The 57671-nt window shown below is 39.3% G+C and carries 47 protein-coding genes and 5 tRNA genes (2 of these 52 running past the window's edge); 46 read left to right on the top strand and 6 right to left on the bottom strand.

The features are described 5' to 3' along the window. The 7 genes from AC1DYB_RS21885 to AC1DYB_RS21855 all read left to right on the top strand — a co-directional run. A protein-coding gene (locus AC1DYB_RS21885; RefSeq protein ID WP_477437973.1) for a hypothetical protein crosses the window boundary here: on the top strand, nt 1-501 show its 3' portion. 123 nt of this gene lie to the left of the window's left edge; 501 of the gene's 624 nt are visible here — the last part of the coding sequence; its start codon lies off the left edge, out of view; it ends in the stop codon at nt 499-501. Nucleotides 502-857: 356 nt separating this feature from the next. Next, nucleotides 858-1355 carry a hypothetical protein gene (locus AC1DYB_RS21880; protein WP_477437971.1) on the top strand — a complete coding sequence of 166 codons (498 nt, stop codon included), beginning with the start codon at nt 858-860 and terminating at the stop codon, nt 1353-1355. Between the two features lie 165 nt (nt 1356-1520). Then, nucleotides 1521-3926, top strand: a complete 2406-nt coding sequence (gene gldG / locus AC1DYB_RS21875; RefSeq protein ID WP_477437969.1) for a gliding motility-associated ABC transporter substrate-binding protein GldG — start codon at nt 1521-1523, stop codon at nt 3924-3926. A 33-nt stretch (nt 3927-3959) separates the two neighbouring features. After that, entirely contained in the window at nt 3960-5084 is a 1125-nt protein-coding gene (gene dnaN, locus AC1DYB_RS21870; protein WP_295717212.1) for a DNA polymerase III subunit beta, read from the top strand. Between the two features lie 112 nt (nt 5085-5196). Beyond that, nucleotides 5197-5871 (top strand): DUF4397 domain-containing protein, encoded by a 675-nt coding sequence (locus tag AC1DYB_RS21865; protein WP_477437967.1) that lies wholly within the window; start codon nt 5197-5199, stop codon nt 5869-5871. Nucleotides 5872-5881: 10 nt separating this feature from the next. Then, nucleotides 5882-6622, top strand: coding sequence for a DUF4397 domain-containing protein (locus AC1DYB_RS21860; protein WP_295717216.1), 741 nt, complete (start codon nt 5882-5884; stop codon nt 6620-6622). A gap of 45 nt (nt 6623-6667) precedes the next feature. Then, the gene (locus AC1DYB_RS21855; protein ID WP_477437965.1) at nt 6668-7327 is read left to right on the top strand and encodes a VTT domain-containing protein; all 660 of its coding nucleotides are present in this window, start codon (nt 6668-6670) and stop codon (nt 7325-7327) included. 23 nt (nt 7328-7350) lie between these two features. On the opposite strand, the gene AC1DYB_RS21850 is transcribed toward AC1DYB_RS21855, so the two are convergent. Beyond that, a complete protein-coding gene (locus AC1DYB_RS21850; RefSeq protein ID WP_477437963.1) occupies nt 7351-8271 on the bottom strand; it encodes a zinc dependent phospholipase C family protein in 921 nt (306 codons plus the stop codon). 43 nt (nt 8272-8314) lie between these two features. Continuing rightward, nucleotides 8315-9106, bottom strand: coding sequence for a class I SAM-dependent methyltransferase (locus tag AC1DYB_RS21845; protein WP_477437961.1), 792 nt, complete (start codon nt 9104-9106; stop codon nt 8315-8317). A gap of 174 nt (nt 9107-9280) precedes the next feature. Between AC1DYB_RS21845 and rpsT the strand changes: the two genes are divergently transcribed. From rpsT to AC1DYB_RS21810, 7 genes are all read left to right on the top strand, one after another. Next, a complete protein-coding gene (gene rpsT / locus AC1DYB_RS21840; RefSeq protein ID WP_295717223.1) occupies nt 9281-9535 on the top strand; it encodes a 30S ribosomal protein S20 in 255 nt (84 codons plus the stop codon). An 84-nt stretch (nt 9536-9619) separates the two neighbouring features. Continuing rightward, nucleotides 9620-10318: a RadC family protein gene (gene radC / locus AC1DYB_RS21835; protein WP_477437959.1), complete on the top strand. Its 699-nt coding sequence runs from the start codon at nt 9620-9622 to the stop codon at nt 10316-10318. A 146-nt stretch (nt 10319-10464) separates the two neighbouring features. Then, the gene (gene pheT, locus AC1DYB_RS21830) at nt 10465-12864 is read left to right on the top strand and encodes a phenylalanine--tRNA ligase subunit beta (protein ID WP_477437957.1); all 2400 of its coding nucleotides are present in this window, start codon (nt 10465-10467) and stop codon (nt 12862-12864) included. A 101-nt stretch (nt 12865-12965) separates the two neighbouring features. Then, a complete protein-coding gene (locus AC1DYB_RS21825; RefSeq protein WP_295717229.1) occupies nt 12966-13256 on the top strand; it encodes a hypothetical protein in 291 nt (96 codons plus the stop codon). A 20-nt stretch (nt 13257-13276) separates the two neighbouring features. After that, a complete protein-coding gene (locus AC1DYB_RS21820) occupies nt 13277-13567 on the top strand; it encodes a cell division protein ZapA (RefSeq protein WP_295717230.1) in 291 nt (96 codons plus the stop codon). 230 nt (nt 13568-13797) lie between these two features. Continuing rightward, nucleotides 13798-15363, top strand: a complete 1566-nt coding sequence (gene rny, locus AC1DYB_RS21815; protein WP_295717233.1) for a ribonuclease Y — start codon at nt 13798-13800, stop codon at nt 15361-15363. Nucleotides 15364-15431: 68 nt separating this feature from the next. Next, complete coding sequence (locus AC1DYB_RS21810) at nt 15432-15986, top strand: Mpo1 family 2-hydroxy fatty acid dioxygenase (RefSeq protein WP_477437954.1); 555 nt, start codon at nt 15432-15434, stop codon at nt 15984-15986. 44 nt (nt 15987-16030) lie between these two features. Here the strand turns inward: AC1DYB_RS21810 and AC1DYB_RS21805 are convergent, their stop codons facing one another. Both AC1DYB_RS21805 and AC1DYB_RS21800 read right to left on the bottom strand, forming a co-directional pair. Then, nucleotides 16031-16363: a hypothetical protein gene (locus tag AC1DYB_RS21805; RefSeq protein ID WP_477437952.1), complete on the bottom strand. Its 333-nt coding sequence runs from the start codon at nt 16361-16363 to the stop codon at nt 16031-16033. Between the two features lie 747 nt (nt 16364-17110). After that, nucleotides 17111-17434: an ArsR/SmtB family transcription factor gene (locus tag AC1DYB_RS21800; protein ID WP_477437950.1), complete on the bottom strand. Its 324-nt coding sequence runs from the start codon at nt 17432-17434 to the stop codon at nt 17111-17113. A 194-nt stretch (nt 17435-17628) separates the two neighbouring features. Between AC1DYB_RS21800 and AC1DYB_RS21795 the strand changes: the two genes are divergently transcribed. The 3 genes from AC1DYB_RS21795 to AC1DYB_RS21785 all read left to right on the top strand — a co-directional run bounded on the left by AC1DYB_RS21795 (nt 17629) and on the right by AC1DYB_RS21785 (nt 25403). Then, complete coding sequence (locus AC1DYB_RS21795; RefSeq protein ID WP_477437948.1) at nt 17629-20400, top strand: TonB-dependent receptor; 2772 nt, start codon at nt 17629-17631, stop codon at nt 20398-20400. Nucleotides 20401-20498: 98 nt separating this feature from the next. Further along, entirely contained in the window at nt 20499-21938 is a 1440-nt protein-coding gene (locus AC1DYB_RS21790; RefSeq protein ID WP_477437946.1) for a hypothetical protein, read from the top strand. A 186-nt stretch (nt 21939-22124) separates the two neighbouring features. Further along, entirely contained in the window at nt 22125-25403 is a 3279-nt protein-coding gene (locus AC1DYB_RS21785) for a TonB-dependent receptor (RefSeq protein WP_477437944.1), read from the top strand. Between the two features lie 70 nt (nt 25404-25473). Here AC1DYB_RS21785 and AC1DYB_RS21780 read toward each other — a convergent pair whose 3' ends face one another. After that, entirely contained in the window at nt 25474-26892 is a 1419-nt protein-coding gene (locus AC1DYB_RS21780; protein ID WP_477437942.1) for an APC family permease, read from the bottom strand. 150 nt (nt 26893-27042) lie between these two features. Next, nucleotides 27043-28797: a lysophospholipid acyltransferase family protein gene (locus AC1DYB_RS21775; protein WP_295717248.1), complete on the bottom strand. Its 1755-nt coding sequence runs from the start codon at nt 28795-28797 to the stop codon at nt 27043-27045. 74 nt (nt 28798-28871) lie between these two features. On the opposite strand from AC1DYB_RS21775, the gene AC1DYB_RS21770 reads away from it, so the two are divergent. The 29 genes from AC1DYB_RS21770 to AC1DYB_RS21630 all read left to right on the top strand — a co-directional run. Continuing rightward, entirely contained in the window at nt 28872-29741 is an 870-nt protein-coding gene (locus AC1DYB_RS21770) for a ComEA family DNA-binding protein (protein WP_477437939.1), read from the top strand. Beyond that, nucleotides 29738-30265 (top strand): adenine phosphoribosyltransferase, encoded by a 528-nt coding sequence (locus tag AC1DYB_RS21765; RefSeq protein ID WP_295717250.1) that lies wholly within the window; start codon nt 29738-29740, stop codon nt 30263-30265. The genes AC1DYB_RS21770 and AC1DYB_RS21765 overlap by 4 nt, the downstream gene beginning before the upstream one ends. 465 nt (nt 30266-30730) lie before the next feature. Next, nucleotides 30731-31909 (top strand): acyl-CoA dehydrogenase, encoded by a 1179-nt coding sequence (locus AC1DYB_RS21760; protein WP_295717251.1) that lies wholly within the window; start codon nt 30731-30733, stop codon nt 31907-31909. A gap of 143 nt (nt 31910-32052) precedes the next feature. Next, nucleotides 32053-32682, top strand: coding sequence for a hypothetical protein (locus AC1DYB_RS21755; protein ID WP_477437937.1), 630 nt, complete (start codon nt 32053-32055; stop codon nt 32680-32682). A 489-nt stretch (nt 32683-33171) separates the two neighbouring features. Then, on the top strand, nt 33172-33363 hold the full coding sequence (rpsU, locus tag AC1DYB_RS21750; protein ID WP_295717253.1) for a 30S ribosomal protein S21: 192 nt from the start codon (nt 33172-33174) through the stop codon (nt 33361-33363). 50 nt (nt 33364-33413) lie between these two features. Then, a complete protein-coding gene (locus tag AC1DYB_RS21745; protein WP_366087326.1) occupies nt 33414-34361 on the top strand; it encodes a tyrosine-type recombinase/integrase in 948 nt (315 codons plus the stop codon). A gap of 13 nt (nt 34362-34374) precedes the next feature. Beyond that, a complete protein-coding gene (hpf, locus tag AC1DYB_RS21740) occupies nt 34375-34722 on the top strand; it encodes a ribosome hibernation-promoting factor, HPF/YfiA family (RefSeq protein ID WP_295717254.1) in 348 nt (115 codons plus the stop codon). Nucleotides 34723-34960: 238 nt separating this feature from the next. Beyond that, a tRNA-Thr gene (locus tag AC1DYB_RS21735) sits at nt 34961-35033 on the top strand. Nucleotides 35034-35099: 66 nt separating this feature from the next. Continuing rightward, nucleotides 35100-35180, top strand: a tRNA-Tyr gene (locus tag AC1DYB_RS21730). A gap of 147 nt (nt 35181-35327) precedes the next feature. Then, nucleotides 35328-35400, top strand: a tRNA-Gly gene (locus AC1DYB_RS21725). An 85-nt stretch (nt 35401-35485) separates the two neighbouring features. Beyond that, nucleotides 35486-35557 (top strand) — tRNA-Thr (locus AC1DYB_RS21720). Between the two features lie 68 nt (nt 35558-35625). After that, the gene (gene tuf / locus AC1DYB_RS21715; RefSeq protein ID WP_477394965.1) at nt 35626-36813 is read left to right on the top strand and encodes an elongation factor Tu; all 1188 of its coding nucleotides are present in this window, start codon (nt 35626-35628) and stop codon (nt 36811-36813) included. Nucleotides 36814-36888: 75 nt separating this feature from the next. Then, a tRNA-Trp gene (locus tag AC1DYB_RS21710) sits at nt 36889-36959 on the top strand. Nucleotides 36960-36978: 19 nt separating this feature from the next. Continuing rightward, the gene (gene secE, locus AC1DYB_RS21705; RefSeq protein ID WP_295717257.1) at nt 36979-37173 is read left to right on the top strand and encodes a preprotein translocase subunit SecE; all 195 of its coding nucleotides are present in this window, start codon (nt 36979-36981) and stop codon (nt 37171-37173) included. Between the two features lie 16 nt (nt 37174-37189). Next, entirely contained in the window at nt 37190-37732 is a 543-nt protein-coding gene (nusG, locus tag AC1DYB_RS21700) for a transcription termination/antitermination protein NusG (RefSeq protein WP_290324705.1), read from the top strand. A 190-nt stretch (nt 37733-37922) separates the two neighbouring features. Then, a complete protein-coding gene (gene rplK / locus AC1DYB_RS21695) occupies nt 37923-38363 on the top strand; it encodes a 50S ribosomal protein L11 (protein WP_184542728.1) in 441 nt (146 codons plus the stop codon). Nucleotides 38364-38443: 80 nt separating this feature from the next. Continuing rightward, the gene (gene rplA, locus AC1DYB_RS21690) at nt 38444-39142 is read left to right on the top strand and encodes a 50S ribosomal protein L1 (protein ID WP_295717261.1); all 699 of its coding nucleotides are present in this window, start codon (nt 38444-38446) and stop codon (nt 39140-39142) included. 2 nt (nt 39143-39144) lie between these two features. Next, nucleotides 39145-39663, top strand: coding sequence for a 50S ribosomal protein L10 (rplJ, locus tag AC1DYB_RS21685; protein ID WP_295717262.1), 519 nt, complete (start codon nt 39145-39147; stop codon nt 39661-39663). Between the two features lie 63 nt (nt 39664-39726). Further along, nucleotides 39727-40110: a 50S ribosomal protein L7/L12 gene (gene rplL, locus AC1DYB_RS21680; RefSeq protein ID WP_073405423.1), complete on the top strand. Its 384-nt coding sequence runs from the start codon at nt 39727-39729 to the stop codon at nt 40108-40110. A 225-nt stretch (nt 40111-40335) separates the two neighbouring features. Then, nucleotides 40336-44139, top strand: coding sequence for a DNA-directed RNA polymerase subunit beta (rpoB, locus tag AC1DYB_RS21675; RefSeq protein WP_295717263.1), 3804 nt, complete (start codon nt 40336-40338; stop codon nt 44137-44139). Between the two features lie 105 nt (nt 44140-44244). Next, on the top strand, nt 44245-48531 hold the full coding sequence (rpoC, locus tag AC1DYB_RS21670) for a DNA-directed RNA polymerase subunit beta' (RefSeq protein ID WP_477437933.1): 4287 nt from the start codon (nt 44245-44247) through the stop codon (nt 48529-48531). A 209-nt stretch (nt 48532-48740) separates the two neighbouring features. Then, a complete protein-coding gene (locus AC1DYB_RS21665; RefSeq protein ID WP_184542718.1) occupies nt 48741-49052 on the top strand; it encodes a DUF3467 domain-containing protein in 312 nt (103 codons plus the stop codon). Nucleotides 49053-49215: 163 nt separating this feature from the next. Continuing rightward, the gene (locus AC1DYB_RS21660; RefSeq protein ID WP_477437930.1) at nt 49216-50037 is read left to right on the top strand and encodes a polysaccharide biosynthesis/export family protein; all 822 of its coding nucleotides are present in this window, start codon (nt 49216-49218) and stop codon (nt 50035-50037) included. A gap of 88 nt (nt 50038-50125) precedes the next feature. Continuing rightward, nucleotides 50126-52510, top strand: coding sequence for a GumC family protein (locus AC1DYB_RS21655; protein ID WP_477437928.1), 2385 nt, complete (start codon nt 50126-50128; stop codon nt 52508-52510). 52 nt (nt 52511-52562) lie between these two features. Continuing rightward, complete coding sequence (locus AC1DYB_RS21650) at nt 52563-53609, top strand: FAD-binding oxidoreductase (RefSeq protein ID WP_477437926.1); 1047 nt, start codon at nt 52563-52565, stop codon at nt 53607-53609. Between the two features lie 24 nt (nt 53610-53633). Beyond that, nucleotides 53634-54407, top strand: coding sequence for a glucose-1-phosphate cytidylyltransferase (gene rfbF, locus AC1DYB_RS21645; protein ID WP_477437924.1), 774 nt, complete (start codon nt 53634-53636; stop codon nt 54405-54407). Next, the gene (rfbG, locus tag AC1DYB_RS21640; protein WP_477437989.1) at nt 54401-55507 is read left to right on the top strand and encodes a CDP-glucose 4,6-dehydratase; all 1107 of its coding nucleotides are present in this window, start codon (nt 54401-54403) and stop codon (nt 55505-55507) included. The genes rfbF and rfbG overlap by 7 nt, the downstream gene beginning before the upstream one ends. Before the next feature lie 38 nt (nt 55508-55545). Then, nucleotides 55546-56847, top strand: coding sequence for a lipopolysaccharide biosynthesis protein RfbH (gene rfbH / locus AC1DYB_RS21635; protein ID WP_477437922.1), 1302 nt, complete (start codon nt 55546-55548; stop codon nt 56845-56847). Nucleotides 56848-56896: 49 nt separating this feature from the next. After that, a protein-coding gene (locus AC1DYB_RS21630) for an NAD-dependent epimerase/dehydratase family protein (RefSeq protein WP_477437919.1) crosses the window boundary here: on the top strand, nt 56897-57671 show its 5' portion. The gene runs 113 nt beyond the window's last position; 775 of the gene's 888 nt are visible here — the first part of the coding sequence; the start codon lies at nt 56897-56899; its stop codon lies off the right edge, out of view.

Below are 57671 nucleotides of genomic sequence, written 5' to 3'. Positions count from 1 at the left end.
ATATATGGTGGTGCATTAGGCGCTGCTGCCGACAATTATACCTACGCCAGCGGATTTTTAGTAAAGTATGAAATACCTGTTAAATCTATACCCCTGAGCCTTACGCTTACATCAGGGTACAGCTTTTTTATTCCCCAAACCCGGTTCTATTCTTATATTAATCCTGGCAATGGTGGTGGTACGCATGTTAATTATTCGGCCGCTGCCTTTGTTCCGTTAGAAATAGGCGCAAGGGTTTATATAGCCAACAAACTATACTTTGAGGGTAATATTGGGGCATCACTAAATGTAAACTCGCCCCATGAGTATTATACCGATAAAACGCTTGCATTATTGGTTTCGCCCAACCTGGGTTATTCTTTTCGCTTTGGCTCATCGGGTAAAGCAGGCTTAGATTTAAGTTTAGGCTACGAAAATCGTTTCGAGAGCGCGAGCTTAAATTATTACCAGGGCAATTATGGCAGGCTTGCATTAAGCGCTGCATTTAGTTTGGGGTTGTAATTTCATTAAACCTAAATACCAGGGCTCCGGGCATTTGCCGGGGCTTTTTTATTGCGATGATTTTTTATTGCGATAAAAACGGTTAGGTTGATACCTGCACCTTCCTGATGATATTTTAGTAAAATTACAGGCATCAAAGGCCACTTTGAGAAAGAGAAAATCGGCCCACTAAATAATTTGTGAAAATAATTAATATCCTGTAATACAGATCATTGTAATCAGATGTAATTATCACTACATTTATCTACTATTACAATCTGCTATTTCATTTTATAGCTAATAATCCCGGTTTTGATGATAAGTTTAAAGCCTGGAAAATGTTGCCAGGCCTTTAAATAACCTAAAAATAAAATATCATGAAAACATTATTAATTGTATTAGCAAGCATTAATGGTTTGATGTCATTATGCAGCTGCAGTAAACAAATCCATTCCCATAAACAGGTTATGGTAAGCTACCACACCAAAGATGGTGTTATGAAACAATTTGGCGTTCCCGACGAAAAACGAGAAGCAAACCACCTTACCGAATGGCTTTACAATTGTGATACTTCATCCAACCTTTATCATTCAAAAACAAAAGTGGGAATCGATGGAACATATAATACCGTTTACGGCAGTTTAAATCATAATACGGTAACTACTGATAAATTTACACCCTTTAACAAGTACGTAAAATTCACCTTTGATGAGCAGGGTAAGGTTGTAAATTGGGATTCAGATCATGTAAATTTTGAGGAACGAAAAAAGAAACCCGGCGCTACAATAGCATTGGTAGTGGGCTGTGTAGCGGCGGCAACTCTTTTTGTTGTTAGTTTGGTTGCCGTAGATAATTTTAGTAATTGGGGATATTGAGTTTTTATTAAAAAACTATTAAGTAAATATCCTTGCATGAGGTCCCGGTATTATTTAGCGGGACTTTTTTGTTATGGCGATTTTTAAGTTTTATAATTCAAAAGTACACCTTTGCTTTAGTGTATTATTGTTGTAATTTCGGCGTTTCAGCATAAATATACAGCAGTGCTTAGCATCTTAAAAAAAGAAATAATATCATACCTCAGTTCGCTGGTAGCCTATGTTACCATTGGCGTATTTTTATTGGTGCTGGGCTTATTCCTGTGGGTGTTTCCAGATTCCAGCATCCTGGATTATGGCTATGCCGGGCTCGAAAGCCTTTTCAGTACCGCTCCATACCTGTTCATGTTCCTGATACCGGCTATTACCATGAGGTCATTAGCTGAGGAACGTAAGGAGGGTACTTTCGAATTACTTTTTACACGCCCCTTAAAAGATTGGGAAATAGTGCTGGGCAAATATTTTGCCTGCCTGCTTATTGTACTTTTTGCACTGCTGCCTACATTGGTTTATTATTTTTCGGTAAGTACGCTGGGTACGCCGCAGGGCAATATTGATAGTGGAGCAGTTATAGGATCATACATCGGCTTGTTTTTATTAGGCGCGGCATTTGCTGCTATTGGTCTGTTTGCCTCCTCTATCACCAAAAATCAAATCATAGCTTTTACTGTAGCTGTTTTCCTGTGTTTCTTTTTCTATAGCGGTTTTGATTCTTTAAGTCAGCTGTTATCCCTGCAGGAGCTTGGTTTGCAGAGTTTAGGTATAACACAACATTACCAGTCTGTAAGCCGCGGTGTACTTGATACCCGCGACCTGGTTTACTTTATCCTGTTAGCGGGGATATTTACCTGGCTTACCTTATTTGTACTGATAAAACAGCGGCAAAAAGAATTGCGCGGTACAATCATGATCGGCCTGTTAGCGGTATTTATCGCCCTGGGCGTACTATCGCAATATGCTTTTACCCGGATTGATTTTACTACCGAGAAGCGTTTTACCATATCATCAGTAAGCAGGCAGATCATGGATGGCCTGCCGAAGCCGGTAAAGGTTACTGTTTACCTGCAGGGCAATGGTTTGCCTGGCGGGATGAAACGCCTGCAAAATGCCACAAAGGATATGCTTAGTGATTTAAGCGCCTATAGTCATCATCACCTGCAATTTGAATTTGTCGACCTAATTGCATCTATCAAAAATTTATCTCCCGATCAGCAAAAGCAAACCTATGAGGATTTGGGAGCAAAAGGTGTGGTGGGACAAAAGCTAAGTTTTAAAACCGACGACGGCGTATCTGAAAAATTGATATTCCCGGAAGCTGTTGTAAAAACGGGCGACAAGGAAGTAGTAGTAAATTTAATACAAACCCGGATAGGTTCATCAGAAGAAGAACAATTAAATAATTCTATTCAGAATTTAGAATACGCCTTTTCATCGGCTATAAAAAAAGCGGTAAGCGGTGGCAAGCAACAAATTGGTTTTACCGAAGGGCATCATGAATTAACCGATCTGCAATTGAATGATGCTATGAAAGCTTTATCAGATGGGTTTGAGGTTGGCAGGCTAAACCTGGCAACTATTCCATTTAAAGCATTACAAAACATCAAACTACTGGTGATCCCTAAACCCGACAGGAGATTTACCGAACTGGAGAAATTTAAGCTCGACCAATATATTATGCGTGGTGGCCGTGTACTATGGACTATTGACCAGGTAAGTGCCGAACTGGATAGCCTGCGCGGGCATGGCGGCGAGCAACTGGCCTTTGCAAAACAATTGAATCTTGATGATCAGCTTTTCAGGTATGGGGTACGTGTCAATTATGACCTTATAGCAGATATGAACTGTTCGCCAATACCAGTAAGTACTGGTAATGTTGGTGGGCAGGCGCAGATCCAGATGCTGCCCTGGTTGTTTAACCCCTTGTTTATGCCGGTTTCAAAGCATCCCATAGTAAAAAACCTGGATGCTATTCACAGTGAATTTGTAAGCACAATTGATCTGCTCGAAACCAAAGACATTAAGAAAACAATCCTGTTAACATCATCTCCTTATAATAAAAAGATGAGTGCGCCCCATGTGCTATCCTTACAGGCGCTGGAGCAGGAACCAAATCCTAAGGATTTTCAAAGTACACCAAAAACTGTTGGCGTGCTTTTGGAAGGTAAATTTATATCAAACTGGCGCAATCGCCCATTACCTGATAGTTTAAATGAGCAGGTGAGTATACTGCCAGAAAGCGTGCCCACAAAGATGGTGGTGATAAGCGATGGCGATATTTTAAAGAACCAGGTGGGAGGGGATGGTTCGCCTTTTCCGTTGGGATATGACCGTTATACACAGCAAACCTACGGCAATAGAAATCTGCTGCTCAATATTGCCGATTATATGACCGATGATTCTGGCCTTATTGCGCTGCGTACCAAAGAGATAAAGATTCGCCTGCTGAACAGGGCCCGTATCCGTAACGAAAAATTGTACTGGCAACTGGTAAATACAGCAGGCCCACTTGCTTTAGTGTTAATATGTGCTATTTTTCAACATTATATCCGCAAGCGAAAGTATGCCCATTAAATTTTATATTTTTGATAGATTAATTAGACCCATATGAGATTTATTGTTTCTACCACAACCTTACTCAAACAACTGCAAGCGGTAAGCGGCGCGTTAAGTAACAGCACCGTATTGCCTATATTGGAAAACTTTTTGTTTGAGATAAAGGAAGGAAACTTAACCATTTCTGCTACCGATCTGCAAACCAGCATGACCACCTCCTTAACTGTTGAAGCAAAGGAGAATGGCCGCATAGCTATACCATCGCGTATTTTGTTAGAGACCCTAAAATCATTACCAGAGCAGCCTGTAGCTTTCTCTGTTGATGATACTACCTTCGCCATTGAAATAAATGCCGGCGACGGTAAATACAAGCTGAGCGGCGAGAATGGTGAAGATTTTCCGAAAATACCTGTTGTTGAAAATGCATCATCAGTAAATTTACCTGCATCTGTTTTAGCCGAGGCTATTAATAAAACCATTTTCGCGGTAAGTAACGATGAGTTGCGCCCCGCCATGACAGGTGTTTTTTGCCAGTTAAGCCAGCAACATCTAACATTTGTGGCAACCGATGCGCATAAGCTGGTACGTTACCGTCGTAAGGATGCTAAGGCTGCAAGCGCAACATCGTTCATATTGCCTAAAAAGGCATTAACATTGCTTAAATCATCCTTACCAAGTGATGATGTAAATGTATCTGTTGAGTATAATTCAACCAGCGCGTTTTTTAAGTTTGGTAATATTAACCTGGTTTGCCGTTTAATTGATGAGCGTTACCCTGATTATGAGGCGGTTATTCCACAAAACAATCCTAATAAATTAATAATAGACAGGCTTACCTTCCTGGGATCGTTAAACCGTGTGGCTATTTATGCCAACAAAACAACCCACCAGGTAAGGCTTAAAATCAATGGCAGCGAGCTGAACATATCATCAGAAGATATTGACTTTGCTAACGAGGCGCACGAGCGTTTAAGCTGCCAGTATGAGGGCGAAGACATGGAAATTGGCTTCAATGCACGTTTTTTAATAGAAATGTTGAAGAATTTAAGTTGCGAAGAAGTATCTTTGGAGATGTCAACACCTAATCGTGCGGGCTTATTGCTGCCACAGGGTGGTGATGAAAATGAAGATGTGCTGATGCTGGTTATGCCGGTTATGCTCAATAGTTATGCTTAAGTGTTAACTTAAATTATAAATCCAAAATCGAGTCCGGCTTTAAAAACCGGACTTTTTTGTTCGCCGGTGATAACAAAAATTACGGTAAACAGTTATATAGCTTATAATTAATATGGATACCAGGATAAAAGCTTTGTTTATGATTGTGGCTGTGGCATGTTGGGCATCCTGTAAAAAAAATAGCGATGCACCCACCGCAACAACCGCAACCCGGGTTAACCTGATAAACGCATCAACCAATAATATTAATTTTTATTTGAACGGCACCCGCATTAATAATACCACCACCTATTACCCCGGCGGAACATTGGGTTATGTTGCTGTTTTGGCCGGAGCGCAAAATTACTCGGTTAAGATTGGTGGTAGTTCGGTGCCGTCGTTTAGTAAATCGCTTAATTTTAGTAAAGATTCGGTTTACTCATTGTACGTATCGGGCACAACCGAAAATGATATATTTAAAACTGCCGATGTATTGGTTGCTGATACCAGTGGTTTGGCAAAAGTGCGGTTTGTAAATGCCTCACCCGATGCTGTAGCGCTTGATTTGAAATTTGAGGGTACATTAAACGAGGTGAAATTTACCGGCGTAAGTTATAAAACAACTACTCCTTACGTATTGGTTAAGGCAGGCATAGTTGATTTGGCTATTTATCAGTCATCGGTGCCGTTAACCCCGGTAGTGCGGGATACGGTTACGCTTACAGCGGGGGGCATATATACCTATTATGGCTATGGCAGTATAAAAAATGCAGCAAGCTTTGGTACCGGCTTTATAACAAACAAATAAAAGTACATTAATGGTTAATCAAAATAAAAGCGGTTTATTGGTTTCATTATTTACGTTTGCCGTAGTAATTATGTTGCTTCCTTTTATAGCATCGTGCGGTAAATCAACTAACATATCGAACTCAAACACGCAGATACAGATCATCAATTTAAGCTCAGATGTGCAGCCATTAAATTTATATCAAAACTCTTTAAAGCAGGGTAATGGAGTCACTTATACTTATCCCACTAATTCTGGTTACTTTTTTTTGTCAACCATTACCCCTCCATTACAATTCAGAACAGCTACCGCGGCGGCATTAAATATTCCTTTTCAAATTGATACGGTATTAAGAGCCAACGCCAAATACACGCTTTTTTTGACAGGTTTCCTGAAAGATAGTACCATTAAAAATTCTTTACTATCATTAGATACCGCAACCCTGCCACCAATTGGAAGGGCTAAAGTGAGGTTTGTACACACATCACCCACATCGCCTACGCTTGATTTGCGGGCGAATGACACACTGGCATTTAGCAACCGGTCGTTTAATACCATTTCGCCATATATCAGTATACCTACAGGTAATTATAATTTCACCATAAACGTGCATAGCACCCCATCAAAAGTAGAATATACGCTAAAAAATGTGACGCTTTTGGATGGTCGTGCATATACAATTTATACCCAGGGTATTGTGGGGCGTACAGATTCTGTTGCCTTTGGCGCAGCGGTTTTAACTAATAATTTATTGATAAAAGCTACCCAATAGTGGCAATTCTTTTTATATTTCTATTTTTGGGCAAAATTTAAAAAAGTGGAAGTAATAAAAAGTATCATCGATTTTATACTGCATATTGATAAGCACCTGGTACAAATAACCAGTGCATACCAGGGTTGGACGTACCTGATATTGTTTGCCATCATTTTTGCGGAAACCGGTTTTGTTGTTACTCCTTTTTTACCCGGCGACTCATTGTTGTTTGCAGCAGGCGCCCTTATAGCCGGCGAAAAATCGGGCCTGGATATTTATTTATTAACTATTATATTGATTGTAGCCGCGTTTGCCGGCAATACGGTGAATTATTTGTTGGGCAACTTTTTGGGCCCAAAAGTATTTAAGGAACATAACAAGATATTAAAGCTGGATTACTACTTAAAAACCAAGGCTTTTTTTGATAAACATGGAGCAAAGGCTGTTATTTTTAGCAGGTTTATGCCTATCATCCGTACCATTGCGCCATTTGTGGCGGGGGTTGGCCGGATGCCATTTTTAAAGTACAGCTTGTATAATATTATTGGCGGGGCTTCATGGATAGTTGTTTTCCTGTTTGCGGGATTATGGCTGGGCAAGGTTCCTTTTTTTGAAAAGAACTTCTCACTGGTTGGCGTAGCCATCATCCTGATATCAATTATTCCGCCAATTTACGCCGCTGTAAAAGGCCGCACTGTTAAACGTAAAAGGCAAACAGTATAATATTAAACTTTATTAAAAAAAACCTACTCTTTTGCCGCTTTGGGTAAACGGGGGGATGTTTTAATGCTGATAGTAACCGAAGGGAGATCTGGCTGGCCGGCATCAACCCATGCCGAATACCAGAAACTACCAACCGAGAGGATTGACGCACGCATTCGCCGTTCAACCATGCCTTTTAATATTTTTTGATAGGCCAGGGTATAGGCTGGTGAATAATCTTTGATCTCTTTTTTGCCATGCAGCACCATGCTGTATTTCTTATCAGCCGGGAAACTTCTGGTCAAAATTCTTTCAAAACGCAATACGGTATCCACACTTTTAAAGGATGTGCGGCAGATCCTGAATGCCTCAGCCAAAGGGTTTTCAATGTAATGCGCCTTACCAACCTTTAAATTATACTTATCGCTGCAAAGTTCGGGTATGCGGCTTTCCCATAAACCGTGTATACCGGTTTGGTCGCTCAACTGGCCATTATAGTTTTGGGTAAGATGTAAGGGCACATGAGCATCGGCAATGTAATGACCCAGGTTGGCTGATGTGTTGAGAATGGCAGTGGTATCATGAGCCTTAAACGCCCGCACCAGTTTATAATACTGGTATTGTATGGTCCATGGAACTGTACCATACTTATCCAATGTATCTGCCGAATATTTGGCTGCCGCGTCGGTCCATTTCTGGGGCATGGCGGCCCAGGGGTGTTTGCCATAGTGGTCGGCATCAAAAAAATGTCTGGGTGCTTCTGTAGAGTCAACGTAACGGCGTTTATCGGCGCTTACAGCATGTTCAACAATATAGTTGATGTTGGCCTTGTAAAAAGGTGACATGCCTTTGGGGAGGGTGTAAACGGCCATGCGGTTGATGCGATAATGGGCAAAGAAACCCCATGACGAGCAGAGTATAATTAAACCGATGCCTGATAAACCTAAAACGATACTCCGCTTCATGAAGTAAATATGGGTTTAAGTTTTGAGTTTTAGGGCAGAGGAACTATAATTTTCCTACATAAAGCTTGGTGTCATAATTAATGGTGATCACATCATTTTGTTGATATTTATTAAAAAGGTTTTTTAAATCGGCCATCATTGATTCATACCCTGTTTCATCTTTTGCAGGCATATACGATGAGGAAAGTAACCGACCGGCCAATCCATTAAAATCAAATATCTGCTTGTTTTGCAATACTTCCAGCTTAACTGGTTCGGGAGCAAAAAAAGCACCGATGTGTTCCTTATCAATATTACGATGGTCAACTTTAACATAATCCTTACCATGTTTTATAATGAGTTGATCATACTCTTTTTCAAAATCCGATTCTGTTTTTCGTTCATTCCATATCAGCGCGACAAAACCACCGGGCTTTAATATTCTTTTAAACTCGGCCCTTGTTTTTACAGCATCAAACCAATGGAATGCCTGCCCGGCTATAACCGCATCCAAACTGCCCGATTCAAGGCATGTATTTTCGGCAGTTCCATTTATAGCTTTAAATCCGGGAAAAAGGTTCAATAGTTCTATTGATTTCTTCCTCATCTCCAGGTTGGGTTCTACGGCTATTACTTTATAGCCGGCAGTGAGGAATAATGCTGTTGATATTCCTGTACCGGCTCCAATATCCGCAATTAATTTATCTCTGGATAGAGCATAATTATCCTCCAAAAATTCAACAATAGTTTTGGGGTAGTGGGGTCTGTACTTCACATAATCATCCACCCGATTACTGAACCTGGTTGTGCTGTTGCTTGTCATGTTGCGTTGGTTGACTATTGAAAAAAGCAGCATTAGGTTAAATTTGTTTTAATAATTTAACCCCGATGGGTTTAACAGTTCCCAAAACGAGCTAAGCAACTGAATTTAACTTGAAAACTAAAATTAAAAACAACTTGCATATTTAAATTTATCGCCCTATATTTGCAGTCCTTAAAATAAGTAGAAAAAGAATAACAAAGCTATACGATGGCAAATCATAAATCATCTTTAAAAAGAATCAGATCAAACGCTGCGAAGCGTCTGCGCAACAGGTACCAGGCTAAAACAACCAGGAACGCTATTAAAAAATTAAGAGGCACTACCAGCAAAGCTGATGCAAGCGCTCTATTAACTAAAGTGATCTCTATGCTGGACCGTTTAGCTAAAAAGAACGTTATTCACAAAAACAAAGCTTCAAACAATAAATCGAAGCTTACTAAATTTGTAAATACTTTAAGCTAACATTAGCTTCTAAAATATTAAAAGGGATTTTACCATCGGTATCATCCCTTTTTTTGTTTGCAAGGTTTTTCATACTTTAATGCCGTGGAAAACTACGATAACAAGATCGGTATAAAATCATGGGCCGAGGAAGATCGCCCGCGCGAAAAACTAAGCGGACAGGGCAGACGGGCCTTAACCGATGCCGAACTGATTGCCATCCTGATAGGCTCGGGCAGCCGCAACGAATCCGCTGTTGAGCTCAGCAAGCGCATTCTGCACCATTACGAGAATGATTTGAATAAACTGGGCAAAGCCTCCATTAGCGAATTATCTAAATTTAAAGGAATAGGCGAGGCCAAGGCCATATCTATCATTGCCGCATTAGAGATCGGCCGCAGGCGTAACGACAGCGAAACAAAAGCGGTAGATACCATTGGCAGTAGTCGCGATGCTTATAATATCATGCGCCGGCACCTGGTGGATTTGAACCACGAGGAGTTTTGGATCATATTGCTGGGGCGCTCGCAAAAAGTGTTAGGCAGGGAGCTGATAAGCAAAGGTGGCTTGGCCGCAACGATATGTGATCCTAAAATTATTTTTCACGCCGCCTTACAGCACCAGGCCAGTGGGATTATATTGGTACATAACCATCCATCGGGTAATTTGAAGCCCAGCCAGGAAGATCTTACACTCACCAAAAAATTAATTGCAGGCGGCAGGCTACTTGATATCAGTATATTTGATCACCTCATTATCACCGACAATGGCTTTACCAGTTTGGCCGATGCTGATTTGATGTGAGGGCAGATGCGCAAATTTCAGATTTCAAATGTGCAGATGGTTTGCAAAACATTTTCACATTACTGCATCTTCAAATTAAATAAATCCCAAATCCGAAATCCCACATCCGAAATCTTTATATCTTTGCCGATTATCATTTCTGAATAATGAAGATATCGTATAACTGGCTTAAAGAATTTATTGATACCGATAAAACTCCCCAGGAAATTTCAATCATCCTTACCGGTACCGGTTTGGAGGTAGAAAGCCTGGAAAAAGTGCAACCCATTCCCGGCGGATTAGAAGGCCTGGTGATAGGTTTTGTAAAAGAGTGTGTTCAACACCCCAATGCTGATAGGCTACGGATCACCAAAGTTGATGTAGGCGGCCCTGAAGACCTCCAAATTGTTTGCGGAGCTGCTAATGTGGCTGCGGGGCAAAAAGTGGTTGTAGCTACTGTGGGTACTACTGTATACCCAACTGCAGGTGAACCATTCAAGATCAATAAATCAAAGATCCGTGGTGAGGTATCTGAAGGAATGATCTGCGCCGAGGATGAGATAGGCCTGGGAACCGATCACGCAGGTATCATGGTGCTTGATGCTGATGCTGTAATTGGCACATTAGCAAAAAACTACTTCAAACTGCATGACGACTTTATGTACGAAATAGGCTTAACACCTAACCGTGCGGATGCCACATCGCATTTAGGTACAGCCCGTGATATTGCCGCGTTTTTAAAGATCGGGATAAAAAAACCTGATGTAAGCGGGTTTAAGGTTGATAATACCAGCCGGACTATTGAGGTTGTGGTGGAGAACGAGCAGGCAAGTCCGCGTTATTCTGGTTTAACCATTAGTGGCGTTGAGGTTAAGGAATCGCCGAAATGGTTAAAGGAAAGGCTGGCTGTTATCGGCATCCGTTCTATCAATAATATTGTGGATGTTACCAACTATGTGCTGCATGAACTTGGGCAGCCATTGCATGCTTTTGATGCCGATGAGATAAAAGGGGATAAAGTACTGGTTAAAAATTACGCCGAAGGAACTGTTTTTAAAACGCTGGACGACGTTGATCGCAAATTATCAGAGAATGACCTGATGATTGGTAATACCGAAGAGCCAATGTGTATTGCCGGTGTTTTTGGCGGCGCGCAATCCGGGGTTAAATCAACTACTAAAAATATTTTCCTGGAGAGTGCTTATTTCAATTCGGTATCGGTACGTAAAACATCTAAACGCCACGGTTTAAAAACCGATGCATCATTTAGGTTTGAGCGTGGTACAGATCCGGATATGACTGTTTTTGCGTTGAAACGTGCGGCTTTGTTAATACAGCAGGTTGCAGGTGGTAAGGTATCGTCACAAATTTCTGATCATTATCCTGCTCCGGTTGCACCTTTTGCTTTCGATGTTACTTATAAAAATATTGATAGGTTAATTGGCCAGGAAATTACACATGGCGAGATCAAGGCGATCATCGAGGCGCTTGATATCAAGATAGTGAATGAAACTGCGGATTCGCTGTCGTTACAAGTGCCCCCATATCGTGTTGATGTAACCAGGGAGGTTGATATTGTTGAAGAGCTCCTGCGGATTTATGGCTACAACAATATTCATATACCTACACAGATCAGGGCTTCGTTAAACACTTCGCAAAAGGCCGAGAAGGATACCGTTCAAAACCAGATTTCGGATTTATTGACAGCTAATGGCTTTAACGAGATCTTATCCAATTCGTTAACAAAGTCTGCCTATTCAGATAACCTGGATGTTGCGGTAAAGATATTGAACCCCTTAAGCAGCGATTTGGATGTAATGCGCCAAACCTTACTGTACTCTGGTTTGGAAGCAATTGCTTATAATCAAAATCGCCGCAGTGCCGATTTGAAGTTTTACGAATTTGGTAAAGTGTACAGTGTAAAGGATGATAAATACAGCGAGGTTCAGCGTTTTTCTATTTTCATTACCGGTGCCGATGTGGCCGAGCAATGGAACCAAAAGCAAAAGCCCGTTTCATTTTACAATCTGAAAGCTATTGTTGACGGTATTTTGAAACGACTGAGCATTACCGACTTTGTTGTTGAAGATGCAACCTGTAGTAAACTGGCTTTCGGGCTGCAATACATGTTAAATGGAAAGCAGCTGGTGAAATTTGGAACAGCAGGCGCAAACGCGCTAAAAAAGGTAGACGTAGACAAAGAAGTATTTTATGCTGATTTTAACTTCGACATGGTATTGGCAGCGGTACGTAAAAACGTAATAGTTTACCAGGAGGTTTCTAAATTCCCGGCCGTACGTCGTGATCTGTCTATGTTGGTTGATAAGGCTGTTTCATTTGGTCAGCTTAAACAAATAGCGCAGAGAACAGAACGCAAGCTATTGCAGGAAGTTAGTGTATTTGATGTTTACCAGGGCGATAAATTGCCGGCGGGTAAAAAATCATATGCGCTGAGCTTTATTATACAGGACAGCGAAAAAACGCTTACCGATAAAGCCATTGATTCCATAATGCAGAAATTAATTTATAATTTAGGAAAAGAAGCAGGAGCGGAGATTAGGAAGTAATTATTGAATTATTGAGTTAGTGAATTAGTGATTTTTCGCTTTTTTATTAAGTCGGTAAATAAATTGAATAATTCCGAAATTTAGTAAATCAATAATTAAAAATGCCTTCAGTAGCAGAACAGTTAAATAAGATAGTTGAGAAAACCGAAAGGCTAATTGAGCTCTGCGCTGCTCTGCAGGAGGAAAATGATTTGTTGAAACTGGAGAGTGAGGCCCTTACTGTTGCACTTGATGCAAGCAAAAATAAGACGAAAGACCTGGAAGAAAAGCTTCGTGTATTGAAACTTGCAAAATCATTTTCAGAAACAAATGAAAAAAGTGTTGACATTAAGCAAAAAATTAACGACTTTGTGCAAGAAATAGATAAGTGTATTGTATTATTGAAAAAATAGTACAAAAAGTGAAAAGCTCAATGGGAGAAATCTCAATAAAAATAAATATTGCTGACAGAGTTTACCCCTTAAAGGTGAACATGGAAGAAGAAGAGATAATACGCAGAGCGGCCAAACTAATTAACGACCGGATAAAAGAATATCAGGAAAATTATGCAGTGAGGGATAAGCAGGATCTGCTTTCGATGTGTGTGCTGCATTACGCAACATCATCATTAAAAGCCGAGAAGAAGGTTAACGTTGAGGATACTGACGTTGCTGAAAGGGTTTACAAGTTGGACCATATGCTGGACGAATTTTTTTCGAAGTAATAAACGTTCTTTAAATATATACAGAGCACATTTAAGATTTAACCGCAGTTAAATTTTGGGTTTCACTATTAAAAACTTAACGCTTCAATATGAGCGGATCAAAGAGGCATGCGTTACTATATGTACTAACGTAACCCATGATTCCAATATCCGAAATGAAGTTTTTAAATACATGATACTTGAAAATTAGTTGCGGTTTTTTTATATACATACATACCAATAAACCTAAAATGGACATTTTACTATACATTATTATCGGCTTGCTTGTTGGCTTAGGCCTTGGCATAGTCATCGGGCGCTTCCTGTTACGGAAGCTTTTTAAAGATCAGGAAACATCGGCACAGAATAAGGTGAAAAAAATATTAAAAGATGCTGAAAACAATGCCGAGATCCTGAAGAAAAATAAATTACTGGAAGCGAAAGAGAAGTTTTTGCAAATGAAAGCTGAACATGAGCAGGAAGTAACAAATAAAAATAACAATGTAAACCAACGCGAGAATGGCGTTAAACAAAAGGAGCAATCATTAAACCAGCGCCTGGAGAACATGAACCGCAAGGAGAATGAGCTGGATAATACGCGCAAAAACCTGGAGAAACAAACCGAAATTGTTGTTAAAAAACAAGAGGAAGTTGAAGTTTTGAAAAACTCACACGTACAGCAATTGGAAACTATAGCGGGTTTATCTGCAGATGATGCCAAGAACCAATTGGTTGATACTTTACGTGAAGAGGCCCGCTCAAAAGCCATGATCCAGATTAAGGATATTGTTGACGAGGCTAAACTTACAGCTACTAAAGAGGCTAAAAAGATAGTTATCCAAACTATCCAGCGTACTGCTACCGAGAGTGCTATTGAAAACACGGTTTCTATTTTTAATATAGAAAATGATGAGATCAAAGGCCGTATCATCGGTCGTGAAGGTCGTAACATCCGGGCTTTGGAGGCTGCAACGGGGATTGAAATCATTGTTGATGATACCCCAGAGGCGATCATTCTTTCGGGATTTGACCCGGTAAGGCGCGAAATTGCAAGGCTTGCCATGCACCGTTTGGTAACCGACGGCCGTATTCACCCTGCCCGTATTGAGGAGGTGGTTGCTAAAACTAAGAAGCAAATTGAAGAAGAAATTGTAGAAATAGGCGAGCGTACCGTAATTGACCTGGGTATTCATGGTTTACACCCCGAGCTGATCCGTATGGTTGGCCGTATGCGTTACCGTTCATCTTACGGGCAAAACCTGTTACAGCACTCACGTGAGGTAGCTAACTTCTGCGCTACTATGGCTGCCGAATTAGGCCTTAATGTGAAGATGGCAAAACGTGCAGGATTATTACATGATATTGGTAAAGTGCCTGATGATAACCCCGAACTGCCACACGCTATTTTGGGTATGCAATTAGCCGAAAAATATAAAGAGCATCCTGAAGTTTGTAACGCTATTGGTGCTCACCATGATGAGATCGAAATGACCTCGATGTTATCTCCGATAATTCAGGCTTGTGATGCTATCTCAGGTGCCCGTCCAGGTGCCCGCCGTGAGGTTGTTGAAAGCTACATTAAACGCTTGAAAGAACTGGAAGAGCTGGCTATGTCATATCCTGGTGTGGAGAAAACTTTTGCGATACAGGCTGGCCGCGAACTGCGGGTTGTAGTTGAAAGCGAAAAGATAAGCGATGCCCAATCAGAAGTATTGGCTGCCGATATATCAAACCGTATTCAAACAGAAATGACCTATCCGGGTCAGATAAAGGTTACCGTGATCAGGGAAACCAGGTCTGTAGCCTTCGCAAAATAATTAGCGAAAAAAAAATTAATGCAAACCCTTTCGGCTATTAGCCGGAAGGGTTTTATATTTACAGTAAAATGGCTTCAAGTAAAACATCAAACAACAAAAAAAGCGACATGCCCGGGAAAACAACGGATGCTGATGGCACCCGTGCGGTTGATGTTTATTTTGCCAAATATGCCGAGAGTCACCAAAACTCAACAAATGAGTTGATTCATTTTATTTGTATCCCGCTTATTGTATTCAGCCTGCTTGGATTAGTATGGTCTATTCCGTTTCCCAATCTTAGCTTTTTAGGTGCCTACAATGGGGTGTTTAATTGGGCATCGTTTTTAATAGCTTTTAGCATTTACTATTATCTTAAGCTATCACCCATGTTATCGTACCTGATGCTATTTATATTGTTTGGCTTTAGTTACGCTATCATTGGGATAGAGCATTGGCACAAAACAGGTGGCCCTGCACTGTGGCAGGTGAGTTTGATCATTTTCCTGGCATCATGGGTTGGGCAATTTATAGGACATAAAATTGAGGGGAAGAAACCGTCTTTTCTTGATGATATTAAATTTTTGCTCATCGGCCCCATATACCTGCTTCACCTGGTACTTAAAAAGCTTTCTATTAAGTATTAGATTAAAGCGGAAATCCTCATACTCATGAGGATTTTGCAAAATAATTAATCTTGTAAATCAGGCGCTAAACTATTCACTCCGCGAAATAGTGATGCAAACCTGCTTGCCATTTGGTTAAACAAACCTTCATCAACGCAATACCTGATATTGCCTTTATGCCCGGCAGTTTTAATTATCCCCAGGGTTTTTAATTCAGCAATATGCTTGTTAATTGTTTCATGGTTAAATGGAATAGTGTGGAAATTTTCTTTGGTTATTGAATTGCCATTAGTTATTATAAGGCGGATGATTGCCACCCGTACAGGTAGTGCTAAAGCTTTGGCAAAGTTGGCAAGTTCGTTATCAGTGTTTGAAAATTTAGAATCAATAAAAGGCATAATTATTCAACGATATTAATGAAAATTGGTGCTGTGACGAATGAACTTATAACGCAAATTCGTCGCGATTAAAATAAATGGTTAATGGGGAGGCTTTAGGAGCAATGTTTACTAAAAAATCATGCTCAATCCTCGGCGAAGGTTTCCACAATCAATGAATGAAAGTTTTCTAAATCTTCAAATTTTCCAGGTACGGATGAGGGAAAAGATATTGTCTGAATAAATAGTCTTAAAATTCCGGAAGAAGTTTTTTGTAATCGACTGGTTTTGGGCAAAAAATAAGCGCGTTTGGGCAAATCTGAGAAAGGGTGTGGCAAAAAGGATAAGGTTTTTACCGGAAATTACTCTTGGCCGCGATAAAAGAACAAAAGGGACCGATTTATTACCATTGTAAATTGAAAGCGTGCTGTGGTAAATTTTGGCGCCACTTTTATTTAAAATAGAATAAGCTTGTTTGTTGCTTGTATTGTGGTCTTTTGCACACCTTGTAACATAAACGCATGAAAAAAAGAGGTATAACACCGCTATAAATAAAGATAAAATCTTTTTGCTTACAGTGGCTGTGTTCATATTATACCGCAGGATGGATTTAAAATGCCAAATGTATGCGCCTGATATTAGCCCCGGGTTAATAAATGATTAACATAACATCACTGAGAGGTAGTATTTGTTAGATATGAGGAAATTGTCGCTCAAATATACTGTGGAGGTGTAATTTGTAATTTTGCCAATGCTCTTTTTTACGGCTTAGATTACCGGATTATTGATTGCATTAAGCATATCTTCAAACGCTTCGGTATATTCATTCCAACGTTGCTGGTTTACATCATATAATGATTTTTTGCCATCAATGGTAAATGTAATGAGATGTGCGTCTAATAATTCCTTTAGGTGATGAGATACTGTTGGCTGCGCAAGAGGTAATATTTCAACTATCTCGCCACAGGTAAGATGAGGATTCTGTGCCAAAATACGTAATATAGCTATCCTTGCAGGATGAGAAAGCGCTTTCGCTATCATTGATATATCCTGATCTATTAAGGAAAATTCAGCTTTTTTGTGATTAGCCATATTAAAATTGTGCTGCAAAGATATAATTGAAACCAAACAGTGGATGCATTTAACTTAAATCTTCATCTAATCTTCATTTATCTGCAATCTAAATTCAATATAAATTTAATATCTAAGATATTCGATTTGATAATTTTGAGTTAACATGAAATTAATACGCCCCGGGTAGTTTTGCAGCTGATTAAAATTAGCACGTGAAAAAATTACTCATCCTTTCGTTAATATTTACTTTTTATACCAGTTTACTATTTGCGCAGGGAACTGGCAAAATTGCCGGTAAAGTAATAGACCAAAAAACAAGCGAAACTCTTATTGGTGCATCTATTGGCATCCAAGGCTCAACCAACGGTGCATCTACCAATGTTGACGGCCGGTATATATTAGCAGCGCTTCAGCCCGGTAAGTACATTATCATTGTACGGTATATAGGTTATCAAAGCAAATCGATATCCGATGTTGAGGTGAAAGCCGGAGTTGTAACTAATCTTGATGTGGCTTTGCAGGAAGCCACTACCCAGGCGCTTAAGGAGGTTGTTGTAAAGGCCACCTTTCGCCAGGCTTCAGTTGCCTCGTTATATTCGGTTCAAAAAAACAGCGCATCTATATCGGATGGTATATCATCGGAAACTATCAGGAAATCACCAGACAGGAGTACGGCCGATGTGTTAAAAAGGGTAAGCGGAGCAACCATACAGGATAACAAGTTTGTTGTTATCAGAGGATTAAGTGACCGATATAATACAGCACTGCTGGATGGAGCTCAACTACCCAGTACAGAGCCTAACAGAAAAGCGTTCTCATTCGATATTGTACCTTCTAATCTTGTAGAAAATATCATCATCAGTAAAACCGGAACTCCTGATTTGCCTGCTGATTTTACAGGTGGTGCTATTCAAATCACCACTAAAGACCTTCCTGATCAGAATTTTGTTACACTGGGAATTGGCGGCGGTTACAATACCGCGTCTACTTTTAAGGATTTTAAAAGTGGAACAAGGAACGCTACTGATTACTTGGGATTTGATAATGGCGACAAAAGTTTAGCTGCTGGTTTTCCTTCATCCACCAGGATAATAAATGGCCTTACAACAGAACAGAATATATCGGCCCTTAAAAAATTACCGCAGGACTGGAATATCTATAATAATAAAGCCTTGCCTACTCAAAACTACCAGTTTACTATTGGCAGGGTAAAAAACTTTGAAAAAAGCGGAAACAGGTTTGGTGCTATTATTTCATTAACATACCGTAATTCGCAAAATATTTACAACGATGTAGTGCGTGATTATTATGATTACGATTACAAGGATAATATTTACAAGTTCTCGACCAATATAGGCGCGTTGGCTAATTTTGGTTACACTTTTGGCAAGAATAAAATAACCTTTAAAAATACCTATAACAGGATATATGACGACCAGTTCTTATCCAGAACAGGTACAAACGCTGCAACATCAAGTGATGTAAAGTTTTTTGCCTTTGACTTATTGCAAAAATCTTTACTAAAATCTACAATTGAAGGTAATCATCCTATAGGAGACAATAATGCTAAAATTAACTGGTCATTAAGTTATAGTAATGTATTGAATGATCAGCCAGATCAGCGTAAAGTTAGTTACACAAGGCTTATTGCAGATAGAAATAATCCGGACGTTGGCTTTGGAGCCAATTTATCAACATTAGGAAAAGACAATGCAAGGCAATATTCAAAGTTGAATGAAAACGCATATTCTGCAGCCGTTAATTATTCGCAGCCAATAAAAATGTTTAATAAAACGGCAACATTAAAAACCGGGTTAAACTCTTTTTATCGCGACAGGAATTTCGACATCAGGTTTATAGGCGTCTTGTTAAGAAATGATGATCCGGAAGTGAGAGAAAGACCTTTAAGTACCCTTTTTGGCAAAGACCTTATCAACAATAATATTTACAAAATTGATGAGATTAATCCTAAGCCTGATTCTTATTCGGCAAATTCACTTACAAATGCCGGCTATGCAATGCTGGATAATAAGATAGGTGAAAATTTCAGGGTAGTTTGGGGAGCCAGGGTTGAGCAGTTTAAACTGGATCTGACATCAAAAGACAATTTAAATAAAGTAAAACAAAATTATGTTGACGTACTTCCATCAGCTAATTTCACCTATAGCTTAACAGAAAAAATTAACTTAAGAGCATCCTATTACCGCACATTGGCCCGCCCGGAATTCAGGGAGTTAGCTACATCAGCCATTAATGATTATGAATTATTGGCATCGCTGCAAGGTAATCCTAATCTTAAAAGAGCCCTTATCAATAATGCCGATCTTCGTTTTGAGTTTTATCCATCAGCCGGTCAGATAATCTCAGTTTCCGTTTTCTACAAAAGATTTAAGGACGCGATTGAAACATATAACCAGGATGCAGGTTCACAACGTATTATCACTTATTTTAATACAGATAAAGCTACTGTTTATGGGGCTGAGTTTGAAGTGCGGAAATCATTAGATTTTATTGCGCCCGGCAATTTTTTCAAAAATACTACAGCTTACGCCAATGTCGCTATAATCAAATCAGAAGTATTTAATCCATCTGATGGAAGTATAAACTTTCTTGAAGCCAAGCGTCCGCTTGTAGGGCAAGCTCCTTACGTAATCAATGCAGGTTTACAGCATAGCTTCCTGAACAATAAATTAAACTTTAATGCTTTGTACAACAAAGTTGGCAGAAGGCTTTCTATAGCAGCCGGCGCTGCCTTCCCAAGCGTTTGGGAAGCTCCGAGAGACGTAATTGATTTGCAATTGGGTGTTAAAGTTTTAAAAGGTAAAGGTGAGATAAAGTTTAATGCGGGCGATATTTTAAACCAGCAAAGCACTTTATACTATGACAATAACACGAGCAAAAAATATGAAGCGAACGCAGATCAAACCCTGAGCCGCTTTAAATCAGGAAGCAATTATTCATTTGCTTTTAACTATACATTCTAAAATAAACTTAAACCCTGTTATCTATTAAAAACTATTTGAAAATTAATTTATCACATCCAATTAATTACCCAATTAACAATAAATAATAAAAAACGAAAATGAAAAAAATCTTATTAATGGCTGCGTTAAGCCTAAGTGTACTTATATCAGGTTGTTCAAAAAGCAGCCCTGATGACGGGGCTGTTAATCCTCCCGTAACCAGCAATGTTGTTGAAGTTAGCGCTGATGTTACTGCTAATACCACATGGACGGCAAGTAAAATTTACCTTTTGAAAGGCAATGTTTACGTTACCAACAATGTTACGCTGACTATAGAGCCAGGAACAATAATTAAAGGCGACAAAGCAACAAAGGGTGCATTAATTATTACACGTGGCTCAAAAATAAACGCCACAGGAACAGTGGATAAACCAATTGTATTTACTTCAAACATTGCCGCAGGCGGCCGTTCACAGGGTGACTGGGGTGGATTAGTTTTATTAGGTAAAGCACCTAATAACCTTGGTACTTCAGTGGCTATTGAAGGTATATCTGATGCTACAGATAAAGCCAAGCATGGTGGTACTGATGCAGCTGATAACTCAGGTGTATTAAAGTATGTACGTATCGAGTACGCAGGTATTCCATTAGGCCCTGATAACGAATTAAATGGTTTGTCATTAGGTAGCGTTGGCTCTGGTACTACAATTGAGTATGTAGAGGTTTACCGTTCAGGAGATGATGCTTATGAGTGGTTTGGTGGTACTGTAAATGCAAAACACTTACTTGCAATTGATAGCTGGGATGATGATTTTGATACAGACAATGGTTTTTCAGGTAAAATACAATTTGGTTTAGCACAGCGTTTAGCTGCAACTGCTGACGTTTCTGGATCAAACGGATTTGAATCAGATAACCTAAGTTCAGGTACTAATGTTACCCCACAAACCAATGCAGTATTTTCAAATATGACCATATTAGGTCCTAAAGAATCTGCAACTTTTACTTCTATAAACGCAAACTTTCAACATGGTGCTCAAATCCGTCGTAATTCAGCAATCAGCATATTAAATTCGGTTATTGCAGGTTATACAGAAGGTATTTTTTATGATGATGCATTACCGGCTGGTGGTACTGAGAATGCTTCTGCCAACTATATTTCAGGTAAATCAGTATTTGCTAATAACCTTATTATAGGCAGCAATGTTAAAAATAACCAGATAAAAGCATCTAATGCAACAACTCTTGGATTAATTACACCTAAAATCACTTTAAACAATATATTTACTGTTGATGCTTATGCTTCTTCGGTTTATACAGATCCGTATAAATTTGCAGCAGATTTAGCTCCTGCAGCAAGAGCAGGTGTGCCAAACTTTATCCAAACTGCTACATCTGCAGCATTAACCGGTGCATTATATACTGATGCAAAAGTTGCTGATGCCTTCTTTGAGAAAGTTGCTTACAAAGGCGCATTTGGAACAACTGATTGGAGTGCTGGTTGGGCTAATTTTAACCCGCAAGTATTGCCTTACACTACACCAGGTGCGGTAAAATAATTGAAAACAATATAATAAAAGAGAGGGGAGCGTTTGCAACGCCCCCTTTCTTTTTAAATTAAAATAAAGAAATTGCTTACATTTATAGCTAATCGCCTACCACATTAAACAGATGTTAATATAATAATACAGTGTTAATCTTAAGTTAACATTAGGGGCTGACTTTTGTGTTCAAAATAAACACAAATGAAAAAGCTCTACTTTATCCTTTTATCACTGCTGATCATCGGGGTTGCTAATGTCGCTAATGCGCAGATTACCACCTCTTTAGTTAGTGGAAAAGTTACCGACCAAAAAGGTGTAACCTTGCCAGGTGTAACTATTACCGTACTTAATACAAGTACCGGTACACGTTACGGTTCGCAAACCAACTCCGATGGTCGTTACACAATTGCCAACGTTAACCCGGGTGGTCCTTATACCATCACTGCTACTTTTGTCGGATTTAAAAAAGATGAAAGATCAGATATCACTTTAAGTTTAGGTACAGCTACCTATAACTTCGCGCTTGCAGATGAAACTACAACTTTATCTGAAGTGAAGATTAAAGGTACTGCCGGTGGTACAAAAACAGGTGCAAGTACCCGCATCAACCAAAATCAAATCAAAAACCTGCCAACTATCAACCGCAGCTTACAGGATTTGACAAGGTTAACACCTCAAAGTAACAACAACTCTTTCCAGGGAACCAACTACCGTTACAATAACGTAACACTGGATGGTGCCATCAATAATGATGCGATTGGTTTTAGCCCATCATTAGGCGGTCAAAACAACGCTTCTGGTCAGGTTGGTAGCAGTACACGTACAAGCCCAGTATCATTAGATGCTATACAGGACGTACAGGTATTGGTTGCACCTTACGATATTAAAATTGGTAACGTATTGGGTGGTAGTATAAATGCTGTAACCCGTAGCGGTACAAATGATTTTTCGGGTTCAATTTATGGTTACGGTCGTGGTGCTTTCTTAGTAGGCCCCAATAACGCATCTGCCGCTGCAGGTGGCGATGGTTCAAAAATACCTTCTACATTTCATGATTACCAAACCGGTATCCGTTTAGGTTTCCCAATCATTAAGAATAAATTATTCTTCTTCACCAACGAGGAGATTGCCCGTCGTCAGGATCCTGTTATCCGTGGTGCAGATGCAAGTGGCTCAAGCCAGATTCTTAGCTTACAGGATGCTAATAAACTTGTTGCCGCGTTTAAAACATTTACAACCAGTGCGGCCAATCCAAATGGTATTGATCCGGGTACTTATTCAAATACTTCAATCTATTCGCACTCAAATAAATTCTTTAACAGGTTGGATTGGAATATCAACGATAATAACCAGTTAACCATCCGTAACAATACCATCAGCTCAACAGCTACAAACTTAGAGCGTGATCAACAAAACTTCCGTTTTGGTGGCATTGATTATGTATCTCATAACAACTCAACATCAACTGTTGCTGAGTTAAAATCAAGGTTTTCAAACAGCGCGAGCAACAGTTTAGTTATTGGTTACTCAAACGTACATGATTACCGTGATCCTACTTCAGATCCATCTTTACCACAAATTGAAATAACAGGCCGTACCCCGGGTACTACCATATTTATGGGTACCGACCGTGAGGCTGCTATATTTGATATGCACCAAAAAACTACTGAGTTTACCGACAACTTTACTTTAACAAAAGGTAGACACACATTTACGTTTGGTACACACAACGAGTTTTATAACATCACTTACAACTTTGTAAACGCATGGAATGGTCGTGTTGCTTACAGCAGTATAGAGAATTTTATAGCAAACTCACCTTCACGTGTACGTGCTAACTTTAACTATACTGATAACACTCGTGATTATATCATAGCTCATCCATCAGCTCAATTTAAAGTTAACCTGATGAGTTTATACGGTCAGGATGAAATACAGCTTACAGATAATTTTAAATTAACCGCGGCTTTGCGTTTGGATTATGCAGGTGTGCCTAACAAACAGCCATTGAGCAGCAAAACAACAAATGCTCCTGTTGATCCTAACTACGGTAATACATTTACCTATACTAAGCCACGCGACATCAAACAAAATTATTTAAACAATGTTGAGTTTAATCCACGTTTATCATTCAATTATGATGTAAATGGCGATCAAAGCTTAATTGTACGTGGTGGTAGCGGTTTATTCACCGGCCGTGTACCTTTTGCATGGTTTGGTTATGCGTTTTACAACAACGGTGCTACTTATGGTGCTTATGATAGTAAAGCTGCTCAAAAACCACTTACTAACCCAGTTCAGACATCTCCAAACGGAGGTTTAAACTATGTTAATCAGCAAGGTTTCAATACTGCAGCTACAGGCCCAACCCAGGTAGATTTAATTGACAATAAATTTAAAATGCCACAGGTTTGGAGAAGCAGTTTAGCGTTTGATTATACAACTGATGACCAATGGAAATTTACTTTGGAAGGTATTTATACTAAAACCGTTCACGATTTAAAATTCCAGCAGGTAAATACTAAGGATAGCGTAACTTATTATTCTTACGATACCCAACACCAACAGCCAATATTTGTAAATCAAAAAGTTAACTCATCATATACTAATGCTTATGAGTTATCAAACACAAGCCTTGGCTACCGTTATAGCTTAACAGCGCAGGTAGGTAAAACATTCCCTTTTGGTTTAAGTGGTAACGTTGCTTATACTTATGGCCATTCAAAAGATGTTACCAATGGTATCCGTAACTCAATGGAATCAAACTGGCAGTTAAACCAGGCTTTAAATCCTAATAATCCAGGTTTAGCCAACTCAAACTTTGATATCCGTCACCGCATCGTTTCAAACGTAAACATCCGTCATGACTGGGATGCTGCCAAAAACTACACTGCAAACTTTAGCTTCTTCTTTAGCGCGCAATCTGGTAACCCATATACTTATGGTTTTTATCCAAGTTCAATTGACGGAACAGGCCAACAAGTTAGTTTAGCTTACATTCCTAAACAAGGCGAAACAGTTAACTTCTTTACTGATATAGTAGGTGGACAAACTGCTGCACAACAAGCAGCTGCATTTGATGCCTTTATTGATAAAAGCAGCTACTTATCATCACGTCGTGGTAACTTTACTCAACGTAATGGAGGCTTTACACCATGGAATAATCAACTTGATTTCCGTTTTGCTCAAGACTTTAAATTCGGTAGCGGTAAACACAAACAAGTGATCACTTTCACTTATGATATTGTTAACCTTACTAACTTGCTGAACAAAAAATGGGGTCAGTATTACTTCTCAGCTAACACTTTCAACTCAACTTCAAGCATTGGTTTAGCTCCAGCTAAAAACGGCACACCAAGTTTTGGTAATGCAGCAACAAGCTATCCAAAATATACTTTTGCAGATCCAGGATTACCATATTCTGTTGATTTATTTGCTTCACGCTGGCAAATGCAGTTTGGTATACGTTACGCTTTCTAACATTACTAAACACACCATAATAGTAAGTCCCTGCAGGTTTATCCGGCAGGGACTTTTTTAGTTTGTATGGTTAATCAGTAATGGCCTTTTTATACTTATTCTTAAAATATAAGTAAAATGGAATTCCACTTAAAATTAAAAACAGGCCGATAATGGATGCCTGGGTTTGGGTAACAATGGTATTTATCACCAGGATAACGCAGAATAAAATAATGATGATTGGAATTACAGGGTAGCCAATAACTTTGGCTGTTACAATGCCTTTCATCTTCATCCGTATCAGTCCCAGCGTAGTTAAGCCGAAAAACGCGTACGATGCAAATATAACCAGGTTAGTAATTTGATCGAAAGTGCCGCTGCAAACAAGTATCACGCTCCACACAGCCGAATAAAGCAGCGCGATATGCGGGGTGCTGAATGATGGATGAACTACAGCTGCCTTTTTAAAGAAAACGCTTTCCTGCGCCATCCTGAAATAAACCCTTGGATACGATATAATGCAGCCGTTAAGTGCGCCAAAGGTACATACCATAATAAGTATAGCTATAATTACCGCACCGGCTTTACCCATTAATATACGGGCAACTTCGGCAGCCGCTATTTTATCGGCACCCAGCACGGCCAATTGTGATACCGGCAATACTTTCATATAGGTATAGTTAAGCAGTACATATAGCGTCATGGCGATGCCTACGCCGCCGATAATAGCTAAGGGTATATTGCGTTTAGGGTTTTTGATTTCGCCGGTAACAAAAGTAATGTTGGCCCAACCATCATAAGCCCATAGCGCGCTAAGCATGGCGCCAAATAGGCCACTAAATAAGGCAGCGCCCTGCGGATGAGTTACGGTAGAGGTGGCCGCCCGGATTGCGACAGGAGGATTGCTGTACATTAACCCTGAAACGATAAGTAGTAAGATGCCCAGTATTTTGGCTGCCGTTACAATATTGTTTAAGATCCCTGCCTTATTTACGCCCCTGTAGTTTACCCAGGTTAGCAACATAATGGTAAGTACGGCCAGTATTTTAATTCCCGAATCGGCAAATGGATATATGGATTGCGAGATGCCGACATCTTTAAATGTATTAAGTGGGTTGGGTAACGGAATAAGCGTATTAACAGACTGTGCAAATACAAATGATAAAGCCGCGATGGCGCCACTACCAACTATGCTGAAGATTGTCCATCCGAACAAAAAAGCAACAAAGTCTCCATAAATAAGGCGCAGGTACTCATAAACCCCACCTGTTTGGGTGGTCATGGAGGCGAGGCCGGCATAGGTGAACGCGCCAAATATGGTAATAATGCCCGCTATTATCCAGGCCATTAAAATATAAGGCTCGCTGCCCAGCGTTTGCGACATGGGCACAATTTTTTTAAACACGCCCGAACCGATCATGATGCCGGCTACCAGCAAAATGCCGGTAGGCAGGCCAAGTACCTGTTTTAAATGGCTGCTATTTTTGGTATCGGGTTTGTTTTCCTGCATGATCTTTTTTGGGATTTTGAAATGATCAAACAATATAAGTTAATTCGGGAGATAATATTGTGACAGGGTAGGTAGGTATAAAACAAAAACACTCCACCGGGCTGGCCGATGGAGTGTTTTTGTTATGGAGGGTATATTTTAAATGCTATCCTATAAATTTTTACCCAGTTTATCTAAAATATCCTGCGGTACCTGCTCCAGGTCAAGCACCAGGAAGCCATCCAGGCAATCGGCAAATTTAGGATCGATATTAAAGCTGATAATTTTCGCATTAAGGGCAATGTATTGGCGCAGCAATACAGGTACTTTCATATTGCGTGTTTCTACTTCCGATATCAGGTTATCCAGGCCTTTAAAGCTATCCTCGCCAGCCATTAATAAATCGGTATCAATACTTGAAAAATCAACTTTGAACTTTTTACGCGGCTTTACATATTGTGCCAGTTCATGATCAAAGTGATTCCTGTTTATATAATCAACTATGAGCGATTTGGAGAATTTTGAAAACGAGTTACTGATACTTACCGGCCCAATCAAGTACCTGTATCTTGGGTTATCTATCAAAAATTTAAGAATGCCTTTCCATAACAGGAATAAAGGCAGCGGCTTGGTTTGGTATTCCTTGCGGATCCATGAGCGGCCCAATTCTAAACTTTTACGCAATACGGGGGTAAACTGGGTTTTAAGTTTAAAAAGCTCGGTGATGTAGAAACCTTTTTTACCTACGCTGTAAAATATCTCATCGCCCAAACCAATACGGTAGGCGCCAACAATCATTTTAGCCTCAAAATCCCAGATGAAAAGGTGATTATAATAAATATCGTATTCATCAAGATCGATACTTTTGTTGGTACCTTCCCCAATCTCCCTGAAAGTTACCTCGCGCAGGCGCCCAATCTCGCGTATTACATTTGGGATAACCGATGTAGGTACTATAAATACCTCATAGTTTTTTTCGGTCCATACCTTATAATTCTCCCTCAGGGGTGCAATTTCCTTTTCAAGTGTTACCGCATCAATTTCGGGAACAATATCGGTTGGCAGTCTTTTTATCTTAAACAGGTTGCGCGGGTTGAATATCTTTTTTTCTTCCTCTAAACCTGTACCTAAAGCGTAAGTGCGGGCGCGTAAAAAATTAAGAAGCTTAGCGCTGTTATTATAATCAGGAATCTCCAGTACGTTAATGGGTTTACCAATACGCAACTTGATGGTATGCCCATGCTTATTAAATAACTCAGAAGGCAGCTTAGCCGTACGCAGGGCAGGGTGGATAAGACTTAATAAATTAAATAGTAAGCCATTATTTCCATGGAAATAAATAGGTACAACCGGTACTTTAGCCTTGGCTATTATTTTACCAACCACCGGGTGCCAAAGACGGTCAGTCACCTGCTGTTGCTCCACTTTAAAGGTTGATACTTCGCCGGCCGGAAAAATACCTATTGGCGTACCGTTATTCAAAAGCTCGAGCGTGTTTTTTAAACCGCTGATGCTTGAAGAGTGCTCTACGTTTTCAAATGGATTTACAGCAATAAAAAAGTCGGTAAGGTTAGGGATCTTTTTTAGCAGGAAGTTGGCCATCAGTTTGGCATCAGGCCTTACTGTTAATAACAGTTTTAAAAGTACCAGGCCCTCAATACCACCATAGGGATGGTTGGCAATAGCAATAAAACTGCCTGTTTTGGGTATGTGCCTCAGGTCGCGTTCATCAAATTCAATGTCAATACCGCAACCGGCCAAAATTGCATCAATAAATTCGATGCCTTGTTTGGGTTGTGCCTGGGCAAACAAATCGTTTACCTGGTTAATTTTCATGATTTCCATCAACAAAGCGGCCAGGCCAGGCATTTTCAGCTTATCAAGTTTAGTGGCTTTGGCAAACTCTTCGGTGGTTATTACTTTCATTTTTAAATAACAATGTATTTTATTAATAAATAATATTCTGAAATTTCATTTACTTTAAGGCCTGATAGTTCATAATGATGAAGACGCATATTAAAACTTACCTATCCATAACTAAAAAAGAATGGAACGGAATGGTAGTGTTAATTATTTTAACTGCATTGGTTTTGGCAGCTCCATATATTTATCAGGCAAACCGCAAAGATAATACAATAAATTTTAATGATTTTAATAAAGCGGCTGCGATACTTGCCAAAGCTAAAGGTATAGAATTGGATGACGATTTGGTTAAAAAAACAGATAGACACGTAAAAATCAATCTGTTTGCCTTTAATCCTAATAATTTACCGATGGCCGATTGGGAAAAACTGGGACTAACCGAGCATCAGGCAAACGTCATAAAAAACTATGAGGCTAAAGGCGGCAGGTTTTACTCAAAAGCAGATGTAAAAAAAATCTACTCTATTACTGATACCGACTATAAACGCCTGGAACCTTATATCAACTTACCGGCTAATGATCATTACACAAAGAAAGCCGCACCCGGCGAGGTTATAGAAGTTAATAGCGCCGATTCGGCAAGGCTCATGATGATTAGGGGGATAGGGCCAGCATTCGCCAGGCGCATTATAAGGTACCGGGAGCGTATAGGCGGCTTTTACAAAAAGGAACAGTTGAAAGAGGTGTTTGGTATTGATGATGTTAAATTTGCCGAAATTAAGGATGCTATAGCTGTAGATGGACGAAACATTAGAAAACTTGATGTAAATACAGCCACCTTTAATCAATTGCAACGTTTCCCTTATTTGAGCTTTAAGCAGATGAATGCCATTTTGGAATACCATACCCAGCACGGCGATTATGAATCAATTGACGATATGAAAAATATTGCCATACTGGATGACGGAATTTTGCGTAAAATTGGGCCTTATTTAGTTTTTAAATGATTACCGAGCAAATAAAGAAAGCCATACGCGATATTCCTGATTTCCCTAAGCCAGGGATAGTTTTTAAGGATATTACTCCGATATTAAAAGATCCCATTTTGTGCGATAATATTATCAATGCCTTTGTGGAACAATTGAAGGGCACCCGGATTGATGTTATAGCAGGTATAGAAAGCAGGGGGTTTTTATTTGGACTTACGCTGGCAACCAAACTGGGTATCCCGTTTGTGCCTATCCGCAAAGCGGGCAAGCTGCCATTTACTATAAAACAAAAAGCATACAAATTGGAGTATGGCGATGCGATAATAGAATGCCATACAGATGCCTTTGAACCCGGGCAGCATGTATTGATTCATGATGATCTGCTGGCTACCGGCGGCACAGTAACTGCCGCCAGTGAACTTATTGCAGAAATGGGTGGCATAGTAGCCGGTTTCTCTTTTGTGGTTGAGCTTGGCTTTTTAAAAGGCCGGGAAAGGATAGCATCTATCAGCGATACACTGGTGGTATTGGCTGAGTATTAGCTTTGCAGTATCAAGTAGTTAATATCAAGTAGCAAGATTTTTGATGTTCAGGTGATTCTGTCAGAACCGGAATTTTCAGAATTAGCGGAATTTAATTCAGAAAATCCCAATAATTCGAGAAAGTCAATTTAGACAATTTTTTGCGTTAGGGATCGGCGCGGATACCGGCCCATGTGGATAAGGCCTGTGAAGTATGAGCATAGAGCCCGGCCGCAGGCAACGCCCGTAGTAGTATCAAGTAGTTAATATCAGTATCAAGACTATGCCCTAAGTGGCAATTAACCTGCAATCAGCAATTTTTTAAAAAATATTTTTCACTCCTTTTCTTACCCAAAAATAACCCTATTTAAACTAAACCTGTTTTTCATACCAGATACCATTTTGTACTTCTATTCAGGTGCATTTTTGGTGAAACCAAGCTGATAATTAAATCGTTAATTTGTATAACCAGTTATATAAATTAGTATGGAAACTTTACTTACAGACGGTCCGACAATAGGCGGATTCGACTTTTCTATGAACGAAAATCAGCACATGGTAGGTCAAATGGCAAGGGATTTTGCCGAGCGGAATATTAAACCTCATGTAATGGAATGGGATGAAGCCCAGGTTTTTCCTATTGAACTTTTTAAGAAATTGGGCGAGTTGGGTATGATGGGGGTATTTGTGCCCGAACAATACGGTGGCTCGGGCTTCGGTTATTTTGAATACGTTACCGTTATTGTGGAGATAGCCAAAGTTTGCGGCTCAATTGGTTTATCGGTAGCAGCTCATAACTCGCTATGTACCGGTCATATCCTTGCTTTTGGCAATGAGGAGCAAAAAATGAAATGGCTGCCCAAACTGGCTACAGCTGAATGGCTTGGCGCCTGGGGATTAACGGAAGCCAACACCGGGTCTGATGCTTTGGGGATGAATACCACCGCGGTATTGGATGGTGATCATTATATAGTTAATGGTTCAAAAAACTGGATTACGCATGGTAAATCGGGCAATGTTGCCGTAGTCATGGTGCGCACCGGGGCAAAAGGCGATTCGCACGGCATCTCGGCACTGGTTATTGAAAAGGGAACTCCTGGCTTTACCCATGGTAAAAAAGAAAACAAACTGGGCATGCGTGCCTCCGAAACTACTGAATTGATCTTTGATAACTGCCGCGTACCCAAAGAGAACCTGTTAGGTGTGGAAGGCGAGGGCTTTAAACAAGCCATGAAGGTGCTTGATGGCGGTCGTATTTCTATAGCTGCTCTTTCATTGGGGATAGCTAAGGGAGCCTTTGAGGCTGCAGTGGCATACTCTAAAGAGCGTAAGCAGTTTGGTCAATCTATCAGTAATTTCCAGGGCATAGCTTTTAAGCTGGCCGACATGGCAACAGAGATAGAGGCATCAGAACTCTTGATCATGCAGGCTGCTGACCTCAAGAACCGTCACCAGCCGGTAACCAAACAATCGGCTATGGCCAAATACTTTGCATCAGAAACCGCAGTGCGTGTAGCTACAGAGGCAGTGCAGATCTTCGGCGGCTATGGCTATACCAAGGATTTCCCCGTGGAAAAATACTACCGCGATGCCAAGCTTTGCACCATAGGAGAGGGGACAAGCGAGATACAGAAGATTGTAATAAGCAGGGAAGTATTGAGATAGTATCAAGTAGTTAGTATCAAGTATCAAGATTGAATAGTTTATATAAATGCCGGGTATTGGAGTGATTGCTTCGATATTCGGCATTTAACATTAAATAACATATTAGTTGTTGAAACTAACGCTGAGGTATCTAAATTTAGATATTGAAAAAGCACCTGATTATAATCCTTATCACGCTTTCATTTGCAGAACCAGGCTTTTGCCAGCAGGCAGCCTCGTTTCTTAAAATCTCCAGGACGTTAAAACCGATGGATTCGATTGACTATCGCGCAAAAATCCAATATTTTCCGGTAATACCCTCGAATAGAGAGGATTACATTTTGTCCGTTGATGAAAGCAAAATAGAGTTTATGTACGGAGTGCCTTACACAAGCGCGAAATACAATTACCTGAAGGTGCCCGTAACATTCACCAATGCCTCGGAAACAACTTTGAGATACTTTAGCATGTCAGGTTCCTGGTGGGATATTTACAGAACAGATAATCCAAATTTAAAAGTCTTCGCTCAGCATAGTTGTTATAAAAATTCGAACGTAATTTTATCGTTGTCTCCTCATCAGGATATTAAAAGAGAGATAATAATCGAAATCCCTAAAAAAGAAAGTGTGGCCATCGCATTTAAAATAGGTATTATATTGGAAATGGAATTAGATAATGATTATTCCATCAACGCTAAACCAACTCCACCCTTGTTTTCAACACCAGGCAGGCAAAGGCTCATATGGTCCAATTATGTGATGATTTCACAATGGCATGCTATTAAAAAAATATAGTCTGTTAATATCTTGCTTATCGCAGGCCTTTTATTGGACGAAAATGGTGTTGGATTTTTGAAGCCATCTACCTAAATAATATTTCCTGATTTATATTTGAGAAATGAAAAGGTATTATTTGCTGTTTACTTTATTACTATCATTGTTTTATAAACCGGGGCAAGTACAGCGGCCTGCAAAGCATCAAATGACGTCCAAACGAGGTGTAGGCCAGTATGTACTAAACATTGATTAGGACGAGATATGTAGAAACCCCTTAACTCTGTAAGTCGGGGATTGCTTCGTACCTCGCAATGACGTTTTTTTTTAAACCTTGTGTTTCCCTTTCGCTAAGGTATAAAGCTATTACATGCCCCCTGATCCCGCCATCAAAGTTCAAACAAAACCACCCACCTAATCAACCCAATAAACAAATTCAACTTCTCTCTTTGATTTTCAAATATTTGTCTCTATCTTTGGCCCTCCTTGAAAGGAGGTATTTAGGAAATTATGATCATTATTAACGTAAAAGACGGCGAATCATTAGACAAAGCATTGAAACGCTTCAAAAAGAAATTTGAGAAAACTGGAGTTTTAAGAGAACTACGTAGTCGTCAGGCTTTTGAAAAAAAATCTGTAACCCGTCGTCATGTTGTTAAACATGCCATCTACAAGCAAAATATGAACTTAGAAACTGTTTAATTCCCTAAAAAGAATTTTTTTCAGATTTCTTAACACTATATTAAAACTATTTGTACATTCAATCTCTGGATGTTCAAATAGTTTTTATGTTTTTAGAGCGTTTTATCCAATATATTAAGTTCGAAAAGCGGTACTCCCCCCATACGGTATCAGCCTATCAATCAGACCTGGATCAGTTCATGCTCTTCCTTAACAACCCTGGTAATGCCATTGTTGTGCCTGGATCCATTATTACCCATCCCGACCAGATTAGCTATCACGACATCCGTAATTGGATGGTTGAGCTGATTGACCAAAAGCTCACGCCCCGTTCTGTAAATCGAAAAATGGCTACCCTGCGTAAATATTTTAAATTTTTACTCCAGGAGGGGATAATTACGCAAAATCCGGCGTCAAAAATCCGTTCGCAAAAAATACCAAAGCATTTACCGGTTGTTGTTGAAAGTGCAAGCCTTACGCATATGCTGGATAACGATATTGTTACCGACGGCGATTTTGAAGGTTTACGCAACAAACTGGTAGTTGAAATGCTGTTTGGCACCGGCATGCGGCTGGCCGAGCTTTTGGGCCTGAAAGACAGTGATATTAACGATTATGAAGGCACCTTAAAAGTGCTGGGCAAACGCAATAAAGAACGCATCATTCCTATCAACACCGAGCTGCGGATTTTACTTGGACGGTACTCGGAGTTAAAGAAAAATCAAAATTTTCATAACAATTCGGTAATGTTAATCGTTACAAGTAAGGGTGCTGATGCATACCCCAAACTAATTTACCTGATAGTGCAAAAATACCTCTCCAATATATCAACCCAGAATAAAAAGAGCCCTCACGTACTACGGCACACATTTGCAACAAGTTTATTAAACAATGGGGCAGACTTAAACTCCATTAAAGAACTTTTGGGCCACGCTAACCTTAGCGCGACCCAGATTTATACACACAATTCAGTTGAACGATTAAAGTCTATTTACAAACTAGCCCATCCAAAGGCGTAATTAAGGAGGAAACATGAAAATTACAGTGCAATCAATTCATTTTACCGCAGACAGAAAATTATTAGATTTTATTCAGAAAAAGGTAGACAAACTCGATACTTTTTATGATCATATTATTAGTGGCGAGGTTTACTTAAAGCTTGAGAATGTGGAAGATGAGGCAAATAAAATTGCCGAGATTAAACTATTGCTGCCGGGCAACCAGATTTTTGCAAAGGAAAAATGCAAAACTTTCGAAGAGGCAACGGATTTAGCGGTTGAAAGCCTTCGCAAGCAGATTGAAAAGCATAAACAGAAGAAAGCAATTGCCGACGCAGCCGCTAAAAAGGTAATTTTGACCGAGGCAGAAGAGGGATTTTAATATAAAAAAGGCCTTTTTGAGGCTAAAATCGACGGGTTTAAAGCCCGTCGATTTTTTTTAATAAAAAATTTTGCAGCGAAGTAAATTTTTGTAGATTTGCAATCCCTTTCAGAGAGGTGCTAACGACTGCAAATATTTCTGAAAATAGTTCTTTAAAATATAAAAAAGGTTGTTAGTTTTGCCGCTCGATAAACGAAGCCATAAAGGTTTCAAAAATTGAAAGGCAAAATAAATATAAGCCTCCTTAGCTCAGCTGGTAGAGCGACTGACTTGTAATCAGTAGGTCATTGGTTCGATCCCGATAGGAGGCTCAGTTTTTTTCGGAAGAGTAATGTTTAGCTTCAACTTTGAACATTGCGAATCCGGAATCAACTAACGGGGGGATACCAGAGCGGTCAAATGGGGCGGACTGTAAATCCGCTGCTTCGGCTACGAAGGTTCGAATCCTTCTCCCCCCACTTTTTAAGTCGGCAGTTTACAATTTTCAGATAGCAATTAAAGCTTTCAGATGATTGTGAACTGCTAACTTGATTAAAAAGGTTACCGATTTGAATTTTTAGCCTGGCATGCTGCCAACTGAAAGTTGTAAACTGGAAACTAAACAAGCGGAAGTAGCTCAGTTGGTAGAGCGATAGCCTTCCAAGCTATAGGTCGCGAGTTCGAACCTCGTCTTCCGCTCAGTTAAAGCAGGCAGTTAGCCGGGCGCAGTAAGCAGTCAAAAGCTGCTGCAGCCAGAATACTGACAACTGCAAACTAAACAATAGCCGACGTAGCTCAGTGGTAGAGCACTTCCTTGGTAAGGAAGAGGTCATGGGTTCAAATCCCATTGTTGGCTCAATAGCATAAAGAGAATAAAGAATAACAATTTTAAGTATAAATTAACCTACAAAATAATTATAAATCATGGCAAAAGAAAAGTTTGACCGCAGTAAACCGCACTTAAACATCGGTACAATCGGTCACGTTGACCACGGTAAAACAACCCTTACCGCAGCTATTACGAAAGTATTATCTGATGCAGGTTTCTCAGAAGCTCGTTCATTCGATTCAATCGATTCAGCTCCTGAAGAAAAAGAGCGTGGTATTACTATTAATACAGCTCACGTTGAGTACTCAACTGCTAACCGTCACTACGCTCACGTTGACTGTCCAGGTCACGCGGATTATGTGAAAAACATGGTTACTGGTGCTGCTCAGATGGATGGTGCTATCATCGTTGTAGCCGCTACTGACGGTCCAATGCCTCAAACTCGTGAACACATCCTTTTAGCCCGCCAGGTTGGTGTGCCTTCATTGGTTGTATTCATGAATAAAGTTGACATGGTTGACGATCCTGAATTGTTAGAGTTAGTTGAAATGGAAATCCGTGAATTATTATCATTCTACGAATATCCTGGAGACGATATCGCTGTAATTCAAGGTTCGGCTTTAGGTGGTCTTAACGGCGATCCTAAATGGGTTGGAAAAATTATGGAGTTGATGGATGCTGTAGATTCACAGATCCCTATCCCTCCACGTTTAACTGAGCTTCCTTTCTTAATGCCGGTTGAAGACGTATTCTCAATCACTGGTCGTGGTACTGTTGCTACCGGTCGTATTGAGCGTGGTGTTATCAACTCAGGTGAGCAAGTTGACATCCTTGGTATGGGTGCTGAAAACTTGAAATCAACTGTAACTGGTGTTGAGATGTTCCGTAAGATCCTTGACAGAGGTGAAGCTGGTGACAACGTAGGTTTATTGTTACGTGGTATTGAAAAAACTGATATCCGTCGTGGTATGGTTATTTGCAAACCAGGTTCAGTAACTCCGCACACAGATTTCAAAGCTGAAGTTTACGTATTATCAAAAGCAGAAGGTGGCCGTCACACTCCATTCTTCAATAAATACCGCCCGCAATTCTATTTCCGTACCACTGACGTAACTGGTGAAATTTCATTAGGCGAAGGTGTAGAAATGGTTATGCCAGGTGATAATGTTACAATCACTGTAAAGTTGATCAACGCTATCGCAATGGAAAAAGGCTTACGTTTCGCTATCCGTGAAGGTGGCAGAACAGTAGGTGCTGGTCAGGTAACTGAAATTTTGAAATAAGAGTTTCAAAAAGGTTAATTGGAAACATAAGTTTTACCCACAAGGTAAGCTTATGTTTTCTTATTAAAAATATACACGGGAATAGTTCAACGGTAGAATAGAGGTCTCCAAAACCTTTGATCAGGGTTCGAATCCTTGTTCCCGTGCATAAGCAAAGTAGTAAAGATGGCTAACGTAACTGAATATATTAAAGAATCATACATCGAGTTAACTGAGAAGGTGACCTGGCCAACCTGGCGAGAGTTGCAAAGCAGTGCCGTATTGGTACTAGTTGCTGCAATGATTATCGCTATGCTTATCTTTGGTATGGACCAGATTTTACAACGTTTAACTACGGCTTTTTATAGTTCACTAACATAATATTTAGGAGATAGAGATGAGTGATCAATTGAAATGGTATGTGGTGAGGGCCATAAGTGGTAAAGAAAAAAAGGTTAAACAATATATAGATGCCGAAATTAGTCGTTTGGGCATTACGCATTTAGTACCACAGGTATTAATACCTACAGAGAAATACTATCAAATGCGCGATGGGAAAAAGATAGCCAAAGAGCGTAACTATTTTCCTGGATATGTATTGATGGAAGCCGTACTTGATGGCGAGACTGAACACATCATCAAAAATATTAATAGTGTAATAGGATTTTTAGGCGATAAGGCCGGTAATGCTATTCCATTACGCCAAGCCGAAGTTAACCGTATTTTAGGTAAGGTTGATGAAATGAGCGCCCAGGGTGAAACCATGAATGTTCCATATTACATTGGCGAAAGCGTAAAAGTAATGGACGGACCTTTCAACGGATTTAGCGGGGTGATTGAAGAGGTTAACGAAGAGAAGAAGAAATTAAAAGTTATGGTAAAGATATTCGGGCGCCGTACGCCGCTTGAGTTGAATTACATGCAAGTTGAAAAAGAATAGTATCAAGTAGTTAGTATCAAGTAGCAAGATGACTTGCAAAGCTGATAGAATGAATAGATACCAATAAAGAAATAGGTTAAAAGTAGTAAAGGTCTTGATACTTGATACTAACTACTTAATACCAATAAAAACCTTAAATGTTACTTAGCTTCCACTTACTAACATTGAGTTATAATTAAAGTAAATTAAAATGGCAAAAGAGATCGGTGCAATGGTAAAGCTGCAAGTTAAAGGCGGCGCCGCAAACCCATCACCTCCGATTGGCCCTGCATTGGGTGCAAAAGGTGTGAACATCATGGAGTTTTGCAAGCAATTTAATGCACGTACCCAGGATAAAGCTGGAAAGGTGTTGCCTGTTTTGATTACTGTTTATGTTGACAAATCTTTCGAATTTATTATTAAAACCCCTCCTGTTGCAATCCAGTTATTGGAAGCAACCGGTTTAAAAAGTGGTTCGGCTGAACCCAACCGTAAAAAAGTTGCCAATGTAAATTGGGAGCAGGTTGAAACTATAGCCAAAGATAAAATGGTAGATCTGAATGCATTTACTGTAGAATCAGCCATGAAAATGGTGGCAGGTACTGCCCGTAGTATGGGAATTACCGTATCAGGTACGGCTCCCTGGAATTAAATTGATTTCGGATTTCGGATTTTTTTAAATCTCAGATCTCAGATCAAAAATTAAAAATTTATACAAAATCAGTTTAAGAAGTGGCTAGATTAACAAAAAATCAAAAAGCGGCACTCTCCAAAATTGAGGCAAACAAATCGTATACATTAGAAGCAGCAGCAAATTTAGTTAAAGAATTAACCCTTACTAAATTTGACTCTTCAGTTGATATAGACGTTCGTTTAGGTGTTGACCCTCGTAAAGCCAATCAAATGGTACGTGGTATTGCAACATTACCTCATGGAACCGGCAAAACTGTACGTGTATTGGTGCTTTGTACTCCTGATAAGGAACAAGAAGCTAAAGATGCAGGTGCGGATTTCGTAGGTTTGGATGATTATATTGCCAAGATTGAAGGCGGATGGACTGACGTTGATATTATCATCACTATGCCAAGTGTTATGGCTAAGGTAGGTCGTTTGGGTAGAATATTAGGCCCGCGTAACCTTATGCCAAACCCTAAATCAGGAACAGTAACTCCAGAAGTTGGAAAAGCTGTAACTGAGGTTAAAGGTGGTAAAATTGACTTCAAAGTTGATAAAACAGGTATCATCCATACCTCAATAGGAAAAGCATCATTCCCTGCAGATAAAATTTATGAGAATGCATTAGAAGTATTGCAGGTTATCTCAAAATTAAAACCATCAGCAGCAAAAGGAACATATTTCAAGAGCATTCATATCTCTTCAACCATGTCTCCGGGAATAACAGTTGAAACTAAATCAGTAGCGGGGATCTAATCATGAATAAAGAAGAAAAACACGACCTTGTTCTTGCCCTTACTGAGCAAATGAAGGAGTACGGTAATTTCTATATTACTGATACCTCTAACTTATCAGTTGCAAAGATCAACAACATCCGTCGTAAATGTTTCGAAAGCGATATTACGATGAAAGTGGCAAAAAATAGCTTGATTAAAAAAGCTATGGAAGCTGCGGGTGGCGATTACAGCCCAATATTTGAAATTTTAAAAGGTTCATCATCAATCCTTTTTTCTAAATCAGCAACTGCTCCGGCAAAGTTGATTAAACAATTGAGAAAAGGAAATGAAAAACCAATTTTAAAGGCAGCTTATATTGATTCAGCAATATTTATCGGTGATAACCAGATAGATACTTTGATCAAACTAAAATCAAAGGAACAACTGATAGGCGAAATTATTGGTTTACTGCAATCACCGGCAAAGAACGTTATTTCAGCATTACAATCAGGCGGAAATATACTTGCAGGCGTAGTAAAAACATTACAGGAAAGAGGTTAACGAACACCTTATTAAAGTTCGATAATAATAAACAAAAAGCATTAAAAGTAAAATTTAAATAAAATGGCGGATTTAAAAGCGTTTGCTGAACAGTTGGTAAACTTAACAGTAAAGGAAGTAAACGAATTAGCTCAGATCTTAAAAGATGAGTATGGTATTGAGCCTGCTGCTGCAGCTGTTGCTGTTGCTGCTGCTCCTGCTGGTGGCGATGATGCCCCTGCTGCTGAAGCAGTACAAACTGCATTTGACGTTATCCTGAAAGAAGCAGGCGGCGCTAAATTAGCAGTTGTTAAATTAGTAAAAGACTTAACTGGCTTAGGTTTGAAAGAAGCTAAAGATCTTGTTGACGGTGCACCAAAAGAAGTTAAAACTGGCGTAACTAAAGAAGAAGCTGAATCTTTGAAAAAACAATTAGAAGAAGCTGGAGCAGTAGTTGAGGTTAAATAAGTTAACCCAATAAAATATAGCATGAGACTCCGACCTATTTTGGTCGGGGTCTATTGCTGTTTATAAAGGTTTGGATTGAGAAGATAATAGATATGAGATTTGAGATATGAGGCTTTACCGTTTATTAGTAACGCTAAAGTCTTTAAAACATCATTCCCGTCTCAAATCTCACATCTCAAATCTTACATCTACAAAAGTTTATTAATAAACTAAAAATTAAACACCTTGGCAAACAAAATTAATCAAAGAGTAAACTTTGCAACCAGTAGAAAGGTACTTGATTACCCCGATTTCCTGGATGTTCAGTTACAATCTTTCCAGGAATTTTTTCAATTGGAAACCACCTCAGACAACCGCTATAAAGAAGGTTTGTTTAAAGTGTTTGCTGAAAATTTTCCTATCTCAGATTCAAGAAACATCTTCGTTTTAGAGTTTCTGGATTACTTTATTGATCCGCCACGTTATGATATACAAGAGTGTATCGAGCGCGGATTAACTTATAGTGTACCATTAAAAGCCAAGCTTCGCCTGTCATGTAATGATGAGGAGCACGAGGATTTTGAAACAATTGTACAGGACGTGTACCTGGGAACTATCCCTTACATGACTCCTAAAGGTACGTTTGTTATTAATGGCGCCGAGCGTGTAATTGTATCTCAATTACACCGTTCACCAGGTGTATTCTTTGGCCAAAGCCGCCACACCAACGGTACAAAATTATACTCTGCCCGTGTAATACCTTTCAAAGGTTCATGGATTGAGTTTGCTACTGACGTTAACAACGTGATGTATGCTTATATTGACCGTAAAAAGAAATTCCCGGTTACCACGTTACTTCGTGCAATTGGTTATGATTCTGATAAAGATATATTAGAGTTGTTTGAACTTGCCGACGAAGTAAAAGTAAGCAAATCTGGCTTGAAGAAATTCATTGGCCGTAAGCTTGCTGCAAGGGTGCTTAAAAAATGGGTTGAAGATTTTGTGGATGAAGATACAGGTGAAGTAGTATCTATCGACCGTAATGAAATCATTCTTGAGCGTGAAACCGTACTGGAAGATGACCATATTGATATGATCATTGATGCTGGGGTTAAAACCATTATCCTTAATAAGGAAGATGCTTCAACCAGCGGTGATTATACTATCATATATAATACATTACAAAAAGATACTTCAAACTCTGAGAAGGAAGCGGTTGAGCATATCTACCGTCAATTACGTAACGCTGAACCACCTGATGAGGAAACTGCTCGTGGTATTATCGATCGTTTGTTCTTCTCTGATAAGAGGTATGATCTGGGCGATGTGGGCCGTTACCGCATCAACCGTAAGCTTAAATTAAATACCTCTGATGAAACTAAGGTTTTAACCAAGCAGGATATCATTGCCATTGTTAAGTACCTGATCAAACTGATCAACTCTAAAGCTGAGGTGGATGATATTGATCACTTGTCAAACCGTCGCGTTCGTACAGTAGGTGAGCAGTTATATGCTCAGTTTGGTGTAGGTTTAGCCCGTATGGCACGTACTATTCGTGAGCGTATGAACATCCGTGACAACGAGGTGTTTACCCCAACAGACCTGATTAACGCACGTACATTATCATCTGTGATCAACTCGTTCTTCGGAACAAACCAGTTATCACAGTTCATGGACCAAACCAATCCACTGGCAGAGATCACGCACAAGCGTCGTCTGTCAGCCCTTGGGCCTGGTGGTCTGTCACGTGAGCGTGCAGGTTTCGAGGTTCGTGACGTTCACTATACCCACTACGGTAGGTTGTGTACTATTGAAACTCCCGAAGGACCAAACATTGGTTTGATCTCTTCACTTTGCGTACATGCCAAGATCAACAACTTAGGCTTTATTGAAACACCATACAAACGCGTGGTTGAAGGTAAAGTACAAGTTAATGAGCCGGTTATCTATTTATCTGCAGAGGATGAAGACGGTAAAACTATTGGCCAGGCTAACGCGCATTATGATGATAACGGAGTATTCGCGCTTCCGAAAGTAAAAGCACGTTTTGAGGGTGACTTCCCGATCATTGATCCGGAGAAACTCGACTTAATGGATATTGCTCCAAACCAGATCACCTCAATCGCGGCTTCATTAATTCCGTTCCTGGAACATGATGATGCTAACCGTGCATTGATGGGATCAAACATGCAACGCCAGGCTGTACCTTTGTTACGCCCTGAAGCGCCGATTGTTGGTACCGGACTGGAAGGTCGTGTTGCTAAAGATTCACGTACACTGATCAATGCCGAAGGCGATGGTGTGGTTGAATATGTAGACGCGAACGAGATCCGTATTAAATATGACCGTAATGATCTTGACCGCCTGATATCATTTGATGGCGATTCAAGAAGCTACCGTTTAACCAAGTTCAAGAAAACCAACCAGAGTACTACCATGAACCTTAAGCCAATTGTTAAAAAAGGCCAAAGGGTATCAAAAGGAGAAGTGCTTTGCGAAGGTTATGCTACACAAGCAGGTGAACTTGCCTTAGGCCGTAACCTTAAAGTGGCATTCATGCCTTGGCAAGGTTATAACTTTGAGGATGCGATAGTAATATCTGAGCGCGTTGTATCACAGGATATATTCACTTCACTTCACGTTGAAGAGTTTGAATTGGAAGTACGTGATACCAAACGTGGTGAAGAAGAATTAACACCAGATATCCCTAACGTATCAGAAGAAGCCACCAAAGATTTGGACGAAGACGGTATTATCCGTGTAGGTGCCGAAGTTAAGGAAGGCGATATCCTGATTGGTAAGATCACTCCGAAAGGCGAATCAGACCCATCACCGGAAGAAAAACTGTTACGCGCCATTTTTGGTGATAAAGCAGGTGATGTTAAGGATGCATCTTTAAAAACTCCGCCATCAATTGCTGGTGTTGTTATTGATACCAAATTATTTAGCCGTGCTAAAAAAACGTCGAAAGCCGAAGAAAAAGCACAGTTAGAGAAACTGGATAACAAACATGATAAAGCTGTAAAAGATCTTAAAAATACTTTGATTGAAAAGTTATTTGAGATCGTGAACGGTAAAACATCACAAGGTGTTTACAACGTTTACAAAGAGCTGCATGTACCTAAGGGTGTTAAATTTACCCAGAAAATTTTAGTTGAGCTTAGCTATGAAAATATCAACCCAACTAAATGGACAACTGATGATGATAAAAACGACCAGATAAAAACCTTACTTCATAACTACAACATCAAGGTTAATGAAGAGCTGGGTGCTTACCGTCGTGATAAATTCGCTATCAGTGTGGGTGATGAACTGCCATCAGGTATTGTTCAAATGGCTAAAGTTTACATCGCCAAAAAGCGTAAGCTTAAGGTGGGTGATAAGATGGCTGGTCGTCACGGTAATAAAGGTATTGTTGCGCGTATTGTACGTGACGAAGATATGCCTTTCCTTGAAGATGGAACACCGGTTGATATTGTGTTGAACCCACTGGGTGTACCTTCACGTATGAACTTAGGGCAGATATATGAAACCGTATTAGGTTGGGCAGGTAAAGAGTTGGGCATTAAATTCGCTACTCCGATTTTTGATGGTGCAAGCCATACTGAAGTGGAAGAGTGGGTTAAAAAAGCAAACTTACCAGAATCTGGCCGTACCTATTTATACAATGGCTTAACAGGCGATCGTTTTGATCAGCAGACCACAGTAGGTATTATATACATGCTGAAATTAGGTCACATGGTTGATGATAAGATGCACGCACGTTCAATTGGGCCATACTCATTAATTACACAACAACCATTGGGTGGTAAAGCCCAGTTTGGTGGTCAGCGTTTTGGTGAGATGGAGGTTTGGGCACTCGAAGCATTCGGTGCAGCAAACATACTGCAGGAAATATTAACCGTTAAATCGGATGATGTTATCGGCCGTGCCAAAACTTACGAGGCTATTGTTAAAGGTGAAAACCTGCCAACTCCATCAGTTCCTGAATCATTCAACGTATTGGTTCATGAATTAAGAGGTTTAGGTTTAGATATCACATTAGAATAAGGTTAAAGCTTAAAGGCTAAAGGTGAAAGGTTTAAGACGTAACGTCGTACCCTTTTGCCTTTCACCTTTTACCTTTCACCTCAACTTTAAAAAAACAAGGAGACTATGTCTTACAAAAAGGATAATAAAATCAAAAGTAATTTCACCACGATTACTATCAGCTTGGCCTCTCCGGAGTCCATCCTTGAGCGTTCAAGCGGTGAGGTTTTAAAACCAGAAACCATCAACTACAGGACCTATAAGCCTGAGCGTGATGGTTTATTCTGCGAGCGTATTTTTGGTCCGGTTAAAGATTATGAGTGCCATTGCGGTAAATACAAACGTATCCGTTACAAGGGTATCGTTTGTGATCGTTGCGGTGTTGAAGTAACCGAAAAGAAAGTACGTCGTGAGCGTATGGGCCACATTAACCTTGTAGTTCCTGTTGCTCATATCTGGTACTTCCGTTCGTTACCAAACAAAATTGGTTACTTATTGGGCTTACCAACAAAAAGACTTGATCTGATCATTTACTACGAACGTTATGTAGTAATACAGGCAGGTATTAAAGAATCAGACGGAATCAACAAAATGGATTTCCTTACTGAAGAAGAATACCTTGACGTATTAGATACCCTTCCAAAAGAGAACCAGTACCTTGACGACAAAGATCCTCAGAAATTTGTGGCCAAAATGGGTGCTGAGGCTTTAGAGGAATTATTAAAACGCCTTGATTTGGATGAGCTTTCATTTAGCTTACGCCACCAGGCAGCAAACGAAACTTCACAACAACGTAAAAACGAAGCATTAAAACGTTTACAGGTTGTTGAGGCTTTCCGTGATGCAAAAACCAGGATTGAAAATAACCCTGAGTGGATGATTGTTAAGATCGTTCCGGTTATCCCGCCTGAGTTGCGTCCGTTAGTACCTTTAGAAGGTGGTCGTTTCGCTACTTCAGATTTGAATGACCTTTACCGCCGTGTAATTATCCGTAACAACCGTTTAAAACGTTTGATCGAGATCAAAGCACCGGAAGTTATCTTACGTAACGAAAAACGTATGTTACAGGAAGCTGTAGATTCGTTATTTGACAACTCACGTAAAGTTAACGCGGTTAAAACTGAAGGTAACCGTGCATTGAAATCACTTTCAGATATCCTGAAAGGTAAACAAGGCCGTTTCCGTCAAAACTTATTAGGTAAACGTGTGGATTATTCTGCCCGTTCGGTAATTGTTGTAGGGCCAAACCTTAAATTACACGAGTGCGGTTTACCAAAAGATATGGCTGCCGAGCTGTTTAAACCATTTATCATCCGCAAAATGATTGAGCGTGGTGTGGTTAAGACAGTAAAATCTGCCAAAAAGATTGTTGACCGTAAAGACCCATTAGTTTGGGATATTTTGGAAAACGTATTGAAAGGACACCCTGTATTACTAAACCGTGCGCCTACGCTGCACAGGTTGGGTATCCAGTCGTTCCAGCCAAAACTGGTTGAAGGTAAAGCGATCCAATTGCACCCATTAACCTGTACAGCATTCAACGCGGATTTTGACGGTGACCAGATGGCCGTTCACGTACCACTTGGTAACGCGGCAATTTTGGAAGCCCAGGTATTGATGCTTGCATCACACAACATTTTGAACCCTGCCAACGGTACGCCTATTACAGTACCATCTCAGGACATGGTGCTTGGTTTGTACTACATAACCAAAGGCCGTAAAACTGATGAAGGACGTATAGTAAAAGGCCAGGGTTTAACTTTTTACTCTGCCGAAGAAGTAATTATAGCTTATAACGAAAGAAAAATTGACCTGCACGCCTTTATCAAGGTTAAAGCCTTTATTAAAGATCGTGACGGAAAGATTGTAAGCAAAATTATTGATACTACTGTAGGCCGCGTGTTGTTTAATCAGCATGTACCTGTTGAAGTAGGTTATATAAATGAATTGCTAACCAAAAAATCACTGCGTGATATTATTGGTGAAGTAGTGAAAATTACCGGTATGGCACGTGCAGCCCAGTTCCTTGACGATATTAAGGAGTTAGGTTTCAAAATGGCATTCCAGGGTGGTTTATCATTTAACCTTAAGGATATCAATATCCCTGCAGAAAAAGTTACACTGATCGAAACAGCTTCTAAACAAGTTGAAGAGGTTATGGGTAACTATAACATGGGTTTCATTACCAACAACGAGCGTTATAACCAAATTATCGATATCTGGACACGTATCAACAATCGCTTAACAGCGAATGTAATGGACATCCTGAGCAACGATAACCAGGGCTTTAACTCGGTGTATATGATGCTTGACTCAGGTGCGCGTGGTTCTAAAGAGCAGATTCGTCAGCTTGCAGGTATGCGTGGTTTGATGGCGAAGCCTCAAAAATCAGGCTCAGGTGGTGAGATTATTGAAAACCCTATTCTTTCAAACTTTAAAGAAGGTTTGTCGGTATTAGAGTACTTCATTTCAACCCACGGTGCGCGTAAAGGTTTGGCGGATACGGCGTTGAAAACAGCTGATGCTGGTTACTTAACCCGTAGGTTGCATGATGTTGCCCAGGATATGATTGTTGGTATGGTTGATTGCGGTACTTTAAGAGGTATCTATACAACAGCTTTAAAAGACAACGAAGATATTGTTGAGCCATTATATGACCGTATCTTAGGTCGTACCACTTTACATGATGTTCATGACCCTATCACTAACGAATTGTTGGTATCAGCAGGTCAGGATATTACGGAAGAAATTGGTAAAAAAATAGAGAACTCTCCTTTAGAAGGTATTGAAATACGTTCGGTATTAACGTGCGAAAGCAAACGCGGTGTGTGCGCTTTATGCTATGGCCGTAACCTTGCAAGCGGTAAACGCGTGCAAAAAGGTGAAGCTGTGGGTGTAATTGCTGCACAGTCTATCGGTGAGCCGGGTACACAGTTAACATTACGTACATTCCACGTGGGTGGTACCGCCTCAAACATTGCTGCTGAATCACAGATTAACGCAAGGTTTGATGGTATCATTGAATTTGAAAACGTGCGTACTGTTCAATACAAGACTGACGAAGGTGTAGTTGATGTAGTATTGGGTCGTTCTGGTGAGTTCCGTATAGTTGAAGAAGGAAGTAACAAGGTAATTGTTACCAACAACATTCCTTACGGTTCATACCTGTACATTCAGGATGGTAGCAAAGTAACTAAAGGCGATCGTATCTGTTCATGGGATCCGTACAATGCGGTTATCATATCGGAGTTTGCAGGTATCACAACATTTGATGCCGTATTAGAAGGTATCACTTTCCGTGAAGAATCTGATGAGCAAACAGGTCACCGTGAAAAAGTAATTATCGATACAAGAGATAAAACTAAGAATCCTGTAATTCAAATTGCTGATAATAAAGGCAACATCATTAAAGGATATAACATCCCGGTAGGTGCTCACATTGCTGTTGAAGAAGGTGAAAAACTACAAACCGGACAGGTTATTGCCAAGATCCCTCGTTCAACTGGTAAAACCCGGGATATCACCGGTGGTTTGCCACGTGTAACTGAGTTATTTGAAGCACGTAACCCATCCAACCCGGCTGTAGTAACCGAGATTGATGGTGTGGTAACTTTAGGCGGTATTAAACGTGGTAATCGCGAAATGACCATTGAATCAAAAGATGGCCAGATCAAGAAATACCTTGTTCCATTGTCAAAACACATCCTTGTACAGGATAACGACTTTGTGAAAGCTGGTATGCCTTTATCAGATGGTTCAATATCACCTGCTGATATCCTGGCTATTAAAGGCCCGGCTGCAGTACAGGAATACCTGGTGAATGGTATACAGGAAGTTTACCGTTTGCAGGGTGTGAAGATCAATGATAAACACTTCGAGGTGATTGTACACCAGATGATGCAGAAAGTAGCTATTGAGGATGCAGGTGATACCCGTTTCCTTGAACGCGAAGCTGTTGACAGCTGGGATTTCATGACCGAGAATGATGAGATATTTGACAAGAAGGTTGTTGTTGAGCCAGGTGACTCAGCTACATTGAAATCAGGTCAGATAGTTTCATTGAGAAGGTTACGTGATGAGAACTCTATTTTAAAACGTAAAGATTTAAAATTGGTTGAAGTTCGCGATGCTATCGCTGCAACATCAAGCCCGATACTGCAAGGTATCACCAGGGCCTCATTAGGTACCAAATCATTTATCTCTGCTGCATCGTTCCAGGAAACTACCAAAGTACTGAACGAAGCCGCGATAGCAGGTAAGAAAGACTTAATGCTTGGCTTGAAAGAGAACGTTATTGTAGGTCACCTGATTCCTTCTGGTACAGGTTTACGCGAGTACGAAAATATCCGTGTAGGTTCACAAGAAGAATTTGACCGCTTAATGGCTTCAAAAGCTGAAGAAGTAGAAGCATAATTAGCATACTTTTAATTTTATTATAAGCCCTCCAGTAAAATGGGGGGCTTTTTTTGTGTCAAAAGTAAATTTGCTAAAACAATTGATTTCAATTTATGTTTAAGATGGAACTTATCAGGTATGCTTAATATTTAGCAAAACTTTGATAATGGAGATAATTACAGTAAAAACGACTTCGATAAAAGAATGTCTTTTTATACTTTAGTAGGATGGAAGAACAAAACGAAAATCAGCTTAATATTGAGCTTTCTGAAGAAATTGCAGAAGGCATCTATTCAAATTTGGCAATAATTACCCATTCAAGCTCGGAGTTTGTGCTCGACTTTATCCGGGTGATGCCCGGGGTACCTAAGGCGAAAGTGAAGTCGAGGATAATTTTAACGCCTGAGCATGCCAAACGTTTATTGTCTGCATTAGAAGATAATATCGAAAAATTTGAAACCTTAAATGGCCGTATTAAGATCCAGCAGGACCCTTCTGGCTTTCCAATGAATTTTGGAGGCACCATGGGACAGGCGTAAAATTTTGATTATGATATTAAAATGCGCTTTTAGTTAATAAAAAGTTATGTTAAAGGCTTGTTTATGAAAAAATTAATAATTTGTTAATTGGATTGTAAAAAAAAGTATATATATTGCATTGTTTTAAAATTTGCCACCTATAAAAACACGAGATCTTAAATTTATGAGAAGAAACTACCTGTTAAATTCATTTTTAATCCTGTTTATTTTATTCGTTTCCGCCGGTTTATTTTCGTGTTCATCAACAAAAAAGGTTAAATACTTTCAGGATATCCCAGATTCGGGTAAACTGGCTACTATTGCATCTTCAAATTATACTCCGCCCAAAATTCAGGTAGATGATATTTTAACTGTTCTTGTGCAAACCATAGATCCTCAAAGTACAGCGGTTATTAGTTTGGGTAATATTCCTGCACCGAGCACAAGTAATTCGATTTCTGGGGGGGCGGCCAGCTTAAACCAACAGGTTGCTACTGGATATTTGGTTGATAAGGACGGATATATTGAGCTGCCAATACTTGGAAAAATAAAGGTTTTAGGATATACCACATCAGAGGCTGTTGCTGTAATACATACGGAAGCTTTGAAGTATTATAAAGAAGTAACAGTTATAGTACGTTTAGCTAATTTTAAAATTAGTGTAACTGGAGAAGTATTAAAGCCAGGTGCTTATATTATGCCTAATGAAAAAGTTAGCATAATGGATGCTCTTGCGGTTGCCGGAGATCTGACAATTTTTGGTAAAAGAGAGAATGTACTTTTAATTAGAGAAAATGAAGACGGTACAAAAACTCCGTACCGTATTAATCTTAAAAAAAGCGATATAATGTCTGCTCCATATTACTATTTGCGGCAAAATGATGTTATTTATGTTGAGCCAAGAAAAGCTAAGTCTGATGCTACCGACGCTGCTCAACAAAAATATATTACTATAGCCGGTGCTCTTTTATCTATTATTCTCGTTTTAGCCTACAGAGTAAAGTAAATGTATGTTTAGTGGCGAATGCAGTGCTTTTCGTCGAAGATAAAACCATCACATAACCTATCTATTATTTATAAGGAATTTCGATTTTATGCAACAAAATTCATCTATTAAAGATCCGCGGGATGAGCAGGAATTTGACTATAAGAAACTTGTAACAAGGATAATATCTAACTGGTATTTATTTGTATTTGGTTTAATTATATTTGGATCAATAGCCTTTTTATATAAAAGATATTCTACTACTGATTATAGAGTCAGTGCAATGATGATTGTAGAGGATGATAAAGGTGGTGGTTCCGGATCAAGTGGAATGGGCGGACTAGCCTCCTTGACAGACATCTCATCATTATTGGGCGTTACAAGTAATGCAGAAAACGAGGTAAATATACTTAAGTCTAAGACCATAGCATCTAATGTAGTCGAAGATTTGAAATTAAATATTCTTACTTACCGTAATGACCGGTTTAAAGAAACTGAACTTTACAATCAGGCGCCATTTAATATACTTATAAGCTATAAATCAGACTCACTGAAGGCAAGAAAATATGACGTTGCTTTGAAAAATGGCGTTATACATATAAAAAATAGCAGAGATGACATTGATATTAAGGCAAAATTTGGGCAGGTAATAAATCTTCCACAATATAATTTAGTTTTATCTCCCACGGGTAATCCTACCAATGCGCTCGGGTATACAGTAATAATTACATCTAAAGAATCTGCTGTCGAAAGTCTGTCGAAATCGTTAGATGTTAGTTTATCAAGCAAAACCACCACTACTATTGATTTGTCACTAACCAATCCTAATTCAAAAAAAGGAGAAGCGATATTAAATAAGGTAATGGAGGTTTATTTGAAACTTAATAGGGCAAACAAACTTCAAATTGCCGATAGCACACTTGCATTTATTAACGAAAGATTAAATCTTGTTGGGAATGAACTATCTGGTGTCGAAAAAGAATTTGAGCAATTTAGAAAGCAAAACAAAATTGCCGACGTTGAAGAGCAATCTAAAGCTCTTATCGGTGCAGCAAGCGACTTTCAAAAACAATTGAGCACACTTGATGTGCAAATATCTGTAGTGCATGATTTGCAAAAGTATCTTAGCAATCCTGGTAATAAGAAAATAATTCCTTCGGCCTTAGCCTTACCATCAGATGGTTTTTCTGAGGCAATTGATAAGTACAATCAATTACTTTTAGATAGAGATGCTAAAAGTATGGTTAGCACTGAAAATAATCCGTATTTGAAAAATTTAGATACTCAAATTGATAATTTTAGAACCATTATATTAAAAAATGTTAACTCTTATTTACAAGGGTTAGAGGTTAGCAAGGATAACCTTAAATCACAAAATAAAACCTTCACGGGGCAAATTGAACAAGTGCCTGCTATATCAAGAAAATTTTTAGATTATACAAGGCAACAAACCGTTAAACAAGATTTGTATATATTCCTACTTCAAAAAAGAGAAGAGACAGCGATTTCTAAAACGTCAACAATCTCATCTTCGAAAATAGTAGACACTGCTAAAAGTGAGTATGAGCCGAATTTGACGAGACCGTCATTAATTTCAATGTTGATTTTCTCGATGGGCTTCATCTTTCCTTTGGCTTTTATCTATATTAAGGAACTGCTTAATGTGAAGATTAGTTATAAATCGGACGTTGAAGAAAATTCTGATGTGACTATTGTTGGGGAGATAGGGCATAATGAAAACGGCAATAGTTTGGTAGTTGATAACAATTCCAGATCAATAATATCAGAACAATTTAGGGGTTTACGAACCAATTTACAATATCTAATGAATTCTGATCAACCCCAAGTGATAATGATAACATCAAGTATGAGTGGGGAAGGTAAATCATTCATATCTCTAAATATCGGGAGCGTTTTGGCATTGAGCGGTAAAAAGGTTGCGTTTATTGAGCTGGATTTGCGCAAGCCTAAGTTGTCACAAAATTTAGGTTTGGAAAATGATTTTGGGTTTACAAACTATATAGTATCAAGTAATATGAAACCAGAGGAAATTGTAAAACCAGTCTGGTTTAGTGAAAATTGCTTTTTGATAAGTTCAGGGCCGATACCACCGAATCCATCTGAATTATTGCTAAATGAGAAGCTTGGGGTTTTAATAAGTAAGTTGAAGGAAACATTTGATTTTGTAATTATTGATAGTGCTCCTTTAGGCTTAGTATCCGATGCTTTAATTATTGAAAAATATGTTGATTTAACGCTCTATATAGTGCGTAATAAATATACCTTCAAAAGCCAATTGGGAATAATTAATGATTTGGTAGATAGTAAAAAGCTCAAGAAAGCCTATTTGGTAATTAATGATATTGCTGCGAAGAAAGGCGGGTATTATGGAGGGAATGGCTACGGATATGGTTATGGTTATGGTTATGGCTACGGTTATATTGAAAATCATAAAGCAAAGGAGAGCTGGGTGAAACGTTTTTTTAAAAAATAAATTCTAAAATAGGACAGAAAAGAATTACAATAGGTATTTCAGTAAATAGGGTATGGTTTCTTTTAAATTACAAGTTATCGAAATAAAAGGTGAAACGGAAGACACTGTTACCTTATGTTTAAAACAACCTGGACTTAAGAAGATTAAATATTTGCCAGGTCAGTATTTAACCCTAATATTCAGAATTAATGGTCGTAAGTATATCAGGCCGTACTCATTTTCATCTGCTCCGCAAATAGATCAATATTTAGAGGTTACAATAAAGAGGGTAGAGGGTGGAGTAGTTTCAAACCACGTAAATGATTTTGTGAGGGTCGGAGATCAGGTAGAAGTGATGCCTCCGATGGGCGATTTTGTTTTTGATAGCGAAAATGTAGATGCAGATAAGCATGTGGTGTTGTGGGGGGCCGGAAGCGGTATTACCCCGTTAATTTCTATAGCTAAATATATTCTATATAAGAAGACGGGCAACAAGGTAATTCTTGTTTATGGCAACAGAAGTGGGGAACAGATTATTTTTAAGGATACGATAGGTCAACTTGAGCGTAATTTCCCTAATGATCTTAAAACTTGGCATTTTTTTACCCAATATAGCATTAACGGAGTAAACCCAAGAATCATAGAAGGGAGGATAAGCCCTCAAAAAGTCCTCGATGTTTTGAAGGATGAGGTTGATTTGCAAAATACTTTACACTTTATATGTGGGCCTACAGGCTTAAAAGATTCAGTTAGGGAAACGCTAAAATATTTTTCGGTAAATCAGAAAAATATTTATTCGGAGGATTTTGAAAACGTCAAAAATCCTGCCGATTTTGAAGATGTTGTTACCAGAATGGTTGAAATCAACAGGGATGGAAAGTCGTATAATGTAGAAGTTATTAAAGGAAAAAGTATTTTAGAAGCCGGACTTGATGCATTAATAGAACTTGATTATTCCTGCCAAACAGGAAATTGTGCAGTTTGCAAAGCTAAAATTGTCTCTGGTGATATAAAGACAATTGGAGTTGAAAAGATACCGGATAGTTTAAAAGATGACGAATGCTTGCTGTGCTGTGCATATCCGTTGTCAGATAATATTCAGGTGAATGTTTTTAGTTAACACTTTTTAAATAAAAAAACATACATGAAAGTAGTTTTGCTTGCCGGAGGGTTAGGTACCCGATTATCAGAAGAAACAGTTTTAAAGCCAAAGCCAATGGTAGAAATTGGTGGTATGCCGATTTTATGGCACATCATGAAGATTTACTCAGCTCATGGTTTCAATGATTTTATTGTTTGTTTAGGGTATAAAGGTTATGTTGTAAAAGAATATTTTGCAAATTATTTTTTACATAAATCGAATGTAACTATCGACTTGGGGAATAACTCAGTGAGTGTACATGATTCAAATGCTGAGCCGTGGAAAATCACTTTGGTAGACACCGGTAACGAATCGATGACTGGGGGACGGATAAAGCGTATCCAAAAATACACAAATGATGAACCTTTTATGCTTACCTACGGTGACGGAGTGAGTGATATTAATATCAAAGCCTTGGTTGATTTTCATAAATTACATGGTGGATATTGCACGGTTACTTCTGTACAACCTTCCGGACGGTTTGGTTCGCTGGAGATATCCAACGAAAATAAGGTAACATCATTTTTGGAAAAGCCTAAGGGAGATGGTGCATGGATTAACGGTGGGTATATGTTGTGTGAGCCAAATGTGTTCGATTATATCAAAGATGGAGATGCGACTATATGGGAACAAGGGCCTATGGAGTCTCTTACTAATGATGGACAAATGTTTGCATTTAAACATCACGGCTTTTGGCGTCCAATGGACACTTTGAAGGATAAACATGATTTGAATGATTTGTGGGACTCAAATAAAGCACCGTGGAAGATATGGTAGACATGTTTGAACTTTTAAAGAGTAACTATCAAGGTAAAAAGGTGTTTCTGACTGGCCACACCGGATTCAAAGGTTCGTGGATGCTCAAAATGCTGTCGCTATTGGGCGCTGAAATAAAAGGTTACGCGCTCGCTCCAGAAAATGACTTTGACCTCTATTATTTGCTAAAAGGAGATGAGTTGTGCGAATCTTTAATTGCAGATTTGCGTGAAAGGGAAAAACTGAAGAATGCGATTGTGGAATTTCAACCGGATTTTGTTTTTCACCTCGCCGCGCAACCGTTAGTGCGGTTATCTTATTCTATTCCCTCAGAAACTTTTGAGATAAATGCTATTGGAACAGCTAATTTATTGGATGGGGTAAAACTACTTGACAAAGCTTGCCATGTAGTATTAATTACAACAGATAAAGTTTATCATAATAATGAATGGGTGTACCCATATCGTGAGAATGACCGTTTAGGAGGCTACGATCCCTATAGTGCCAGTAAAGCTTGCGCCGAATTGGTCATTGACTCATATCGCAATTCATTTTTTAATGCGAAAAATTTTGATGAACACCGTAAATCAATTGCTGTTGGCAGAGCAGGGAACGTTATTGGCGGAGGTGACTGGGCTAAAGATAGGCTGATACCGGATATTGCACGTGCTTTATCTAATAATGAAAAGATTTTAATCCGCAATCCAGATGCAGTAAGACCCTGGCAACATGTGTTGGAGCCTTTAGTTGGTTATTTGTTATTAGGATCAAAATTATTAATCGATCCGTTATTTTATTCCGATGCATACAACTTCGGACCTGGACTAAACGACGCTTTGCCAGTTATTGAGATGGTTAAATTGTCAATTAGGGAATGGGGAGAAGGCAAGTATGAAGTCTTTAAGGACTCTAAACAACCGCATGAAGCAGGGCTATTAAAATTGGATATAAGTAAAGCCATAAACGATTTAAATTGGAAGCCTAAATATTATGCGTTACAGACAATTGAAAAAACGATAGCATGGTACAAGTATTATTTGAACAATCCTAAAGACATTATTTATTTTACTGAAAAGCAGATTAAGGAATTTTTGACCTTTCATGAAGCTCCACAGTATTGAATGTATATGGAAATTAGTTAAAGAATCACTGAAACAATATGATAAAAAATATAAACAGCCCAGAATTGGAAAAAAGTCTTCGCGAGATCGCGAAAGCCCAAACTACCAAAACAATCATCGCAGGTCAGAATTACATTCCAGTAACGGGTAAGGTTCTTGATGAAGACGATATTATAATGGGTGTAGAAGCTGCTTTAGATGGCTGGTTAACTACGGGGCGCTTCGCTAATAAATTTGAAGTAGATTTCGCCAACTATTTCGGAGCAACTAAGGCTCTTTTGGTAAATTCTGGATCTTCAGCGAATCTTGTGGCGTTTTACGCACTTACTTCTCCCAAATTGGGCGCCCGGGCTATCGTTCCTGGCGATGAAGTGATAACTGTTGCTGCCGGGTTTCCGACTACTGTAAACCCGATTGTACAATTTGGTGCTGTTCCGGTTTTTGTAGATATTGATATCGCTACTCATAACGTGGACGCATCATTGATAGAGGCAGCCGTCTCTCCTAAAACAAAAGCAATTATGATTGCTCATTCACTGGGAAACCCATTTAATCTGGATGAGGTTATGCGAGTGGCAAAAAAATATAATTTATGGGTTGTAGAAGATGACTGTGACTCATTAGGCGCCACATATAGAGGGAGAAAGACGGGTACTTTTGGAGATATCTCGACATTTTCGTTTTATCCAGCGCATCATATCACCATGGGCGAAGGCGGAGCAGTATTAATTAACAATCCGGAATTGGCAAAATTAGCCGAAAGTTTTAGAGATTGGGGACGTGATTGCTATTGCGAACCAGGTAAGGATAATACCTGTGGATGCAGATTTTCTCAGCAATTAGGAACACTTCCTTATGGTTATGATCACAAATATACTTACTCGCATGTTGGTTTTAATCTGAAGGTAACTGATATGCAGGCCGCTTTTGGCGTATCACAGCTCAAAAAAGTTGATCATTTTGTACAACGCAGGCGTGAAAATTATAAGGCTCTCTACTCCAGAATGAAGCAATTTGAGGACGTATTTATCTTACCGGAGCCCACCGCTGAAAGTGATCCGTCTTGGTTTGGATTTTTATTAACATTACGCGAAGGGGATGCCAATGACCGGCACATGTTAGTACAACATCTGGAGGAAAATAAGATCGGAACACGTTTATTATTTGCGGGAAACCTACTTCGTCAACCAGCATACGCTAATGTGAAACATCGTGTTGTTGGCGAATTGAAAAATACAGATATTATTATGAATCAATCGTTTTGGTTAGGTGTTTGGCCTGGCTTAAATGAAAGTCATTACGATTATATGGCTGATGTGATAAAGAAGTATTTACAATAGATAAATATATTAAGGGGCCGTTTGCAATTTTAAGTATAGATATTTTGAAATGAAGATTTTTATTACAGGGGCTACAGGCTTTATTGGAAGATATTTGGTTGAAGAATTAAATAAGCATGGTCATAATGTTACAATAAATCTTCTTACTAATGAAATATCACCATTTCATCTTAACAAAACCTTTATACTAGGCGATAAAAATATAGTTGAATGTGTCCAATTTTTTGAACAGGAAGCATTCGACGGTATCATTCATTTAGCATCATTTGTAAAATCTGGTGAGCACCAAGTTGACGAAGTTGAATTATTGATCGATTCCAATATCAAATTTGCTGTTAAATTGCTTGAAGTAAGTTTTAGAGCCAAGGTTAAATGGTTTATTAATACGGGAACCTATTGGCAAAATAGTAACAACAAAGATTATTCTCCCGTAAATCTTTATGCTGCTACTAAACAAGCATTCGAAGATATTGCCAAATTTTATATCGAATCAAATAAAATAAAATTTTGTACGATTCGATTGTTTGATACGTTCGGCCCTGATGATCCGCGCCCCAAAATATTTAATATTTGGGATCGGATAGCGAAGACTCAGGAAACGCTGGCGATGTCGCCAGGAGAACAAATTATAGATATTTCATACATAGATGATATCGTATACGCTTTTATTTTATTAGCACAGCATTTAGAAAACAACCATCCTGACGTTGTTAACGGAGCAGTGTATGCTGTAAAGGCTGAAAAAAGATATAGCTTAAAGGAACTTGCTTTACTGTTTGAAGAAACAACGAATCAAAAATTAAATATTAACTGGGGAGGAAGAT

Source organism: Mucilaginibacter sp. P2_A4 (assembly GCF_056405015.1).
Note: the sequence above shows the minus strand (reverse complement) of the source record. Positions and strands in the feature narration are given on the sequence as shown.

Excerpts from the sequence above, each read along its gene's own strand:
- rpsT (WP_295717223.1), top strand. The coding sequence starts at position 9,281 with ATGGCAAATCATAAATCATCTTTAAAAAGAATCAGATCAAACGCTGCG.
- AC1DYB_RS21825 (WP_295717229.1), top strand. The coding sequence starts at position 12,966 with ATGCCTTCAGTAGCAGAACAGTTAAATAAGATAGTTGAGAAAACCGAA.
- AC1DYB_RS21760 (WP_295717251.1), top strand. The coding sequence starts at position 30,731 with ATGGAAACTTTACTTACAGACGGTCCGACAATAGGCGGATTCGACTTT.
- AC1DYB_RS21650 (WP_477437926.1), top strand. The coding sequence starts at position 52,563 with ATGGTTTCTTTTAAATTACAAGTTATCGAAATAAAAGGTGAAACGGAA.
- AC1DYB_RS21655 (WP_477437928.1), top strand. The coding sequence starts at position 50,126 with ATGCAACAAAATTCATCTATTAAAGATCCGCGGGATGAGCAGGAATTT.
- AC1DYB_RS21800 (WP_477437950.1), bottom strand. The coding sequence starts at position 17,434 with ATGGCTAATCACAAAAAAGCTGAATTTTCCTTAATAGATCAGGATATA.
- tuf (WP_477394965.1), top strand. The coding sequence starts at position 35,626 with ATGGCAAAAGAAAAGTTTGACCGCAGTAAACCGCACTTAAACATCGGT.
- rpsU (WP_295717253.1), top strand. The coding sequence starts at position 33,172 with ATGATCATTATTAACGTAAAAGACGGCGAATCATTAGACAAAGCATTG.
- AC1DYB_RS21785 (WP_477437944.1), top strand. The coding sequence starts at position 22,125 with ATGAAAAAGCTCTACTTTATCCTTTTATCACTGCTGATCATCGGGGTT.
- AC1DYB_RS21775 (WP_295717248.1), bottom strand. The coding sequence starts at position 28,797 with ATGAAAGTAATAACCACCGAAGAGTTTGCCAAAGCCACTAAACTTGAT.
- AC1DYB_RS21820 (WP_295717230.1), top strand. The coding sequence starts at position 13,277 with ATGGGAGAAATCTCAATAAAAATAAATATTGCTGACAGAGTTTACCCC.
- AC1DYB_RS21860 (WP_295717216.1), top strand. The coding sequence starts at position 5,882 with ATGGTTAATCAAAATAAAAGCGGTTTATTGGTTTCATTATTTACGTTT.
- AC1DYB_RS21790 (WP_477437946.1), top strand. The coding sequence starts at position 20,499 with ATGAAAAAAATCTTATTAATGGCTGCGTTAAGCCTAAGTGTACTTATA.
- AC1DYB_RS21810 (WP_477437954.1), top strand. The coding sequence starts at position 15,432 with ATGGCTTCAAGTAAAACATCAAACAACAAAAAAAGCGACATGCCCGGG.
- dnaN (WP_295717212.1), top strand. The coding sequence starts at position 3,960 with ATGAGATTTATTGTTTCTACCACAACCTTACTCAAACAACTGCAAGCG.
- pheT (WP_477437957.1), top strand. The coding sequence starts at position 10,465 with ATGAAGATATCGTATAACTGGCTTAAAGAATTTATTGATACCGATAAA.
- rfbF (WP_477437924.1), top strand. The coding sequence starts at position 53,634 with ATGAAAGTAGTTTTGCTTGCCGGAGGGTTAGGTACCCGATTATCAGAA.
- AC1DYB_RS21880 (WP_477437971.1), top strand. The coding sequence starts at position 858 with ATGAAAACATTATTAATTGTATTAGCAAGCATTAATGGTTTGATGTCA.
- rny (WP_295717233.1), top strand. The coding sequence starts at position 13,798 with ATGGACATTTTACTATACATTATTATCGGCTTGCTTGTTGGCTTAGGC.
- AC1DYB_RS21865 (WP_477437967.1), top strand. The coding sequence starts at position 5,197 with ATGGATACCAGGATAAAAGCTTTGTTTATGATTGTGGCTGTGGCATGT.
- AC1DYB_RS21780 (WP_477437942.1), bottom strand. The coding sequence starts at position 26,892 with ATGCAGGAAAACAAACCCGATACCAAAAATAGCAGCCATTTAAAACAG.
- AC1DYB_RS21765 (WP_295717250.1), top strand. The coding sequence starts at position 29,738 with ATGATTACCGAGCAAATAAAGAAAGCCATACGCGATATTCCTGATTTC.
- AC1DYB_RS21665 (WP_184542718.1), top strand. The coding sequence starts at position 48,741 with ATGGAAGAACAAAACGAAAATCAGCTTAATATTGAGCTTTCTGAAGAA.
- rfbG (WP_477437989.1), top strand. The coding sequence starts at position 54,401 with ATGGTAGACATGTTTGAACTTTTAAAGAGTAACTATCAAGGTAAAAAG.
- rplK (WP_184542728.1), top strand. The coding sequence starts at position 37,923 with ATGGCAAAAGAGATCGGTGCAATGGTAAAGCTGCAAGTTAAAGGCGGC.
- hpf (WP_295717254.1), top strand. The coding sequence starts at position 34,375 with ATGAAAATTACAGTGCAATCAATTCATTTTACCGCAGACAGAAAATTA.
- AC1DYB_RS21770 (WP_477437939.1), top strand. The coding sequence starts at position 28,872 with ATGATGAAGACGCATATTAAAACTTACCTATCCATAACTAAAAAAGAA.
- secE (WP_295717257.1), top strand. The coding sequence starts at position 36,979 with ATGGCTAACGTAACTGAATATATTAAAGAATCATACATCGAGTTAACT.
- AC1DYB_RS21805 (WP_477437952.1), bottom strand. The coding sequence starts at position 16,363 with ATGCCTTTTATTGATTCTAAATTTTCAAACACTGATAACGAACTTGCC.
- AC1DYB_RS21660 (WP_477437930.1), top strand. The coding sequence starts at position 49,216 with ATGAGAAGAAACTACCTGTTAAATTCATTTTTAATCCTGTTTATTTTA.
- AC1DYB_RS21845 (WP_477437961.1), bottom strand. The coding sequence starts at position 9,106 with ATGCTGCTTTTTTCAATAGTCAACCAACGCAACATGACAAGCAACAGC.
- rplL (WP_073405423.1), top strand. The coding sequence starts at position 39,727 with ATGGCGGATTTAAAAGCGTTTGCTGAACAGTTGGTAAACTTAACAGTA.
- nusG (WP_290324705.1), top strand. The coding sequence starts at position 37,190 with ATGAGTGATCAATTGAAATGGTATGTGGTGAGGGCCATAAGTGGTAAA.
- rplJ (WP_295717262.1), top strand. The coding sequence starts at position 39,145 with ATGAATAAAGAAGAAAAACACGACCTTGTTCTTGCCCTTACTGAGCAA.
- AC1DYB_RS21850 (WP_477437963.1), bottom strand. The coding sequence starts at position 8,271 with ATGAAGCGGAGTATCGTTTTAGGTTTATCAGGCATCGGTTTAATTATA.
- rfbH (WP_477437922.1), top strand. The coding sequence starts at position 55,546 with ATGATAAAAAATATAAACAGCCCAGAATTGGAAAAAAGTCTTCGCGAG.
- rpoC (WP_477437933.1), top strand. The coding sequence starts at position 44,245 with ATGTCTTACAAAAAGGATAATAAAATCAAAAGTAATTTCACCACGATT.